This is a genomic window from Agrobacterium sp. NPDC089420 (assembly GCF_044900305.1).
Lineage (GTDB): Bacteria > Pseudomonadota > Alphaproteobacteria > Rhizobiales > Rhizobiaceae > Agrobacterium.
In genome coordinates this window covers 227,558-283,490 of record NZ_JBJDMY010000004.1, presented here as the reverse complement: position 1 = coordinate 283,490, position 55,933 = coordinate 227,558, and the positions used below count along the sequence as shown (strand labels likewise).

The 55,933-nt window shown below is 61.7% G+C and carries 52 protein-coding genes and 2 tRNA genes (2 of these 54 cut by a window edge); 28 read left to right on the top strand and 26 right to left on the bottom strand.

The window, feature by feature from the left end:
* On the top strand, positions 1-176 hold the 3' portion of the coding sequence (locus tag ACI2KA_RS08120; protein WP_404500887.1) for an addiction module antidote protein. It extends 124 nt beyond the left edge of the window; the window shows 176 of its 300 coding nt (coding positions 125-300); its start codon lies beyond the left edge, outside the window; its stop codon occupies positions 174-176.
* 36 nt (positions 177-212) lie between these two features.
* On the opposite strand, the gene ACI2KA_RS08115 is transcribed toward ACI2KA_RS08120, so the two are convergent.
* Positions 213-1,742: an MDR family MFS transporter gene (locus ACI2KA_RS08115; protein WP_404500885.1), complete on the bottom strand. Its 1,530-nt coding sequence runs from the start codon at positions 1,740-1,742 to the stop codon at positions 213-215.
* Positions 1,743-1,982: 240 nt separating this feature from the next.
* Between ACI2KA_RS08115 and ACI2KA_RS08110 the strand changes: the two genes are divergently transcribed.
* Both ACI2KA_RS08110 and ACI2KA_RS08105 read left to right on the top strand, forming a co-directional pair.
* On the top strand, positions 1,983-2,498 hold the full coding sequence (locus ACI2KA_RS08110) for a MarR family winged helix-turn-helix transcriptional regulator (protein WP_404500883.1): 516 nt from the start codon (positions 1,983-1,985) through the stop codon (positions 2,496-2,498).
* A gap of 82 nt (positions 2,499-2,580) precedes the next feature.
* The gene (locus tag ACI2KA_RS08105) at positions 2,581-3,240 is read left to right on the top strand and encodes a glutathione S-transferase family protein (RefSeq protein WP_404500881.1); all 660 of its coding nucleotides are present in this window, start codon (positions 2,581-2,583) and stop codon (positions 3,238-3,240) included.
* A gap of 165 nt (positions 3,241-3,405) precedes the next feature.
* On the opposite strand, the gene ACI2KA_RS08100 is transcribed toward ACI2KA_RS08105, so the two are convergent.
* Together ACI2KA_RS08100 and ACI2KA_RS08095 are read right to left on the bottom strand one after the other, a co-directional pair.
* Positions 3,406-4,026 (bottom strand): glutathione S-transferase family protein, encoded by a 621-nt coding sequence (locus tag ACI2KA_RS08100; protein WP_404500879.1) that lies wholly within the window; start codon positions 4,024-4,026, stop codon positions 3,406-3,408.
* Positions 4,027-4,164: 138 nt separating this feature from the next.
* On the bottom strand, positions 4,165-5,163 hold the full coding sequence (locus ACI2KA_RS08095; RefSeq protein WP_404500878.1) for an asparaginase: 999 nt from the start codon (positions 5,161-5,163) through the stop codon (positions 4,165-4,167).
* A 73-nt stretch (positions 5,164-5,236) separates the two neighbouring features.
* Between ACI2KA_RS08095 and ACI2KA_RS08090 the strand changes: the two genes are divergently transcribed.
* A complete protein-coding gene (locus ACI2KA_RS08090; protein ID WP_404500876.1) occupies positions 5,237-5,989 on the top strand; it encodes a DUF3750 domain-containing protein in 753 nt (250 codons plus the stop codon).
* A gap of 5 nt (positions 5,990-5,994) precedes the next feature.
* Here ACI2KA_RS08090 and ACI2KA_RS08085 read toward each other — a convergent pair whose 3' ends face one another.
* A complete protein-coding gene (locus tag ACI2KA_RS08085) occupies positions 5,995-7,338 on the bottom strand; it encodes a chloride channel protein (RefSeq protein WP_404500874.1) in 1,344 nt (447 codons plus the stop codon).
* A 148-nt stretch (positions 7,339-7,486) separates the two neighbouring features.
* Here ACI2KA_RS08085 and ACI2KA_RS08080 point away from each other — a divergent pair, with 148 nt between their 5' ends.
* On the top strand, positions 7,487-7,759 hold the full coding sequence (locus ACI2KA_RS08080; protein WP_404501210.1) for a YlcI/YnfO family protein: 273 nt from the start codon (positions 7,487-7,489) through the stop codon (positions 7,757-7,759).
* Positions 7,756-8,055 (top strand): type II toxin-antitoxin system RelE/ParE family toxin, encoded by a 300-nt coding sequence (locus tag ACI2KA_RS08075; RefSeq protein ID WP_404500872.1) that lies wholly within the window; start codon positions 7,756-7,758, stop codon positions 8,053-8,055. The genes ACI2KA_RS08080 and ACI2KA_RS08075 overlap by 4 nt, the downstream gene beginning before the upstream one ends.
* Positions 8,056-8,058: 3 nt before the next feature.
* Here the strand turns inward: ACI2KA_RS08075 and betA are convergent, their stop codons facing one another.
* From betA to betI, 3 genes are all read right to left on the bottom strand, one after another.
* Positions 8,059-9,708, bottom strand: a complete 1,650-nt coding sequence (gene betA / locus ACI2KA_RS08070) for a choline dehydrogenase (RefSeq protein WP_404500870.1) — start codon at positions 9,706-9,708, stop codon at positions 8,059-8,061.
* Between the two features lie 231 nt (positions 9,709-9,939).
* A complete protein-coding gene (gene betB / locus ACI2KA_RS08065) occupies positions 9,940-11,421 on the bottom strand; it encodes a betaine-aldehyde dehydrogenase (RefSeq protein ID WP_404500868.1) in 1,482 nt (493 codons plus the stop codon).
* Positions 11,422-11,433: 12 nt separating this feature from the next.
* Complete coding sequence (gene betI, locus ACI2KA_RS08060) at positions 11,434-12,054, bottom strand: transcriptional regulator BetI (RefSeq protein ID WP_020812509.1); 621 nt, start codon at positions 12,052-12,054, stop codon at positions 11,434-11,436.
* A gap of 369 nt (positions 12,055-12,423) precedes the next feature.
* Here betI and ACI2KA_RS08055 point away from each other — a divergent pair, with 369 nt between their 5' ends.
* From ACI2KA_RS08055 to ACI2KA_RS08035, 5 genes are all read left to right on the top strand, one after another.
* A complete protein-coding gene (locus ACI2KA_RS08055; RefSeq protein WP_404500866.1) occupies positions 12,424-12,660 on the top strand; it encodes a type II toxin-antitoxin system ParD family antitoxin in 237 nt (78 codons plus the stop codon).
* Between the two features lie 180 nt (positions 12,661-12,840).
* A complete protein-coding gene (locus tag ACI2KA_RS08050) occupies positions 12,841-14,643 on the top strand; it encodes a GGDEF domain-containing protein (RefSeq protein WP_404500864.1) in 1,803 nt (600 codons plus the stop codon).
* 88 nt (positions 14,644-14,731) lie between these two features.
* Positions 14,732-15,745, top strand: coding sequence for an NAD(P)H-quinone oxidoreductase (locus ACI2KA_RS08045; RefSeq protein WP_404500862.1), 1,014 nt, complete (start codon positions 14,732-14,734; stop codon positions 15,743-15,745).
* A 62-nt stretch (positions 15,746-15,807) separates the two neighbouring features.
* The gene (locus ACI2KA_RS08040) at positions 15,808-16,089 is read left to right on the top strand and encodes a DUF6516 family protein (protein WP_404500860.1); all 282 of its coding nucleotides are present in this window, start codon (positions 15,808-15,810) and stop codon (positions 16,087-16,089) included.
* Positions 16,086-16,451, top strand: coding sequence for a helix-turn-helix domain-containing protein (locus ACI2KA_RS08035; RefSeq protein ID WP_404500858.1), 366 nt, complete (start codon positions 16,086-16,088; stop codon positions 16,449-16,451). Before ACI2KA_RS08040 ends, ACI2KA_RS08035 begins: the two co-directional genes overlap by 4 nt.
* A 513-nt stretch (positions 16,452-16,964) precedes the next feature.
* Here the strand turns inward: ACI2KA_RS08035 and ACI2KA_RS08030 are convergent.
* The 5 genes from ACI2KA_RS08030 to ACI2KA_RS08010 form a co-directional block, all read right to left on the bottom strand.
* Complete coding sequence (locus ACI2KA_RS08030) at positions 16,965-18,005, bottom strand: sulfate/molybdate ABC transporter ATP-binding protein (RefSeq protein ID WP_404500856.1); 1,041 nt, start codon at positions 18,003-18,005, stop codon at positions 16,965-16,967.
* Positions 18,006-18,016: 11 nt separating this feature from the next.
* Positions 18,017-18,889 (bottom strand): sulfate ABC transporter permease subunit CysW, encoded by an 873-nt coding sequence (gene cysW / locus ACI2KA_RS08025; RefSeq protein ID WP_404500854.1) that lies wholly within the window; start codon positions 18,887-18,889, stop codon positions 18,017-18,019.
* Entirely contained in the window at positions 18,882-19,739 is an 858-nt protein-coding gene (cysT, locus tag ACI2KA_RS08020; protein ID WP_404500852.1) for a sulfate ABC transporter permease subunit CysT, read from the bottom strand. Before cysT ends, cysW begins: the two co-directional genes overlap by 8 nt.
* Before the next feature lie 198 nt (positions 19,740-19,937).
* Entirely contained in the window at positions 19,938-20,963 is a 1,026-nt protein-coding gene (locus tag ACI2KA_RS08015) for a sulfate ABC transporter substrate-binding protein (protein WP_404500850.1), read from the bottom strand.
* Positions 20,964-21,423: 460 nt separating this feature from the next.
* The gene (locus tag ACI2KA_RS08010; RefSeq protein ID WP_404500848.1) at positions 21,424-21,864 is read right to left on the bottom strand and encodes an RrF2 family transcriptional regulator; all 441 of its coding nucleotides are present in this window, start codon (positions 21,862-21,864) and stop codon (positions 21,424-21,426) included.
* A 204-nt stretch (positions 21,865-22,068) separates the two neighbouring features.
* Between ACI2KA_RS08010 and ACI2KA_RS08005 the strand changes: the two genes are divergently transcribed.
* The 3 genes from ACI2KA_RS08005 to cysN are packed head-to-tail and all read left to right on the top strand — an operon-like array spanning position 22,069 to position 25,314.
* Positions 22,069-22,851 carry a phosphoadenylyl-sulfate reductase gene (locus ACI2KA_RS08005; RefSeq protein ID WP_404500847.1) on the top strand — a complete coding sequence of 261 codons (783 nt, stop codon included), beginning with the start codon at positions 22,069-22,071 and terminating at the stop codon, positions 22,849-22,851.
* 28 nt (positions 22,852-22,879) lie between these two features.
* Positions 22,880-23,833, top strand: a complete 954-nt coding sequence (cysD, locus tag ACI2KA_RS08000) for a sulfate adenylyltransferase subunit CysD (RefSeq protein WP_404500845.1) — start codon at positions 22,880-22,882, stop codon at positions 23,831-23,833.
* Positions 23,833-25,314 carry a sulfate adenylyltransferase subunit CysN gene (gene cysN, locus ACI2KA_RS07995; protein ID WP_404500843.1) on the top strand — a complete coding sequence of 494 codons (1,482 nt, stop codon included), beginning with the start codon at positions 23,833-23,835 and terminating at the stop codon, positions 25,312-25,314. The genes cysD and cysN overlap by 1 nt, the downstream gene beginning before the upstream one ends.
* Before the next feature lie 1,205 nt (positions 25,315-26,519).
* Here cysN and ACI2KA_RS07990 read toward each other — a convergent pair.
* A tRNA-Pro gene (locus ACI2KA_RS07990) sits at positions 26,520-26,596 on the bottom strand.
* Positions 26,597-26,860: 264 nt separating this feature from the next.
* Here ACI2KA_RS07990 and ACI2KA_RS07985 point away from each other — a divergent pair.
* The 4 genes from ACI2KA_RS07985 to ACI2KA_RS07970 all read left to right on the top strand — a co-directional run bounded on the left by ACI2KA_RS07985 (position 26,861) and on the right by ACI2KA_RS07970 (position 30,243).
* Positions 26,861-27,283, top strand: a complete 423-nt coding sequence (locus tag ACI2KA_RS07985; RefSeq protein ID WP_404500841.1) for a hypothetical protein — start codon at positions 26,861-26,863, stop codon at positions 27,281-27,283.
* 388 nt (positions 27,284-27,671) lie between these two features.
* The gene (mqo, locus tag ACI2KA_RS07980; RefSeq protein ID WP_404500839.1) at positions 27,672-29,405 is read left to right on the top strand and encodes a malate dehydrogenase (quinone); all 1,734 of its coding nucleotides are present in this window, start codon (positions 27,672-27,674) and stop codon (positions 29,403-29,405) included.
* 255 nt (positions 29,406-29,660) lie between these two features.
* Positions 29,661-29,942 (top strand): type II toxin-antitoxin system ParD family antitoxin, encoded by a 282-nt coding sequence (locus ACI2KA_RS07975; protein ID WP_072494062.1) that lies wholly within the window; start codon positions 29,661-29,663, stop codon positions 29,940-29,942.
* A complete protein-coding gene (locus ACI2KA_RS07970) occupies positions 29,932-30,243 on the top strand; it encodes a type II toxin-antitoxin system RelE/ParE family toxin (RefSeq protein WP_404500837.1) in 312 nt (103 codons plus the stop codon). The genes ACI2KA_RS07975 and ACI2KA_RS07970 overlap by 11 nt, the downstream gene beginning before the upstream one ends.
* 12 nt (positions 30,244-30,255) lie before the next feature.
* On the opposite strand, the gene ACI2KA_RS07965 is transcribed toward ACI2KA_RS07970, so the two are convergent.
* Positions 30,256-30,330: transfer RNA gene (locus tag ACI2KA_RS07965), tRNA-Gln, on the bottom strand.
* A 204-nt stretch (positions 30,331-30,534) separates the two neighbouring features.
* Between ACI2KA_RS07965 and ACI2KA_RS07960 the strand changes: the two genes are divergently transcribed.
* Positions 30,535-31,443 (top strand): MBL fold metallo-hydrolase, encoded by a 909-nt coding sequence (locus ACI2KA_RS07960; protein WP_404500835.1) that lies wholly within the window; start codon positions 30,535-30,537, stop codon positions 31,441-31,443.
* Positions 31,444-31,537: 94 nt separating this feature from the next.
* Here ACI2KA_RS07960 and ACI2KA_RS07955 read toward each other — a convergent pair whose 3' ends face one another.
* On the bottom strand, positions 31,538-32,458 hold the full coding sequence (locus ACI2KA_RS07955; protein ID WP_404500833.1) for a DUF1499 domain-containing protein: 921 nt from the start codon (positions 32,456-32,458) through the stop codon (positions 31,538-31,540).
* Between the two features lie 529 nt (positions 32,459-32,987).
* On the opposite strand from ACI2KA_RS07955, the gene ACI2KA_RS07950 reads away from it, so the two are divergent.
* From ACI2KA_RS07950 to ACI2KA_RS07940, 3 genes are all read left to right on the top strand, one after another.
* Entirely contained in the window at positions 32,988-34,352 is a 1,365-nt protein-coding gene (locus ACI2KA_RS07950) for a dicarboxylate/amino acid:cation symporter (protein WP_404500831.1), read from the top strand.
* Between the two features lie 157 nt (positions 34,353-34,509).
* The gene (locus ACI2KA_RS07945) at positions 34,510-34,908 is read left to right on the top strand and encodes a hypothetical protein (protein ID WP_404500829.1); all 399 of its coding nucleotides are present in this window, start codon (positions 34,510-34,512) and stop codon (positions 34,906-34,908) included.
* A 137-nt stretch (positions 34,909-35,045) separates the two neighbouring features.
* Entirely contained in the window at positions 35,046-35,318 is a 273-nt protein-coding gene (locus ACI2KA_RS07940) for a hypothetical protein (protein ID WP_400820177.1), read from the top strand.
* Here the strand turns inward: ACI2KA_RS07940 and ppdK are convergent.
* Entirely contained in the window at positions 35,296-38,022 is a 2,727-nt protein-coding gene (ppdK, locus tag ACI2KA_RS07935) for a pyruvate, phosphate dikinase (protein ID WP_404500827.1), read from the bottom strand. The two genes, ACI2KA_RS07940 and ppdK, sit on opposite strands and share 23 nt — an antisense overlap.
* A 228-nt stretch (positions 38,023-38,250) precedes the next feature.
* Between ppdK and ACI2KA_RS07930 the strand changes: the two genes are divergently transcribed.
* A complete protein-coding gene (locus ACI2KA_RS07930) occupies positions 38,251-39,234 on the top strand; it encodes a VOC family protein (protein WP_404500825.1) in 984 nt (327 codons plus the stop codon).
* A 467-nt stretch (positions 39,235-39,701) separates the two neighbouring features.
* Here the strand turns inward: ACI2KA_RS07930 and ACI2KA_RS07925 are convergent, their stop codons facing one another.
* The 4 genes from ACI2KA_RS07925 to ACI2KA_RS07910 all read right to left on the bottom strand — a co-directional run bounded on the left by ACI2KA_RS07925 (position 39,702) and on the right by ACI2KA_RS07910 (position 45,077).
* Positions 39,702-43,169, bottom strand: a complete 3,468-nt coding sequence (locus ACI2KA_RS07925; protein ID WP_404500823.1) for an AAA family ATPase — start codon at positions 43,167-43,169, stop codon at positions 39,702-39,704.
* Between the two features lie 84 nt (positions 43,170-43,253).
* Positions 43,254-43,934, bottom strand: a complete 681-nt coding sequence (locus ACI2KA_RS07920; protein WP_404500821.1) for a DsbA family protein — start codon at positions 43,932-43,934, stop codon at positions 43,254-43,256.
* 129 nt (positions 43,935-44,063) lie between these two features.
* Positions 44,064-44,585 carry a DUF721 domain-containing protein gene (locus ACI2KA_RS07915; protein ID WP_404500819.1) on the bottom strand — a complete coding sequence of 174 codons (522 nt, stop codon included), beginning with the start codon at positions 44,583-44,585 and terminating at the stop codon, positions 44,064-44,066.
* A 27-nt stretch (positions 44,586-44,612) separates the two neighbouring features.
* Positions 44,613-45,077 (bottom strand): hypothetical protein, encoded by a 465-nt coding sequence (locus ACI2KA_RS07910; protein WP_404500818.1) that lies wholly within the window; start codon positions 45,075-45,077, stop codon positions 44,613-44,615.
* Between the two features lie 125 nt (positions 45,078-45,202).
* On the opposite strand from ACI2KA_RS07910, the gene mutY reads away from it, so the two are divergent.
* On the top strand, positions 45,203-46,315 hold the full coding sequence (mutY, locus tag ACI2KA_RS07905) for an A/G-specific adenine glycosylase (RefSeq protein ID WP_404501208.1): 1,113 nt from the start codon (positions 45,203-45,205) through the stop codon (positions 46,313-46,315).
* Entirely contained in the window at positions 46,312-46,923 is a 612-nt protein-coding gene (locus ACI2KA_RS07900; protein ID WP_404500816.1) for an HAD family hydrolase, read from the top strand. Before mutY ends, ACI2KA_RS07900 begins: the two co-directional genes overlap by 4 nt.
* 66 nt (positions 46,924-46,989) lie before the next feature.
* Here ACI2KA_RS07900 and ACI2KA_RS07895 read toward each other — a convergent pair whose 3' ends face one another.
* From ACI2KA_RS07895 to ACI2KA_RS07885, 3 genes are all read right to left on the bottom strand, one after another.
* Positions 46,990-48,501: a DegQ family serine endoprotease gene (locus tag ACI2KA_RS07895; protein ID WP_404500814.1), complete on the bottom strand. Its 1,512-nt coding sequence runs from the start codon at positions 48,499-48,501 to the stop codon at positions 46,990-46,992.
* Positions 48,502-48,844: 343 nt separating this feature from the next.
* Positions 48,845-49,321 carry a hypothetical protein gene (locus ACI2KA_RS07890; RefSeq protein WP_404500812.1) on the bottom strand — a complete coding sequence of 159 codons (477 nt, stop codon included), beginning with the start codon at positions 49,319-49,321 and terminating at the stop codon, positions 48,845-48,847.
* A 556-nt stretch (positions 49,322-49,877) separates the two neighbouring features.
* Positions 49,878-51,023 (bottom strand): site-specific DNA-methyltransferase, encoded by a 1,146-nt coding sequence (locus ACI2KA_RS07885; RefSeq protein WP_404500810.1) that lies wholly within the window; start codon positions 51,021-51,023, stop codon positions 49,878-49,880.
* 233 nt (positions 51,024-51,256) lie between these two features.
* Here ACI2KA_RS07885 and ACI2KA_RS07880 point away from each other — a divergent pair, with 233 nt between their 5' ends.
* A complete protein-coding gene (locus ACI2KA_RS07880; protein ID WP_404500808.1) occupies positions 51,257-52,363 on the top strand; it encodes a hypothetical protein in 1,107 nt (368 codons plus the stop codon).
* An 80-nt stretch (positions 52,364-52,443) separates the two neighbouring features.
* On the opposite strand, the gene ACI2KA_RS07875 is transcribed toward ACI2KA_RS07880, so the two are convergent.
* Positions 52,444-52,917, bottom strand: coding sequence for a DUF1284 domain-containing protein (locus tag ACI2KA_RS07875; protein WP_404501206.1), 474 nt, complete (start codon positions 52,915-52,917; stop codon positions 52,444-52,446).
* A gap of 48 nt (positions 52,918-52,965) precedes the next feature.
* Entirely contained in the window at positions 52,966-53,646 is a 681-nt protein-coding gene (locus ACI2KA_RS07870) for a GntR family transcriptional regulator (protein ID WP_404500806.1), read from the bottom strand.
* A 224-nt stretch (positions 53,647-53,870) separates the two neighbouring features.
* Here ACI2KA_RS07870 and ACI2KA_RS07865 point away from each other — a divergent pair, with 224 nt between their 5' ends.
* Positions 53,871-54,560: an HAD family hydrolase gene (locus ACI2KA_RS07865; protein WP_065115063.1), complete on the top strand. Its 690-nt coding sequence runs from the start codon at positions 53,871-53,873 to the stop codon at positions 54,558-54,560.
* A 186-nt stretch (positions 54,561-54,746) separates the two neighbouring features.
* Here ACI2KA_RS07865 and ACI2KA_RS07860 read toward each other — a convergent pair whose 3' ends face one another.
* On the bottom strand, positions 54,747-55,286 hold the full coding sequence (locus ACI2KA_RS07860; RefSeq protein ID WP_404501204.1) for a PilZ domain-containing protein: 540 nt from the start codon (positions 55,284-55,286) through the stop codon (positions 54,747-54,749).
* Between the two features lie 263 nt (positions 55,287-55,549).
* On the opposite strand from ACI2KA_RS07860, the gene thrC reads away from it, so the two are divergent.
* A protein-coding gene (gene thrC, locus ACI2KA_RS07855) for a threonine synthase (protein WP_404500803.1) crosses the window boundary here: on the top strand, positions 55,550-55,933 show its start. The gene runs 1,014 nt beyond the window's last position; only the first 384 of its 1,398 coding nucleotides appear in the window; it begins with the start codon at positions 55,550-55,552; its stop codon lies beyond the right edge, outside the window.

The window sequence follows — 55,933 nt, the reverse complement described above, 5'->3', positions numbered from 1 at the left end:
GCGCAGTTGCCAGGGCTCGCGGAATGTCGCATGTCGCGGATGCCTCGGGTCTCGGCCGGGAGAGCCTATATAAAGCGCTTAAACCTGGTTCGAAGCTCCGCTACGAGACCGTGCAGAGAGTCCTGCATGCGCTGGGCTTCCGGCTGGCTGTCGAAAAATCACTGAGCGCCGCGTGAGGCTGGCATTCGCGCCAGCCTGCAGACTGCACTTCCCTACTCCCCCGCCCCTTCGGCCGGCTTTGCCTGCACCGCCGCCGGCAGGCGCACGGGCTTCAGCATCAGCGCCGCCGCAAGGCCGATGGCGGCGGTTGCGGCCGCGGCGAAGAACAGCGGCGTGAACGCATCCGAATAGAGCGAGGCGACGGCGGCCTGTGAGGCGGCGGGGAGTTCCGAGAGCATTTTCGGCGTCAGTTCCTCTATTCTGCCGACGCCGGGAATGTCGACCGTCACGCCCTTGAGGCTCGACGATACGATGGCGCCATAGACCGAAATGGCGATCGCCGCGCCGCCCATGCGGGTCAGCGTCACCGCGCCGCTCGCCGCACCGATATCGGCCTTGGGCGCGGAATTCTGCACGCCGATGATCGGCGCCTGCTGGCCGAGGCCGACGGCGAAACCCTGCGCCAGCATCAGCGCGGCAATAAGGGGAAGCGGCGTTCCGGCATGCATCTGCGTGAAGAGCAGCATGGCGATGAGGTTGATGGAGAGACCCGCCACCGAGAAGGGCTTGTAGACGCCGGTGATCGAAATCAGCCGCCCCGCCGAAAGCGAGCCCATGACGATGCCGCCGGTGACGGCAATGAAGAACAGGCCGGCATGGGAGGGTGAAAGCCCGGTCGTCGTCTGCAGGAACAGGGCGTAATAATTGACCATGCCGATGCCGATGCCGCCGCTGGTCAGCGAGACGATCATCAACAGCGGAAAGGTACTGTCCTTGAACAGCCTGAGCGGCACGACGGGTTCCGGCGCGCGGCGCTCGACCTGTACCCACAGGAAAGCGGCGATGACGGCAAAGGCGATGATGCCGAGGCTGGGGCCTGCGATCAGCGAGCCGAACAATTCGCTGCTGTCGGCCCAGAAGACGACGCTCGCAATGGTGGCCGCGAGAAGCACCGCACCGAGATAATCGATCTTCGGCTGGCGTGCAGGACGGCGATAGGGCAGCAACAGCGCCAGGCCGATGATGACGATGAGCCCGAGCGGCAGGTTGATCAGAAAGATCGACCGCCAGCCGAACAGGTCGCTCATCGTGCCGCCGAGGATCGGGCCGACGCTGCCGGACGCCATGATGGTGAGGCTGGAATAGCTCTGGTAGCGGGCTCTCTCACGCGGTTCGAACAGATCCGCATTGACGGAGAAGATCGACACCATGATGCCGCCGCCGCCAAGACCCTGCAGTACGCGGGCGGCAATCAGGCTGTCCATCGACCAGGCCAGGCCGCAGGCAAGCGAGCCGAGCGTGAAGATGACGACCGCCGCGATCATCACATATTTGCGCCCGAACAGGTCGCCGAGCTTGCCATAAACCGGCATGACCGCGCTGGTCGCCAGAAGATAGGCAGAGCCGATCCAGCCGAAGCGTTCCAGCGCGCCGAACTCGCCGACGATGGTGGGAAGTGCTGTCGATACGATCTGGTTGTCGAGGGTCGCCATGAACATGGCCAGCATCAGAAACAGAAAGACGATGAGCCTGCGCCGATGATCCGACACAAGCGGCGCCACGGGGGCTGCGGACATATCCATGAAAATCTCGTTGAGTTCCGGCGGTTTTGCTGCGACAATTTGTGTGCCATCAGCACATATATGTCAATGGCAAGTTTTTGACATCCATGCTACTGGACAAGCGCGGCCGGTTAAATCGAAAGGTCGGGCGCGCTCTATGTTTTTGTTTTTGCGCATTGTCCGGACGTAAAACCGCTACGCACTTTTACGGGAAATGCTCTAAATGTGATCGCGAACTGGCAATGAAAGGAACGGCAAAGCGTGACGACTGAGGAAGACTGGAACGAGGATCTGCCGGAAAACATCAAGCGGATCGGCAATACGATGACGCGCATGCGCATCATGATCGGCCGCCGCATCATCGGCCGCATGGCGCTTGCCAAGCTCGCTCCGGGTCTGGAACTCTCGCATATCGACGTTCTTGACATTCTGCGTCGCACCGAAGGCGATGTCACGGTTGGCGCGATTGCCGAAGGCATGCGCATCGATCCTTCCCGTGGCAGCCGTGTGGTGGCCGATATGGTGGGGCGCGGCCTGCTGAAGCGGGGCGTCTCCCAGGAGGATGGCCGCCGCAGCATCGTCGAGATCACGCCGCTCGGCACCAGTCTTTTGCAGGAGATGCGTCGCACCAAGATGCGTGTCGTCGAGGACGTGATGGATGGCTGGCCGGCGGAGGATGTGGAGACATTCGCCCGCCTGTTCGAGCGGTTCATCGACCGTTTCGAATACCGGCTTTCGCCGGATACGGACTTCTTCACGGATCAGAAAAAATCATAGTGGCCCCGGCGATCCGCAACTTCACTTTAAAACGACGAGACCGTAACGTGCCGCCATCGAACAGGTTCAAGGGGTAATTTCGATGTTGACGATTTACGGTGTCTACCGCTCCCGCGCCACGCGCACGCTGTGGCTGGCAGGAGAACTCGGCATAGAATTCAAGCATGTGCCTGTCATACAGGCCCGCCGCCTTGCCGATCCGCTCGCCACTGATGCGCCGCTCAACACGCTGTCGCCCGCTTTTCTCGCCGTCAACCCGATGGGCACCATTCCCTGCATCGAGGATGACGGCATGGTGCTTTACGAATCCATGGCCATCAATCTCTATCTGGCGCGCAAATATGGCGGGCCGCTCGCCCCGGCCGATCTGAAGGAAGATGCGGCGATGCTGCAATGGTCCTTCTTTGCCGCCACCGAGATCGAGACCAATTCGCTGAAGATTTCCTCCGCCATTGCCGAGGGCCTTTCGGAAAGCGACAGCGGCAAAGCGGTGATCGATGTTGCCGCCCGCCTGCTGAAGCGCCCGTTCCGGGTGCTGGAGCAGCATCTCGCCACCCATGATTACCTGGTGGGCGACCGTTTCACCGTGGCCGACCTCAATGCAGCGGAAATCGTCCGTTACGCGCAGGGTCACCAGCCGCTGTTTGATGCCCATCCGGTGGTAAAGGCCTGGCTCACCCGCTGCCAGGCGCGCACGGCTTTCAAGACCATGTGGGACACGCGCGCGGCCGAGGCGGCTTGAGCGCGTAAGCGCTGATTGGGATGACCACTCTCACTTCCGTCATACCGGCCTTGAGCCGGTATCCAGCCGACGCGCGTCCGCGCGTCGGATAGAGTCCTTTCAGCCCAAGGATTTGGGCTGGCTGGATTCCGTCTCAGGGCCGGAATGACGGGAGTCGCGATCTACTCAACCCCTCTCGCCCGCCAGCGCCCGCTGCACCGCCGGGCGGTCGTTCATGCGCCTGAAATGGTCGTGCACCTTCGGGAAGCGGGCAATATCCACACCGTCGCCTTCCAGCCAGCCGGACATGACGAACAGATAGGGATCGGCCACCGAATAGGCCGTGCCTAGGACCCACGGGCCGTGCAGCATGCCGTGCTCTATCAGCTCGAAGCACTCGCCCATGGTCTGCGGCACCTTGGCTTTCATATCCGCAAACGAACTGTCCTCGTTCGCCCAGCGGCTGCCGCGCCGGCCATGGGCGTGGGCGACATGCACGGTTGAGGAGATGAAGGCGTTGAAGGACTGCATGACGGCGAATTCGAAGGGATCGTCAAGCGGCGCGAGCTTCTTCTCCGGGGCCATCTGGGCGATGAAGGCGAGGATGGCGGGCGTCTCCGTCAGCACGCCGCTTGCGGTGGCGAGCGCCGGTACGCGGCCTTTCGGATTGATCTTCAGAAATGTCTCGGAGCGCTGCTCGCCCTCGGCGAAATTGACGCGGTGGGCCGTGTAGGGCAGGCCCGATTCCTCAAGCACGATATGGCTGGCGCGCGAGCAGGAACCGGGGGAGAAAAACAGGGTGAACATGAATATGCGACCTCCAGGACAATGAAGGCGTCCACCTTTTCCTGTCGCGGACGCCGGGCCTTGCCGGCGGCCGGGGGTCGGCCATCACGCACAGGGCGCACCATCATCGTGCCGGCGACCGGCCACGTCAAAGGTTATTTAGAGGCCGACGACGCGGATGTCGCCGACATGGATGCCGTTCCAGTTGCGCATCTGCCGGTTGGCGATGCCGCCCAGCGCCTGCCGCTCGGTGCTGCCCTCTTCGAAATAGCGGGCGAGCAAAGCCGAGACCATGGCTTCGGCCGCACGCGTGGTGCCATCCTCGCATTTCACCGCCATGGCGATGCCCTTTTCCGGCAGGGCCGCCACGAAAACGCCTTCGGCGCCGGTCTTGGCGAAAACCCTGCCCGGCGCGATCTGCATCAGCCTGGTGCAGGCCCGGCCCGTGCCTGCCACATAAAAGGGTTCCGCCATGCAGGCCTCGATAAGACGGCGCGACGCCGTCGCACGCCCCGCTTCCAGCCCCCTGCCCGTCGCCATCTTCGCGAAACCATGCGCCAGCCCCTTGAGCGGCACGGCATAGGTGGGGATGGAGCAGCCATCCACGCCGCAATTGTCATGGCCGAGCGCCGCCCCCGTCAGGCTTGCCATCGTGGCGCGGATTTCCCGCTGCAGCGGGTGATCGTAACCGACGTAACCCTTAGGATCGGTGCCGGTGTGGCAGCAGGCGCAGATGAAGCCGGAATGCTTGCCGGAGCAATTATTGTGAAGCGCCGTCGGCTGTTCCAGCGTGCGGGCCTGATGGATGATGGTTTTCTGGTCGGATGACCAATGCGCGCCGCATTCCAGCGTATCGACATCCCGGCCCGCTTTGGCAAGCATGGCGGCGGCAAGCTCGACATGCGCGTCCTCGCCGGAATGGGAGGAACAGGCAAGCGCCAGTTCGCGGTTGCCGAAACCATAGGCATCCGCCGCGCCGCTTTCCACCAGCGGCAGCGCCTGCATGGCCTTACAGGCGGAACGCGGGAAGATGCCGCGTTCGACATCACCGGCGGAAAACACGACGCCGCCCTCGCCGTCCACCACCACGGCCAGCCCCTGATGGCGGCTTTCCACGAGATTGCCGCGGGTGACTTCGACGGTAACGGAATTGTTCATGTTCGCAGCCTCAAAAAATTCTGATTTCATGCCGTTGATACCGCAATTGATTTTTCGATGCACGGGGCTGTTCGTGAAATTTGCAAAACGTCTGTTGCTGGCGATCGCCGTCATCTACCTGCTTCCCGCGCTGGCATCGGCCGGTTTGTGGGCCATGAAGGACCATCCGCGCGGCTGGAGCGCCGCAAGATGGTCGTCCTCCGGCATGCTGCCGGCTGCGTCCAGCAACGGCGAAGCCGCCGTCTACGTCTTTTCCGCCATGACCGGCGGTTTCAAGGGCTCCGTCGCCAGTCATGCCTGGATCGTGCTGAAAAAGCCGGGCGCCGCGACCTATGACCGTTATGACAAGGTGGGCTGGGGCACGCCGATCCGGCACAATGGCTATGCGGCGGATGCCTATTGGTATTCCAACATGCCGCGCCAGGTGGTGGCCATTCACGGCGCGGAAGCGGAAAAACTGATCCCCAAGATCGAAAAGGCGATTGCCGATTACCCCTATGGCAGGCCGGGTGGCTACCGCATCTATCCCGGTCCCAACTCCAACACCTTCGTCGCCCATGTGCTGCGCAGCGTGCCGGAACTGGGCGTGGTGCTGCCGCCCGATGCGGTGGGCCGCGACTACCTGCCGAACGGGGCGTTCTATCACATTGCCGACGACTGGAAGGATGCGAGCGTGTCGCTCGGCGGGCTGTTCGGCGTTTCGGCGGGTGCACGCAGCGGTTTCGAGATCAATTTTCTCGGCCTCGTCGCCGGCATCGATTTCGGCCGGCCGGGCGTGAAGATACCGGGGCTCGGTTATTTCGGCGTCGCCGGTATCCGGGCATAGAATGATTATGTTTCGGTGGCCGGCGCGGCGCGTCTGGCGCGGATGCTCTGGGCGATGAAGACCCGCGACAGGCCATGATAGAGCGGCTCGCGGGAGAAGAACCGCGAGGTGAGATATCCAAGCATTGCCGCGACCATGATGGGAATGACCCCCTCGTGATTGCCGGTCATTTCGAGAATGATGACGAAGGCCGTCATCGGCGCCTGCACCACGCCGGCGAAATAACCCGCCATGCCGACGATCGCGCCAAGGCCGATGCTGGTGCCGAGCAGGCTTGCCACGGTGCTGCCGAAACCCGCGCCTACCGACAGGGATGGCGCGAAGATGCCCCCCGGGATGCCAGACATCATGGCAAGGAACGTCGCCGCCAGCTTTTCGAGGAAGAAGAAGGCCGGCGCGGCCTCGCCCTCAATCGCGGCGCGTGCCTGTTCGTAACCCGTTCCGAAGGTCGCGCCGCCCGTTGCAATGCCGATGACAGCGGAGGCAAGGCCGCAGGCGGCCGCCACCGCCAGCATCCGCTTCAACGGCATGGTGTGGGCAAAACGCCGGATGCGCGCGGACAATCTCAAGGCGCCGGCGCTGAACAGCGCCCCCAATGCGCCGCCGCCGACGCCGCAGATCAGCACCAGCAGCCAGTCCATCGTGGTTTTCGCCATGACCGAACTGGCGCCGAAATAGGTATAGCTGCCGACCAGCGCCAGCGACGCAAGACCGGAGAGGATGACGGCAGTGAGGACAAGGCCGTTGGCTCGGGATTCATAGGTCTTGCTCATTTCCTCAATGGCGAAGACGATGCCCGCGAGCGGCGTGTTGAAGGCCGCCGCAATGCCTGCCGCCGAGCCGGCGAGAATGAGCCCCTTGGCCTGCGCCATGCCGCCCCAGCGGGCGGCCTGCAGCATGATGGAGGCTCCGACCTGAACCGTCGGCCCCTCACGCCCGATGGAAGCGCCGGATAAAAGACCGGCCACAGTCAATACCACCTTGCCGAAAGCGAGTTTCAGCGACAGAAGCCGAGAGCGGTCCGCATCATCACGCAGGTGCCGCGCCGCAATGGCCTGCGGAATGCCGCTGCCGCCGGCATTGGGGAAGACCGTGATCGCAAGCCAGGCGCACAGCGTGAATCCAAGCGGCGCGATGATGAGCGGCAGCAGGAAGGCCCATTCGCCCGATGAGGTTGCCGCAAAGAAAAGGTGCTGGGCTCGATCCGCAAGCCATGCAAAGCCGACGCTGATAAGGCCGACCGCAATCGCGCCGATCCAGAAAACCGCCCTCGGTTTCCACACCCGCCACGAACCCCACACGACACGGGAACGGCGGAGCATCTTCAGCTTTTTGTAGTCGACGGGCATGGCGGTCCAGATCGGTGATTTTGATGTTCGTCATCAGGCGGGAAGCCCGTTTATCGGACTCCCGGGCAGGGATTGCAAGGTTTTGCATTTGACAGGCGGATCGTATCGGCGCACTCTGCATCGCAATTGCAACGCACGGAGACCTAACATGAAAACGGCAACGATCCCTTCGCTGCGGGTGACGGCGGATTTTCGCGAAGCTGCTGAAAGCGTGCTGAAGGAAGGCGAGACGCTCTCTTCCTTCGTTGAGGATTCTGTGCGCAGGCAGGTGGAAATCCGCAAATCGCAGGCGGAATTTATTGCGCGCGGGCTGGCCTCACTCGACGAGGCCGAGCGTACGGGCGTTTATTATACCACCGACGATGTTCTTTCGATGATGCAAAGAAAACTTGATGCTGCGAAAGCCGCGAAGCGGAAATGACGTATGAGCTTCGTTATACCGAAGAAGCGCTAGCCGATTTTGATCGCATCTATGACTTTCTGATCGCCTACGACATCGATGTGGCTGAGAAAGCAATCCGCGCCATAAGAGCAGGACTGGAGATTCTCAGCGACTTTCCCTTCAGTTGCCGCAAGGCATCTGCGGAAAACAGCCTGATACGCGAACTGCTCGTTCCTTTCGGCTCCTCCGGATATGTCGTGCTGTTCCGTATCGACAGCCCGGAAACCGTCACCATCGCTGCCGTCCGCCACCAGCGCGAGGACGATTACCACTGATCCTCACCGGTCGCTGACGGCCGCGCGCGGGTTTATCCACGGTTCCTGGTTGGAGCGCGGCAGCGGTGTTTTGCCGAGAATATGATCCGCAGCCTTTTCGCCGGTCATGATCGACGGGCCGTTGAGGTTGCCATAGGTCACATGCGGGAAGATCGAGCTGTCGGCGACCCGCAAACCCTCCACCCCGATCACCCGGCATTCGGGATCGACGACGGCCATCGGGTCGTCCCTGTCGCCCATCCGGCAGGTGCCGCAGGGGTGATAGGCGCTTTCCAGATGCTGCCGCAGAAAGGCGTCGATCTCCTCGTCCGTCGCCACCTTTTCGCCCGGCTGGATTTCCGGCCCACGGAACTCGTCAAAGGCGCTCTGCCTGAAGATTTCGCGCGTCAGGCGCACGCAATGGCGGAATTTTTCCCAGTCTTCCGGATGGCTCATATAGTTGAAGCGTATGACGGGGTCGTCTTTCGGATCGGCCGAGCGCAGCGTGACATTGCCGCGCGATTTCGACAGGTTGTAGCCCACATGCACCTGAAAACCATGGCTTTTCGCGGCCGCCTTGCCGTCATAGGAAATGGCGACGGGCAGGAAATGATATTGGATATCCGGTTGTTTCAGACCAGGCGCGGAGCGCAGGAAGGCACAGGCTTCGAACTGGTTGGAGGCGCCAAGCCCGCCTTTCGAGAGCAGCCATTGCGCACCGGCAACCCCCTGCCAGAACCATGGCAGCCAGGAATAAAGCGAGACGGGTTTGGTCGAAACCTGCTGGAAATAAAACTCCATATGGTCCTGAAGGTTTGCGCCCACGCCAGGACGATCCGCCTTCACCTCGATGCCCATGTCTTTGAGATGCGCGGCAGGCCCGATGCCCGACAACATCAGCAGTTTCGGCGAATTGAAGGAGGATGCCGAAACGATGACCTCGCGATTGGCCGCGATCGTTTCGACCACGCCCTTGCGCTCGATCTCGACGCCAACCGCCCGGCCGTTCTCGATGACGACCTTGCGGGCGAAACCGTTGACCAGCGTGACGTTACCGCGCTTCAGCGCCGGTTTCAGATAGGCATTGGCGGCAGACCAGCGGCGGCCATTGTGGATGGTCTGCTCCATCAGGCCGAAACCCTCCTGCTTGGAGCCGTTATAGTCATCCGTCAGTTCGAAACCGGCCTCAGCGCCCGCCTGAATGAAGGCGTGGAACAGCGGATTGTCGACCGGCCCGCGCTGCACATGCAGCGGCCCATCCGTGCCGCGCCAGCCCTCCTCGCCGCCATGGCTGTGTTCCATGCGCTTGAAATAGGGCAACACATCCGCATAGGCCCAGCCATGCGCGCCAAGCTCCTCCCAGCGGTTGAAGTCCTCGGCATGGCCGCGCACGTAAACCAGCCCGTTGATCGAGGACGAGCCGCCGATGACCTTGCCGCGCGGGGCCGTGATACGGCGATTGTCGAGATTGGGTTCGGGCTCGGAGAGATAACCCCAATTGTAGCGCTTCATGCTCATCGGCCAGGCGAGCGCGGCCGGCATCTGGATGAAGGGGCCGAAATCCGACCCGCCCGCCTCGATGACGATCACCGAATAGCGGCCGTCTTCCGACAGGCGATAGGCGATGGCGGAGCCTGCGGAGCCTGAGCCGACGATGACGTAATCTGCTTGCATGATTTGCTCTCTCCGATGAGCGATTGTTCAAAATGATTGTCGGCGGTTGGGGCTTTACCCCCCTCTGCCCTGCCGGGCATCTCCCCCTCAAGGGGGGAGATCAGCAGGAGGCGCTACCACCACTTAATTCGCTGACGTTGAGAGGTGCGCAACCTCGCCGCAGATCGATCTCCCCCCTTGAGGGGGAGATGCCCGGCAGGGCAGAGGGGGTAAAGCCCCACCCACCGCGTCTCAATAAGGCGCGTCCACCGTCCCCGTGCTCACATAAACCGTCTTCAACTCGCTATAATGTTCCAGCGCCGCGGCCGAATTCTCCCGTCCGAAGCCGGATTGTTTCGAGCCGCCGAAGGGGATTTCCACCGGGCAGAGATTATAGGTGTTGATCCACAGCGTACCCGCCTCCAGCTGATCGACCACGCGGTGGGCGCGGGCGAGGTCGGTGGTGAAGACGCCGCCGGCCAGCCCGAATTCGGTGGCGTTGGCGCGGGCGAGAACCTCGTCCTCATCCTCGAAATCCAACACGCACATGACGGGGCCGAAGATTTCCTCGCAGGCGATGGTCATGGCGTCCGTTACGTCCGCAAAAACCGTCGGCTGCACATAGGCGCCCTCGCCCGACACATTGTTGGGAATGCCGCCGCCGGTGACGAGCGTGGCGCCCTCCGCCTTGCCCTTTTCGATATAGGAGAGGACCTTCTCCTGCTGCGCCTTGGAAACCAGCGGGCCGAGATGGGTGGCGTAGTCCAGCGGATCGCCGAGGATCATCGCCTCGGTGCGGCGCTTCAGACTGTCGAGGAAGCGCGCCTTGGCCTTTTTCTGCACGAAGACGCGGGTGCCGTTGGAGCAGACCTGGCCGGAAGAATAGAAATTGCCGAGCATGGCCCCGCCGACAGCGCTTTCGATATTGGCATCGTCGAAGACGATCAGCGGCGACTTGCCGCCGAGTTCCATGGTAACGTGCTTCAGATGCCCGGCAGCGGCGGCGGCCACCTTGCGGCCGGTCGGCACCGAGCCGGTGAGCGAGACCTTGGCCACATCAGGGTGGTTGACCAATAGCGGGCCGGTATCGCGATCCCCCTGAATGACGTTGAACAGGCCCTTGGGCAGGCCGGCCTCGATGAGGATTTCGGCGATCTTCAGCGCGCCGAGCGGGGTGTTTTCCGAAGGCTTGAAAACCATGGCGTTGCCGGCGACCAATGCCGGCGCGGCCTTCCAGCAGGCGATCTGCTGCGGATAGTTCCACGCGCCGATGCCGACGCAGACGCCGAGCGGCACGCGCTTTGTATAGGCGAAATCGCCGCCGAGCGGGATATAATCGCCGTTCAGCGCGGAAGGCGCGATACCGCCGAAAAATTCGAAGGCGTCCGCGCCGGACGTCGGGTCGGCGACGATGGTTTCCTGGATCGGCTTGCCGGTGTCCAGCGTCTCCAGCGTCGAGAGCGCGTCGTTGCGCTCGCGCATGATATCGGCGGCGCGCTTGAGGATGCGGCCGCGCGCCGTCGGGCTCATCGCCGCCCATTCCTTCTGCGCGCGCCTGGCCGAGGCGATGGCGCGCTCGACGATGGCGGGCGTTGCCGCATGCAGCCTGGCGATCACCTCGCCCGTGGCCGGGAAGACGCTCTCGATCACTGTGCCGGCGGTGTCTTCGACATACACCCCGTCGATGAAATGCGAGGCTTTCGGCTGCGCCCTAAGCGGCGTCGCGATGGTCATGTCGAAGTCTCCTTAAAGAACGCGGATGGACGGCTTCTGGCGCTGTCCATCGGGAAAAGATTTGAGCTGCATGTCGAAATAATCCTCGACGAGCGCCGGCGCAGACGCGAGGCCAAGCGGGGCGGAACGCAGGCTGTGGCGAATATAAAGCCCGTCGATCAGGGCCGCCGCCCCTTCCGCGATCCGCGCCGCATCATCTGGCGGGCAAAGCCGGTTGAGGCTGGCCATGAGATTGGAGCGCAGGCGGCGCGAATAGAGCACGAGGAGACGCCGGGTTTCCTCCGAGCGCTGCGCCTCGACATAAAAGGCAAGCCATGCCGCCACCGTTTCGGGCGTGAACTGGTCGCTCTGGAACGAGACATGCACGATGGCGCTCAGCCTTTCACGCGGGCCGGAAGCGCGGGTCAGCGCCGCCACGGCATCGCGCCTGAGATCCCGCAGCAGGCTGCGGATGGTCTCCAGAAGAAGCTGCTGCTTGCTGCCGAAATAATGATGCGCAAGGGCCGCCGACACGCCCGCTTCGCGGGCGATGTCCGACATCGTCACGTTCAGCGAACCGTGGTGACCTATGGTGCGAAGGGCCGCATCCACCAGCGCCTTGCGGCGCAGCGGCTCCATTCCGATCTTGGGCATGAGCGTCTCCTTGATGAAGGGCAAAATATTCTTGATTGATTGATCAATCAATAAAAAACGCGCCATTTCATGTCGTGGATGTGCGATGCATCACTTTTTTCGCCCTCGCATTCCGACAATGTCAGAGATATCCGCCAGCATGGCGAAGCCGATGCTGCGTCCCGGCTCACACGGGAAAAACTAAACCGTGATATACTGCGAATTGGGAATGGAACGCGTTTCGTGCTACTATTCGTAATGCTACAAATTTCGCTGGAAGCGGCGCCAGACGAAAAACGATAAAAACGCCCGCCATAGACCGCGACGATACCCGGTCCGTCACCTGGACATCAAGGATCGCTCGCAGCGTTTAAAGAAGGGAGTGATATCATGCCAATGGTAACAGTATCGATTTCCCCGGAACAGGCAGCCCGAATGCGCGAGGCCGTGAATTGCGGCGCTTATGCATCCGGCAGCGAGGTCGTCAGGGCAGCGCTGAGATTATGGGCGGCCTCCGCCCCGTCCAGCGCCGAAGCAAAGACGTCCGCGCCCATGGAAGCAGACCGGGAACGCATGAATGTGGCGGAGCTTTACGCCGCTCACACGGGGCATGCGCGCCGGGCCTGAAGACCTCATCCGCCACCCCGCATATCGAGGGGTTTGTGATAAAAGGTTCATCAAAGCTTCATAGTCGTGAAAGCTTTTGTTGACCTGTCATCTGCAATTGTTCGCCGTAAAAGAAACGGCTCCCCGCATGGCGCGTTTAACGCCATGCAAGCGAAGGGACCGTCAATAGCGGAGAACGAAATGCAGGCCGTCACGATGGAGAACGATGTCATAAGGCGATTTGCCTCCGGACACATGTTTCCCATGGCGAAACTTGTGCTTGAAACCGCGTTTCAGCCGATCGTCGAGGCGACGACGGGCACGATTTTCGGTTATGAATCGCTGATGCGCGGCCATGACAGGCTCGGTTTTTCCAATCCCCTGGCGCTTCTCGACCAGGCAGCCGCAGATGGCGAGCTGAAAGCCTTCGAGCAGATGCTGGCGAGCCGCGCGCTGGCGAAATTTTCCACCCTGCCCGATTTTTCCTCCGCCACCCTGTTCCTCAATCTGGATGTGCGGCTGATACCGCATGGCGACGCCATTCTCGACAAGCTCGTCGGCCATCTGGCGCGGGCCGGCATTCCGGCCTCGTCCATCTGCTTTGAACTTTCCGAACGTTTCGACAATACCAGCGTGCCGGAGTTCACGGCGCTGATCGCCCGCATGCGCAAGGAAGGTTTCAAGCTGGCGATCGACGATTTCGGCGCCGGCCACGGCGAAATGAAACTTCTGTGCGACTTCCCGCTGGATTATCTGAAGATCGACCGGCATTTCATCACCGGCGTCGACCATCTTCCGCGCAAGCAGCATCTCGTCCGCAACATCGTCAACATCGCCCATGTTCTCGGCGTTCGGGTGATTGCGGAAGGTATCGAGACCGAAGCGGAATTTCTCGCCTGCCGCGAATATGGCGTCGATCTGGTGCAGGGCTGGCTGATCGCCAAGCCGACGGTCTTCACCAGCGAACTGCCGGAGAGTTTCCCGCATCTCAACCGCATGGGCGTGGCCCGGCGCAGCAGCCAGACGCTGGATGAAATCCTGATCCGCCGGGAAATCGAGCGCCTTCCGACCGTCTTCGAGCATGACAGCGTCGACAGCGTCTTCGAACTGTTCCGCAGAAACCCGCAGCAGGCGTTTTTTCCGGTTCTCAACGCCAATGGCGAACCGCGCGGCGTCATCAACGAATATCATCTCAAGGAATATATCTACCGGCCCTTCGGCCGCGACCTGCTCAAGAACAAGATCTATGAGCGCACCATTTCCCATTTCGTCGATCCCGCGCCGATCGTGGGCCTTGATGCGGATGCCGACCAGCTGATGAGCATGTTCGCCAGCATGGGCGGCAGCGCCTGCATCATCCTGACCGAAAACATGCGTTATGCCGGCATCGTCTCCGCCGCCTCGCTCATCAAGGTCATCAATGAAAAGCAGCTGAAGATGGCGCAGGACCAGAACCCGCTGACCGCGCTGCCGGGCAACCGCGCCATTGGCGGCTTCATTGCCGACAGCTGCAGCGACGGCGACGAAACGCGCTTCTTCTGCTATTGCGACTTCGACAATTTCAAACCCTTCAACGATACATACGGCTTCAACGCCGGCGACCACGCGATCACCCTGTTTTCAGCGCTGATGCGCCGTTATTTCTTCGCCGGCGACTGCTTTCTCGGCCATATTGGCGGCGACGACTTCTTCATCGGCGTGCGCGACTGGACGGTGGAGGAGCTGACGGAAATCCTCGAGCGGCTGCTCAGCGATTTTCACGACGATGTCGCCGAGCTCTATTCCGACGAGGACCGCGCCGCCGGACGCATGAAAGGGCAGGATCGCCTCGGCAACGAGCGCGACTTCGCCCTGCTGCGCTGCTCCATCGGGGTCCTTACTTTGCCGAGGGGATCGATCATCGCCAATCCCGAGCGGATCGGCAGCGAGATCGCCGGGGTAAAAGCCGCCGCGAAGGAAAATGAAGACGGCCTGGTCATCCGGGTGTTCGGCGAGACAAATTGACACTGGCGACAAAGGGCCTTCTTCCCTCACGCGCAAATCTGACCTACATCTTCAGGTGACGCCGACAAGTGAGGAGTTGTCCCTGGCCATGCCCGATACCATGACGCTGCCCGCAACGATGCGCTTCATCGACCTGCCTTCCCATGGCGGGCCGGAGGTGATGCGACTGTCCCAAGCGCCTTTGCCGATACCTGCAAAAGGCGAGATATTGGTTAGGGTCGAGGCCGCAGGCGTCAATCGCCCCGATGTCGCGCAGCGGCAGGGCACCTATCCGCCGCCGAAGGATGCAAGCCCGATCCTGGGACTTGAAATCGCCGGCGAGGTGGTTGCGCTGGGTGACGGCGTTACCGAATTCAAACCCGGCGACAGGGTCTGCGCACTCGCCAATGGCGGCGGTTACGCCGAATATTGCACCGTGCCGGCCGGGCAGGCCCTGCCCTTCCCCAAGGGTTACGATGCCGTCAAGGCGGCAGCGCTGCCGGAAACCTTCTTCACCGTCTGGGCCAATCTCTTCCAGATGGCGGGCCTGACCGAAGGCGAAAGCGTGCTCATCCACGGCGGCACCAGCGGCATCGGCACGGCGGCGATCCAGCTCGCCAAAGCCTTTGGGGCTGAGATCTATGCGACGGCCGGTTCGGCGGAGAAATGCGAGGCCTGCGTGACGCTTGGCGCCAAACGGGCGATCAACTATCGCGAAGAGGATTTCGCCGCCGTCATCAAGGCCGAAACCGGCGGCAAGGGCGTGGACATCGTCCTCGACATGATCGGCGCGGCCTATTTCGAAAAGAACCTTGCAGCCCTTGCCAAGGATGGATGCCTGTCCATCATCGCCTTTCTGGGCGGAGCGGTTGCCGAGAAGGTCAACCTCACCCCCATCATGGTCAAACGCCTCACCGTCACCGGCTCCACCATGCGCCCCCGCACGGCCGACGAAAAACGCGCCATCCGCGACGATCTTGTCGAACAGGTCTGGCCGCTCGTCGAAAACGGTCAGGTCGCACCTGTTATCAACCGGGTCTTCACGCTGGACGAGGCCGTGGAGGCCCATCGGCTGATGGAAAGCAGCAATCATATCGGCAAGATCGTGATGCGGGTGGCGTGACGTCCTGAGCGGGATCGTTGTTTTCATTGACAACACACTAAACTGTTGTCAAAAATAACAACATGAAGGCTATTCTGCTCGAAAAGACGCGCAAAGTGATCGATGAGACGGCCTTCTTCGAGGTCGTCCTGTGGCATTTGCCCGAGCCTGTTCCCGGAAGTCTCCACCCGTTCAAATATCGGCTGGCGCTGGTGATCAAAGGGGAATGCGTTCTACGTTATGACAATGAACGCGGCAAAGGCGATCATCGTCATATGGGACGGCGTGAAGACACCATCGCCTTCACCACGCTCGAAGCCCTGTTCGACGCCTTTCAGGCGGATATGGAAAGGATTTTGTCATGACCGTACTCACCGTCCGTCTCAGCACGCTCAAGGATATCAAGAACCGCTTTATTGCAGCCGGCAGTCTGGCAATGTCCGGAAAGCCGGTGGAGGCGAAACCATCCGTCGAATTTTCAAGTTATGAAGACCTGCACCGCATTCTCGCGCCGCTTCGCCTTGCCATCGTCAAGGCTCTCGCTGGACAGGGGCCGCTTTCGATCCGAGAGGTTGCCCGTCGGGTCGGGCGGGATGTGCAGGCGGTTCACCGCGATGTAACGACGCTTCTCCACGCCGGCATTATCGACCGGAACGAGGACGGCATCGTGTTCTCCTACGACCGCATTCACTTCGAATTCGACGTAACGGCCGCAGATGCGGCATAAGTGCCGGGCGTCCTCTAAAAGTAATCCCTCTTGCATTACTGACGAATCGTACTACCTTCTATGTATGTTCAACGTATCGGAAGGAGGTGATCCAATGTCTAGTGAGATTTCGGTCTCTGGTGCAGGCAATGGAAAGGGTGGTTTTGCGACGGGGCAGCCCTCGGCGTAAATAGCCTTGCCTTCGGAACGTTGAGAAACAGTCCCGGGTCTGTAAACAGGACCAAACTCATGGAAGGGTCGCCTCTAGCGGCCCTTTTCCGTTTTTGCATATTGCTTCGACTATTGGGGAAATCTGCGCCTCGAGTGCCGGTGCGGCAAGCTCGACGCTCTATATTAATCGTGGCACCTCTCTCCCGTCATGCCGGGCTTGACCCGGCATCCAGCCGTCGCGCGTCTGCGCGACGAGAGGACTCCTTTCAGCCCAAGTCCTTGGGCTGGCTGGATTCCGGCTCAAGTCCGGAACGACGGCAAGCTATGAACAGCAATGGGCGGCTGCCACCGCCGCAACCTGTCTCACTTCTTCCCGAACACCTTCCACCGCGTCGGCCTGAACCGCAGCTCCGCGCCCACGGCCACGGCGGCGTTGAGCGGCACCTCGATTTCGAGGTGATAGGGCTCGTGGCCGTTATTGGCGATATCGATTTCGGCGATGCGGGTGCCGGCAAGGCGGCGACAGGTGGTGACCTTGCCGTAAAGCGCGTCCTTCTCTTCTGTCAGCGTCACATCTTCCGGACGGAAGAAAAGCTCGCCCTCGCCAGAACCACCCTCATCGATGCCGATGCTTTCGCCCTGGAACAGCACATGGCCGTCGCGGATCGTCACTGGCAGGCTGGAGGATTCGCCGATGAAGGAGAACACGAAGGGGGAGTTGGGCGTGTCGTAGACATCGTCCGCCGTACCGACCTGCTCGATCTTGCCCTGGCTCATGACGACCACGCGGTCGGCCAGTTCCAGCGCCTCTTCCTGATCGTGGGTGACGAAGACGGTGGTGTGGCCGGTGCGGTCGTGGAATTCGCGCAGCCAGCGGCGCAACTCCTTGCGCACCTTGGCGTCCAGCGCGCCGAAGGGCTCGTCGAGCAGCAGCACCTTCGGCTCGATGGCGACGGCGCGGGCAAGCGCCACGCGCTGGCGCTGGCCGCCGGAAAGCTGGGTGGGATAACGCTTTTCAAGGCCGGAGAGATGCACCATGTCGAGAAGCTCGGACACGCGCTTGCGGATCTCCGCCTTTGGCGGGCGCTTGGCCGAAGGGCGCACCTTGAGGCCGAAGGCAATATTGTCGGCCACCGTCATATGCCGGAACAAAGCGTAGTGCTGGAACACGAAACCGACATTGCGCTCCTGCACGGTGCGGTGCGAGGCATCCTCGTCGCCGAAGAAAATCTGGCCGGTGGTCGGCTGTTCGAGGCCGGCGATCAGACGCAGCAACGTCGTCTTGCCGGAACCGGAAGGACCGAGCAGCGCGATCAGTTCGCCCGAACGGATGTCGAGCGACACGTCGTTCAGCGCCGGAAAACGATCGAACTGCTTGGTGATGCCGGAAACTTTCACTTCCATGAAGATGCCTTTCAATGCTTGCCGGCTGCGTTGCCCGCGCCAAAGCGTATTTCGAGAATGGTTTTGAGAACGAGCGTCACCAGCGCCAGACCGGCGAGCAGCGTCGCCACGGCGAATGCCGCGCCGATATTGTACTCATTATAGAGTATCTCCACATGCAGCGGCATGGTGTTGGTCTCACCGCGAATATGGCCCGACACCACCGAGACGGCGCCGAATTCGCCCATGGCGCGGGCGTTGCAGAGCAGCACGCCGTAAAGCAGGCCCCATTTGATATTCGGCAGCGTCACATACCAGAAGGTCTGCCAGCCGGAAGCGCCGAGCGAAATCGCCGCCTCCTCGTCGCCATTGCCCTGATCCTGCATCAGCGGGATCAGTTCACGCGCCACGAAGGGAAAGGTGACGAAGATGGTGGCGAGCACGATGCCCGGCACGGCAAAGAGGATTTCGATGCCGTAACTCTTCAGCCACGGACCCAGCACGCTGTGGGAGGAGAAGAGGATGACATAGACCAGGCCGGAAATGACCGGCGAGATCGAGAATGGCAGGTCGATCAGCGTTATCAGGAACGCCTTGCCCTTGAACTCGAATTTGGCGATCGCCCAGGCGGCGGCAACGCCGAAGACCACGTTGAGCGGCACCGAAATGGCGGCGACCAGCAAGGTCAGGCGAATGGCGGAGAGCGCGTCGGGCTCGACGATGGCGTCCCAGAAGGCGTCCGCGCCCTTGCGGAACGCTTCGAAGAAGACCGAGACGAGCGGCAGCACGAGGAAGGCCGCCAGAAACAGGAAAGCGAGGGCGATCAGCGCCAGCCGCGCGGAAAGGCTTTCGCTGGCGGGATCGCGGAACGGCCGGGCGGAGGTGCGGGAAGAAACGTCAGACATAACCGTACCTCTTGCGGCTCCAGGCCTGGATGAGATTGATGAGGAACAGCATGGCAAACGAGATGATCAGCATGATGGTGGCGATGCCGGTCGCGGCCGCATAATTGAACTCCTCCAGCCGGATGACGATGAGGAGCGGCGCGATTTCCGAGACGTAGGGAATATTGCCGGCGATGAAGATGACCGAACCATACTCCCCGACGCCGCGCGCAAAAGCCAAGGCAAAACCCGTGAGGATGGCGGGCGTCAGGCTCGGCAGCAGGACGCGGGTGATGGTCTGGAAACGGTTGGCGCCAAGCGTCGCCGCCACTTCCTCCACCTGCCGGTCGATCTCTTCCATGACCGGCTGCACGGTGCGGACCACGAAGGGCAGGCCGATGAAGATCAGCGCAATGACGATGCCGGTCGGCGTGAAGGCGATCTTGATGCCGAAGGGTTCGAACAGCGAACCGACCCAGCCGCGATTGGCATAAAGCGTGGTGAGCGCGATACCCGCCACCGCCGTCGGCAGGGCGAAGGGCAGATCGACGATGGCATCAACGAAACGACGGCCGGGAAAGCGGTAACGCGTCAGAACCCAGGCGACGATGACGCCGAAAACGGCGTTGACCAGCGCGGCAATGAAGGCTGTGCCGAAACTGACCCGCAGCGCATTCAGCGTGCGGCTATCGGTGGCGATCGCAATGAAATCTGCAAAACCAAGTTTCGCCGTGGACCAGACAAGGCCGCCAAGCGGAATAAGAATGATGAGAAACAGATAGGTGACGGTGTAACCAAACGTCAGGCCGAAGCCGGGTATGACGCTCGACTGCCGCCATTTCCACCTGTTTCCGGATATATTATTGCTCATCAAGGCTCCGGATAATCTTTAGTTTCGGCGCATTTCCAGACAGAAAACCGGGGTCCGCTTTTCCTGGAAATGCCCTCTGGGAGCCGGTGTTCCCCGGCGTTAATTATAAAGTATCGACCGGCACGGCGTCCGGTCGATGAATTTCCGATTGTCTTGTCCCTTGGGACGGGGTGATCCGTATTTCACCCCATCATCCGCTTACTTTGCGGGCTTGTAAATCTGGTCGAAGATGCCGCCGTCACCGAAATGTTCCGGCTGCGCCTTGGCCCAACCGCCGAAGATCGGGTCGTCGATGGTGACGAGCTTGATGTCCGGCAGCTGCTTGAGCAGGTCCTTGGAGACCACGGCGGGATTTGACGGACGGTAGAAGTGTTTCGCCGCGATATTCTGGCCCTCGTCGGAATAGAGATATTGCAGATAGGCTTCCGCCGCCTTGCGGGTGCCCTTGGCGTCGACATTGGCGTCAACCACGGCGACCGGCGGTTCGGCAAGGATCGAGATCGGCGGCACGACGATATCGAAGGCATCGGCGCCGAATTCCTGGCCGGCGAGATAGGCTTCGTTTTCCCAGGCCAGCAGCACGTCGCCGATCTGGCGTTGTGCGAAGGTGACCGTGGAGCCGCGGGCGCCGGTATCGAGAACCGGGGCACGTTTGTAAAGTTCGCCAACATAGGCCTTGATCTTGTCCTGGTCGCCCTTGAACTCTTCATTCGCCCAGGCCCAGGCGGCAAGGTAGTTCCAGCGTGCGCCGCCCGATGTCTTCGGGTTTGGCGTAACGATCTGGATATCGCCCTTCACCAGGTCGCCCCAGTTGTGGATGCCCTTGGGGTTGCCCTTGCGCACCAGGAAAACGATGGTCGAGGTGTAAGGCGAGGAATTGTGCGGCAGACGGCTGCGCCAGTCCTTGTTGATCTTGCCGGAATTTTCGACGATGGCGTCGATGTCGCTCTGCAGCGCCAGCGTCACCACATCCGCTTCCAGACCGTCGATGACCGAGCGCGCCTGCTTGCCGGAGCCGCCATGCGACTGCTGGATGGTAACGTCCTCGCCGGTGTCGGCCTTCCACTTCTTGGCGAAGGCCTCGTTGAAATCCTTGTAGAGTTCACGGGTCGGATCATAGGACACATTGAGAAGCTTGGTCTGCGCAACTGCTGAACCCACGCCCCCCAATGTCAAAGAAAGGCCGAGAGCGACAGCGCTCAAACCGGACAGAAACTTGGACATCGGTATTCCCTCCTGATTGCGATGGCTTAACTCTACCGGTTGAGTAGAGTTGGTCAATGAGGCCGAATACGATCGAAAAAGTGTTTCCCGAGAGCGTTTTCCCGGGCAACAAATACAGCGCAGCATAAGCGAAAGGCGCAACAAGCGTCGTGTAAAACTTTGCTGAATGCAAAACCGTTTCACATTTTTGCCGATTTTTTGCCTCGATCACGAAAAATATTACGGGGTTTTAGACGATTTTTTCGTTTGGAATGGCATGAGGCAAGTGGACCATGACAATCTCCTCATCTGTCATTCCGGCCTTGAGCCGGAATCCAGCCAGCCCAAGTCCTTGGGCTGAAAGGAGTCGTCTCGCCGCGCAGACGCGCGTCGGCTGGATTCCGGCTCAGGGCCGGAATGACGGACAGGTTGAGGGCCTCGTTGCAAACTCTCGACAGCGAAACGTGAAAAAAGATGAGTGTCAGGCCGTCAAAAGCTCCGGCACTTCGACACCGGCCACCGCATCGGCGATGGTGGTGTTGAAGAGGATGTTGCGCGTCGCATCGGCCACGCGGGCAAAGACGTGGCGGATCTCGCACTGCTTTTCGCCGTCGCAATCCTCGCAGCGGCGATAGGCCGTCTGTGACAGGCAGGGCAAGGGCGCGAGCGGGCCGTCTATGAGGCGCAGCACCTCACCGAAGGTGATGTCCGAAGCCGGGCGCGCCAGAAGATAGCCGCCCTGCTTGCCCCGCCGGCTTTCGACCAGGCGTTCCCTCTTCATTTCGAGCAGGATCTGTTCCAGGAATTTTTTCGGAATGGCCTGTTCGCGGGCAATGTCGGAAATCTGCACGGGACAGGCCCCGTCAGTCTTAGCCAGCGAAAGGAGCGCCCTCAGCGCGTATTTTGCCTTCTGCGAAATCATCGTAAAACCAATAGACCACAAGCCCGGGAACCCGGCAATTCCGGATTAGCGCAGAAGTTGTCACAATTCAAATCCAAGCTGCAAAGAAGGTGAACGGGTATCTTTTGCTCATACTACGCGCGCGTGAGGCATTTTTGCTCTCAAGTGCAGCGCACAAAGACTGTCATTTCTGTTCGCAAGGCCGCGTTTCAACGATAATCGGCCATGGAAATCCCGGACGTGACAATGACCATCAATTCAGCAAATGCCTCTGCCGATGCCGCTTCCCTCGACGCCACGCTTGCCGGGCTCGATCTGGCGGGTCGGCTTTCGTTTATCGCCGGCCTTGGCGGGCGGGCGGTCTTCACCACCAGCCTCGGCATCGAGGATCAGGTCATCACCGCCGCCATCGGCACGCACCGGTTGCCGATCGATGTCGTGACGCTGGAAACCGGCCGACTGTTCAAGGAAACCGTCGACCTCATCGATGAAACCGAAGAGCGCTTCGGCATCGACATACGCCGCTTCCGCCCCGAACAGGACGATATCGACGCCTATGCCGAACAATACGGCCTCAACGGCTTTTACGAAAGCGTCGAAGCACGTCACGCCTGCTGTCATGTCAGAAAGCTGATCCCGCTCGGCAAGGCGCTGGACGGCGCCGCCTTCTGGATCACCGGGCTGCGCCGCGGCCAGTCGGGCAACCGCGCCACGACGCCCTTCGCCGAATTCGACGCCGAGCGCAATCTCATCAAAATCAATCCCCTGGCTGACTGGGATATCGACCTTATCCGGGCGCATGTCGCTGCGGAAAACATTCCCGTCAATCCGTTGCATCAGCGCGGTTACCCGTCCATCGGCTGCGAGCCGTGTACGCGCGCCATCAAGCCCGGCGAGCCTGAGCGCGCCGGACGATGGTGGTGGGAAAATGACGAGAAGCGCGAATGCGGTCTTCACGTCGCCGGTGCGGAGCAGACATCCGCCATTTCCGCCATCCCGCAACGATAATCATTCAGTACATCTCCCGGAGTTCACAATGTCCAACGCAGTCCACGAGACGGACAGCAAGAATACTGTCGCATCCAAGCCGCCGCTCGATCCGCATCTGAAGGCGCTTGAAAACGAAGCCATTCACATCTTCCGCGAAGTCGCCGCCGAGTTCGACAAGCCCGTGATGCTCTATTCCATCGGCAAGGATTCGTCCGTGCTGCTGCACCTGGCGCGCAAGGCGTTTTTTCCCGGGCGCATTCCCTTCCCGCTGCTGCATGTCAATACCGGCTGGAAGTTCAAGGAAATGATCGAATTCCGCGACAATATCGTCAAGGAATACGATCTCGACCTGATTTCCTACACCAACCCGCGCGGTGCGGCGGAAAACGTGACGCCCTTCACCCATGGTTCGGCGCTTTATACCGACATCATGAAGACGGAAGCGCTGCGCCAGGCGCTCGACGCCGGCCAGTTCGACGCGGCCTTCGGCGGGGCGCGCCGTGACGAGGAAGCGAGCCGCGCCAAGGAGCGCATCTATTCCTTCCGCACCCCGGACCATAAATGGGACCCGCGCAACCAGCGCCCGGAACTGTGGAACATCTATAACGGCATGGTCCGCAAGGGCGAAAGCGTGCGCGCCTTCCCGCTCTCCAACTGGACCGAAGTCGATATCTGGCGCTACATCGAGGCGGAAAACATTCCGCTGGTGCCGCTCTATTACGCCGCCGAGCGCCCCTATATCGAGCGCGACGGCATGATGATCCTCGCCGAGGACGAGCGGCTGGAGCTGTTGCCCGGCGAAGAGATCAAGCACGGCTCGATCCGCTTCCGCACGCTTGGCTGCTTCCCGCTGACCGGCGCGATCCGTTCCGAGGCGGCAACGCTTCAGGAGGTCATCGCCGAGCTGGAAATCGCCACCGTTTCCGAACGGCAGGGCCGCGCGATTGACCGCGACCAGTCCGGCTCCATGGAGAAAAAGAAGCGCGAGGGCTATTTCTGATGAGCGCTGCCGCCGCCAACACCCCCTCCTCCGCCACCATTCTGCCGTTTGCCGAACATTCGAAGGCGACGCGCGACACGCGTCCGCTGCGCCTCATCACCTGCGGCAGCGTGGATGACGGCAAGTCTACCCTGATCGGCCGCCTCCTCTGGGACACCAAGGCCGTCAAGGAAGACCAGGCCGCCACCCTGCATCGCGACAGCGGCAAGCAGAACGATCTCGGCCTGCCCGATTTCGCGCTGCTGCTCGACGGTCTTCAGGCGGAGCGCGAACAGGGCATCACCATCGATGTCGCTTACCGCTACTTCGCCACCGACCGGCGCGCCTTCATCGTGGCCGACACGCCCGGCCACGAGCAATATACCCGCAACATGGCGACCGGTGCGTCGACCGCCGATCTTGCCGTGCTGCTTGTCGATGCGCGCACCGGCATTCTGGAGCAGACCCGCCGTCACGCCACCATCGCCGCGCTGATGGGCATCCGGCAATTCGTGCTGGCGGTCAACAAGATCGACCTGACCCATTACGACAAGGCCGGTTTCGAGCTGATCGCCCACGAATTCCGCGATTTCGCCTCCAATCTCGGCATCAAGCAGATCATCGCCATTCCGATGTCGGCGCTGAAGGGGGAAAACGTCGTTCTCTCCGGCAAGGCCTCCATGCCGTGGTATGAAGGCCCGACGCTGGTGGAGACGCTGGAGCTTGCCACGGTGCGCTCCGCGCAGTCCGGCGGCTTCCGCCTGCCCGTACAGCGCGTGTCGCGTCCGGGTGAAAGTTTCCGCGGTTATCAGGGCACGGTTGCCGGCGGTTCGGTGAAGCCGGGCGACAGCGTCGTGGTCCTGCCATCGGGCATGGTCGCCAATGTCAAGCAGATCGTCACCTTCGATCTGGTGCGCAACGCCGCCGTGGCGGGTGATGCCGTGACGCTCGTTTTCGACCGTCAGGTGGACGTGTCGCGCGGCGACATGATCGTCTCCATCGAGGCGCAGCCGCAGACGGGCCTTGCCTTCGACGCCCAGATCGTGGCGTTGCAGCCGGGCGGCATCGAGGCCGGCAAGCGCTATTGGCTGAAAAGCGGCAGCCGCCGCCAGCGCGTCAGCGTCCAGCCCGTCAGCCAGCTCAACCTGAAGGAAGGCGAGTGGCAGGCGCATGAGACATCGCTGCCGATGAACGCCATCGGCAAGGTGCGGCTTTCCTTTGACGAGACGGCGATCTTCGACGCCTATGAGCAGAACCGGGCAACCGGCTCCTTCATCCTGATCGACCCCGACACCAACAATACGGTGGCGGGCGGCATGATCGCCGGCAAGCGCAACACGGGCGCGACGGAAGAAAAGGGCGACCGGGTCATTCTCTCGCTGCCCGCCGGTCTGGCGGAGAAACTGCTGGCGAGCGAACTGCTGGCCAGGCACCGCGACGAGATCGACATCCGCCGCACGGATGTCGCGACCGCCTCGCGGCTGATCGGCGATCTCGATTGAGACGGCGCGCATGAATGACAAAAGGCGACCGCTGGGCGGTCGCCTTTTTGGTTTGGGCCTGTCTCAGGCGTGGCTTAGAATACGAACATATAAAGCAGAATGATCACGAAGATCGGAACGCCCATAGCCCACAATGCAATACCCTTCAGCATGTTATCCTCCATTGTTGTCTGGTGGGATAACGGTTGAGACGGCTTTCCGATCCATCGCATCCCTGATTTTTACGGGTTGTTTCTCGGTCCTGAGCAAAGCCGTTTGTTCATTTGTCGTTCATGCGCAAAAGGCGAATTTGCGCGCGGTTGCTCCGCCAAGCGACCCAACAGAGGCTCGTTGTTCGACAGAACAGCGGGCCTCTTTTTTGATCGCGATAAGTTGATCGTCGCGATACCCCTGAAATCCAGGGTCAAGGGCAGTGACGGGTAACTTCTTAGGTTGTGGATCAGGATTGGCGCTTCTAAGAAATGCGTGTCGCGCGTCCCCTGAAACAAGGCCGCGACATCGAGGCCTGGCGCTTGGCGGAGCGACGGGCCTCTTTTGTTCGGGCGCCCAATGGCGGCAAAAACCCGCCAAAGCGAATATCTTCGGTTTGGCGCGCCGGCTTTACATCCGCGAGCGAATGTAGAAATAAGCACCCCATCCTAAAACAGATACTAATATAAGAGCGACCATTACTAGCGTCAGGATCAGAAAGACTTTTTCGTTCCAGTCGTTATCCAACGATGACCCCCATATTTTGGGGGCTGTTTACAATTTTCCAGAGTAATATTCCACCAATCCAGGCTTGTATACTCCAATCAATGCTGACGTGTAACTTCAGCCGAAGTAAACGATCGAAACGGAGTTGCGGCACAGGCGCGGCATGCATGCCTGTGCCGCTCAGGCCAGATCAGGCCAGCTCAGGCGGATCTGTGCGTGAAGGCCGGGCATGACCGCCAAGGCGATCCCCATTGCGAAATGGGGCACCACGAATAGGCGAAAGGCGCGACCGGACGCCGATCCTGTACAGGCCACCGGCTTTTCGAGGCTCGCGGTCCAGGAATTTGAGCGTATTTATTCGACGTCGGCGCCGATTTTCAGGCAGCCGGCGAATGCATTCCAACCGGTCCGGGTCTTGATCGGTCCGGTTTCGGTCCGAGACTTTGATTTAGGGATTGTCAGGAAATATCGGGATAGTTGCAAGCCGCTGTGTTGATTGGGCTTTCAGCTGGTCGGAGTGAGAGGATTCGAACCTCCGACCCCCACGTCCCGAACGTGGTGCGCTACCAGACTGCGCTACACTCCGTGACCAGCGGCGCTTCTATAGACCAGCCTCCGGCATTCGACAAGCGGCTTATTGCATTTTTTATGACAAGTTTTTTCCATCCGGTGCAACGGCCCCGCCAGTCGCCCGCGACACGGGCCGCAAGGCCACAAAACGTTACAAAAAAGCAATTGTGGCAGGAAATTTTCATCGATCCGCACACCTCCCCTGCCCGTCGCCGCCAAATCTGCTAGGGGAACGGAATGACCGGCGGAAGGCCGGACACGGCACAAAGGACATTTCACCATGCTATTTCGCAGCGTAACGCTTGCAGCGTTTGCCATTGCGCTCTCGGCCTGCACTACCTCCACGGGCGGCTCCACCCCCTCCTTCACCCAGAAGAGCGCCGTTGAAACCCGCTGGGTCGGCCAGTCGGCAGGCATTTTCTTCGCAAAATTCGGCCCGCCGCTGAGCGACACGGAGAGCGGCAGCTCGACCGTCTACAATTGGCGCGGCGGTTACAAGAAGGCCACCATTCCCGCCAGGTTCGAAGAGGGCAAGGACGGCAAGAAGGGCCGGCAGATTTCGCCCGCCCGCAGCGCCTCGCTCTCCTGCACCGTGCAGCTGACCGTTTCCAGCAACTATACCATTACCGCCGTGCGCACGGTCTCCGACCGCCCCGGCGTCAACGGCCCCAGCTACTGCGCGGAATTCCTCGCCGCAAACTGAGCCTTCGGCCCGCAACCAAACCGACAAGGCCCGCCCGAACCGGCGGGCCTTTTCACTTTTTCGGGATTATCGTCATTTTCCTGAAATTTTTTTTGGCTAAAAACAGGCTATCCACACCCATGCGCATCGCAAGGGGCGGACCAATGGCATTTTTGCGATATCCGGCCAGCAGGACGCTTTCAACCGTTTGAAAGTGTCAGATGGTCCGCACAACCTCAAAAATGACGATCGGCAAAATCGTAAAAATCGCCGTTGCGACCATATGTCCCGGCAAAACCCATGCAAAAGCGCTTGAACTGGAGTGAATTACTCCGGGTTGTGCCGGTTTGCGCTTTGCTATAACGGGGCTGGCGGGAGGAGTGTTTTTAACACAGAACAAGAATCAGGTATGGCCGTGACTCCAATCGATCAAGACAAATCCCAGCTCACTGATCTTTCCCAGGAAACTCCCCTTTCCCACGCGCTTCCCATGAACCGCCGACAGGTTCTGGGCGGGGCGCTCGCCGGGATCGCCGCAGCGGCGCTGCCCTCCTCTCCGCTTCTCGCCAGCACGGCCGCCAAGAAGGTCGACGTGCTTTTGATCGGCGGCGGCATTATGAGCGCGACGCTCGGCGTGTGGCTGCGCGAACTCGAACCCAGCTGGTCGATGCAGATGCTGGAGCGGCTGGATGGCGTGGCGCTTGAAAGCTCGAACGGCTGGAACAATGCCGGCACCGGCCACTCGGCGCTTGCCGAGCTCAACTACACGCCGGAAGACGACAACGGCAACATCAAGATCAGCCAGGCGATCAACATCAACGAATCCTTCCAGATTTCCCGGCAGTTCTGGGCCTGGCAGGTGCGCAACGGCGTCTTGAAGAACCCGCGCTCCTTCATCAACCACACGCCGCATATGAGCTTCGTCTGGGGCGACGAGAACGTCACCTATCTGGAAAAGCGCTATCAGGCGCTGAAGGCCAGCCCGCTTTTTGCCGGCATGGAATTCTCCACCGATCCCGAGCAGATCAAGAAGTGGGTGCCGCTGATGATGGAAGGCCGCGATCCTTCCCAGAAGATCGGCGCGACCTGGTCGCCGCTCGGCACCGACATGGAATTCGGCGAAATCACCCGGCAATTCGTATCGCATCTGCAGAGCGACCAGAATTTCGACCTGCAGGTCAATAGCGAGGTGTCCGACATCCAGCGCAATGCCGACGGCAGCTGGCGCGTGACCTACACCAATACGAAAACCGACGCCGAACAGGTGGTGGACGCGAAATTCGTCTTCATCGGCGCCGGCGGCGGCGCGCTGCATCTGCTGCAGATGTCCGGCATTCCGGAAGGTGACGATTATGCCGGCTTCCCGGTGGGCGGCTCGTTCCTCATCAACGAGAACCCCGACGTGACGATGCAGCATCTGGCCAAGGCCTATGGCAAGGCCTCGGTCGGCTCGCCGCCCATGTCGGTGCCGCATCTCGACACCCGCGTACTGGGCGGCAAGCGCGTCATCCTGTTCGGACCTTTCGCCACCTTCTCCACCAAGTTCCTGAAGGAAGGCTCCTATTTCGATCTCGTCTCCTCCGTCACCACCAGCAATGCCTGGCCGATGGTGCGCGTGGGCATCGACGAATATCCGCTGGTGGAATATCTCGCCGGCCAGCTGATGATGTCGGATGACGACCGTTTCGCCGCGCTGAAGGAATATTTCCCGAATGCCAAGCAGGGCGAATGGCGCCTGTGGCAGGCCGGCCAGCGCGTGCAGATCATCAAGCGCGACGCGGAAAAGGGCGGCGTGCTGCGGCTCGGCACCGAGGTCGTCGCCGCCAAGGATGGCAGCATCGCCGGCCTGCTCGGCGCTTCGCCGGGTGCTTCCACGGCAGCACCGATCATGCTGAGCGTCCTGGAAAAGGTGTTCAAGGACAAGGTGGCGACGCCGGAATGGCAGGCCAAGATCCGCCAGATCGTGCCGAGCTACGGCACCAAGCTCAATGACGATCCGGAAAAGGTGCGTGAGGAATGGGCCTACACCGCCGAACACCTGCAGCTGCCCACGCCGCCGCAGATCGATCTTGATGCGCTGAAGGGCGCCGGTGCGGCGCCTGCGGGTGCGCCGGTGAAGAAGGTGCCGGATATCGCGCTTTAAGGCTTGGTTGCGATTTAAGATTGGACGCCGCGTGTCTCTGGATGCGCGGCGTTTTTGTTGATGCACACCTTTCCCGCACTCATCCTCGGGCTTGACCCGAGAATGGCGGAGGACAGGTTTTCGCGCTTAACGGTATGCTGGGTTATAGCGTGGCGTGGCAAGCCGACCATCATCGGATATACCGCCCGCGAAATATCTGGCCTCCAAATCTACCCGGTGGTAATAATTCCCACCAACTGCTCGTGGAGGCATGACATGGCCAATGTTGAAAAGATCAGCGTTTCGATGACGCCCCAGCACGCCGAAATCTTGCGTGACGCCGTGGAAAGCGGTGCTTATGCCAGCAGCAGCGAAGTCATCCGCGAAGCGATGCGAGACTGGTCGGCAAAATGGGTTCAGCGACGCGACGACATCGCCAAGCTGCGCGCGTTGTGGACTGAGGGCAAGGCCAGCGGCAATTCAACCGAAGTGGATTTCGACGAGGCGCTCAATGAAGCGCGTGCGGAACTGGCTTCGTTGAAAAATCGTGACCACTAAGCTTGTCTGGACGCCCCGTGCACGCAGTGACGTAAAGAAAATCTATATCGATATCGGCAAATCACAGCCCCTTGCCGCAGAGCGATTTTTCGCTCGGTTCCGCGCCAAAGCGGAGCGCTTGGTCGACCATCCTCACCTTGGCGAGCGCCACCCGGAAATTTTTCGCTCTGCCCACATGCTCGTTGAGGCACCTTATGTCATTCTCTACGAAACCGTGCCGGATACCGATGGCGGCGAAATATATTCCGTGGAAATCGTTCGCGTGATCGATGGTCGGCGCGACCTGCGAGCGTTGTTCTGACTTTGAAATAGATGGCTGGGGCGCCAGGATTCGAACCTGGGAATGCCGGTACCAAAAACCGGTGCCTTACCGCTTGGCGACGCCCCAACAGGGCAGTGAAAGCGAAACGCCGCTGCCCGAACCGCGCCTGATTATCAAAGCCTGCCCGACGCGGCAATGACCCGGCGCGCAATTTTTTCACAAAATCCAAGCTTTTTGGGTGCCCGGCCGCGGGTGGTCATGATAGGGCTTGGCGATTGTGCGGCGGGTGCCGCAGGCAATGGCGGCATGGCATTCATTCAGGAGGTCTCGATGGCGGACCCGGCATTCGATCTCGATTTCCAGCCGGCTTACGGCAAGGCGGTTCCCGTCGCCCCGCTCATCCAGCGCATCACCGTCAACAACCCTTCCGCCTTCACCTTCCATGGCACCAACTCCTATATCGTCGGCGACCGTTCCGTTGCCGTCATCGATCCCGGCCCGGAGGATGAGGCGCATTTTCAGGCGCTGCTGGCGGCGCTGAAGGGCCGCGAGGTGACGCATATCTTCGTCAGCCACACCCACCGCGATCATTCGCCGCTGGCCCGGCGGCTGAAGCAGGCGACCGGGGCGCTGACGGTGGCGGAAGGCCCGCACCGCGCCGCCCGGCCGCTGCATGCGGGCGAGACAAACCCCTTTGCCGAGAGTTCCGACACGGCTTTTGTCCCCGATATCGCGCTTGGCGACGGCCAGGGCCTGTCCGGCGACGGCTGGGCGCTTACCGCGCTGCATACGCCGGGGCACACCGCCAATCACGCAGCCTTTGCGCTGGACGGCAGCGGCATCGTCTTTTCCGCCGATCACGTCATGGCCTGGGCCACCACCATCGTCGCGCCGCCGGATGGGGCGATGAGCGATTACATGGCCTCGCTGGAGCGGCTGCTCACCCGCGACGACCGGCTGTTCCTGCCCGGCCACGGCGGCCCGGTCACCGATCCCGCCGCTTTCATGCGGGGCTTGCGCGCCCACCGCCGCATGCGGGAAAAGGCGGTTCTGAAGCGGATCAAGGAAGGCGACAGGCAGATTGCCGACATGGTGAAGGTGATCTATGCCAGCACCGACAAGCGCCTGCACGGCGCGGCCGCCCTTTCCGTGCTGGCCCATATCGAGGACCTGATCGAAAAGGGCGAAGTGCGGACGGAGGGGGCGCCTTCGCTCTCGGGCGAATATTTTCCGGCCTGATGGCGGCTTTTGACGCGCGAATTCTCAAAGAGGGTTTCGTCTCTCGCTACCCCGCTCGTGCGCCATCAAGACGGCGCGTCGCGTCAGCGACACCTCAATTGTCGTTCAGCCCCTGCATTTCCGCATCCAGCGCATCGAGATAGGCCTCGGCAATCGCCGCGCCCATGCCGAGATCATGCGGGCCGTAACGGGAGGCGACGCGCACGTCGACGATGGTGGTTTCCGCCTCTTCCTTCAGGCGGATGAGGATATCGAAACGCAGGCCCCAGATGCGCGTACGGGTTTCGCCCTGCATCAGCACCACGCCGCTGCCGTTAAAGAAGGTGGGCTGCGGTGCGTCTGCCGGCCGTGCCGTCGGCACCGGCACGATGGAGGGCAGATCCTCCACTGGATCCTCCTCGGCGGGCGGCGTCTTGTCCTGTTCGGGAACACCGGCCGCCGGTGCCTCCTCGGCGCCGATCACGCCTCTGGTATGGGTGATGCGGATCGTCTGGGCAGCCGCCATTTTTTTGGCGGCGGCATAGATGCGGTCGATCGCCCCTTCATAACGGCGGCCGGCAAGGCTCGCATAGGCCTCCATCTGGGCATCGCGGTCGGCTTTGGTGACGACCGCGGGCCGCACCAGCCATTGCTGGTTGGCGGCAGGCGTCACCAGCCAGTCCGGCACATCCGTCAGATCGGTGGAAATGTCGTAGATCTTCGGCTGCTGCCAATAAAAAAAGGCCGCGTATCCGACGACGCCAAGCGGCAGCGCCGAAAAAAGCAGGGCGGCCAGCGCCGAAAGGCCGCCGCGCGCGCCTTTGGTCCACAGTCGTTCGAGGCCGATCAGCGCCAGAAGCACGGCCACCAGAGCGATGCCGGCGGCGATGATGAGCAGCCCGACAAGGTCGGGCATCGTCAGCGGCCCGAAACGGTGGATGCCGGCGGCAATGAGAAACAGCGCAAGCGCCGCAAAGCCCAGATAGCGGGAAAGATAGGCTGCAACCGAAAAAGGCCGGACGAAACGCACAGTCATGGAAGCGGATATCCGTTAGATCGCATTGGCTAAAAAGCGTTGCACCCGAATTCTCGCAGGGAATCACCTTGCATATGATGTCATAAACCGGATTTGCGGCGAGGAAAACAAAAGAGGCGGATCCGATCTGCCTGCCAGGGTCTCGGGAGGGCACAAACGTCGCCCCGCATGCCGGACCGGATCCCGCATCCAGCCATGGCGCACCCGTGCCGCAAGGCATGATTTTCCGGCGATCACGGACTTGTCCGCACCGGCTGTGGATTTGCGGCGGGTGACGAGTCGGACGCCGGACACCATCACGGTACAACCGCCAGCATCGCTTTCACTGCCGCGAGCGGCCCCGTGACGAGATGACAGAAAATTTTTCCGAATTCCCCAGACTTTAGAGAAGAATCCCCCGGCAATGCCCCAAATACGCACGTTCATCCCTTAATTGCTGAGGAAATCGGCGTATTCTCGGCGACCTCCCTCGAGAATGCGTGTAAAAAGTGCAACATTCTCGTTTTCTTGCACAATAAAGAGACATGTCATGTCACAGGCAACGACGTCCGCCGGCCCCTCCGGGCCGAAACCCTTTTACCGCAATTTCGGCTTCCAGGTTCTGATCGCCATGGTCATCGGCCTGCTGCTGGGCCTGCTTGCGCGCAACATCGGCCCCGATGCCGCCGGCAGCCCGAACGGGCTTTCGGTGACGCTGCAGACCATCGGCAGCATTTTCGTGCAGCTTTTGCGCGCGCTCGTGCCGCCGCTGATCTTCACGGCCATCGTCGCCTCCATCGCCAATCTCAAGAACCTTTCCAATGCGGCAAAGCTCGTCTGGCAGACGCTTCTCTGGTTTGCCATTACCGCGCTGATCGCCGTGGTCATCGGCATCGTGCTCGGCCTCGTCATCCAGCCGGGCGTCAATACCGCAATCACCAATACCGCGGCGGCCGCACCGTCTTCCACCGGCTCCTGGCTGGATTTCCTGAAGGGTCTGGTTCCCGCCAACGTCTTCGGCCTCGAAGCCTCAACCAAAATCAACAACGGCGCCGCCAGCACATCGCTGAACTTCAACGTGCTGCAGCTGCTCGTCGTCTCGATTGCCTTTGGTGTCGCGGCCCTGAAGGCCGGCAAGGCGGCAGAGCCGTTCCTCGCCTTCAACCAGTCGCTGCTCGCCATCGTGCGCAAGATCCTGTGGTGGGTCATCCGCCTCACCCCCATCGGCACCATCGGCCTGCTTGGCCGCGCGGTTGACCAATATGGCTGGACGACGCTGTCGCAGCTCGGCTGGTATGCGGCGGCCGTCTATATCGGTCTGGCGCTGGTGCTCTTCGTGGTCTATCCGGCGCTGCTTCTCGCCCATGGCCTGAAGCCGTCGCGGTTCTTTGCGGGCGCATGGCCGGCCATCCAGCTCGCCTTCGTGTCGCGTTCCTCCATCGGCACCCTGCCCGTCACCGAAACCGTGACGGAAAAGAGCCTTGGCGTGCCGCGCGAATATGCCGCCTTCTCCGTGCCGCTCGGCGCCACCACCAAGATGGACGGCTGCGCCGCCATCTATCCGGCGATTTCGGCGATCTTCATCGCGCAGTTCTTCCAGGTGCCGCTCGGCATCCAGGACTATGTGCTGATCGTTTTCGTCTCGGTCCTCGGTTCCGCTGCCACGGCCGGCCTGACCGGCGCGGTGGTGATGCTGACGCTGACGCTGTCCACGCTCGGCCTGCCGCTGGAGGGCGTGGGCCTGCTGCTCGCAATCGACCCGATCCTCGACATGGGCCGCACGGCGGTCAACGTCGCCGGCCAGGCGCTGGTGCCCACCCTCGTCGCCAAGCGCGAGGGCATTCTCAATGAGGCCGTCTACAACAACGCCAAGGACATCGACGCGCTCGATGACCGTGAGGCAGTGACGGCCTGACGGCCTGACGGCGATAATCGCGGGGCGTTTCCGGTGAAAAGGAGACGCCCCGCATGTGCCACCTCCGTTTTTCCACGAAAATTTGGGATTGACGGACATGGCTTGATCGATAGCCGTAACGACACGGACAACAACGCAACTTCAGCGGACCCTGTGCATGGCGAAACGTAACTGGATCTATGTCGGCCTGCTCGCCTTCCTGTCCCTTGGCCTCCTCATCGACGCCGCCATCTGGCCCGCCGGGCCGCCCAGTTCCTTTACCGCAAACGATCTGGTGCAGATGATCGGCATCATCACGCTGTTTGCCTGGTGGCAGATAGAAGATGCCGAAAAGCGGGATATCCGACGCAGCTCCGCCGCCAAGGTCGCGACCATTCTGCTCGCCCCCGTCGGCCTTGCCATCTATCTTTATCAGACCCGCCGCTGGACACGCGCCACGCTCGGCCTGATCGCCTTCATGGGCGGCGTCCTTCTCGCCGCCATCCTTACGCTGCTGTTGAGTGACTGGCTCATTCTGCAGGGCTTTTTCCCGCCCTCCTTCTTGTCCGGCTCTTAACCGAGCTGAAGGCCCGTCCTGTGGTGGTAGATTGATGCAACTTTCCACCCCGACGCGGCTTTTCCCCGTATGAAAACAGGCGTATCAATCGCGGCAATAAAAGTGCCGTACGGCTGTCATGTTAAGGGAGAAACAAAATGCGTGTTTCCATCGTCTTCAGTGCGCTTGCCGCCATCACGGCGCTCACCGCCTGCCAGACGCTGACGCCGGAAGAGCGCCGGGCGCGGGATGAGGCAACATGCCGGGGTTATGGTTTCCGCCCCGGCACGGACCCGATGGCCGGTTGCCTTCTCGATCTGGAAATGGACCGCCGCGCCGACAACCGCGCCTGGCAGGCGCAGATGAACCGCGACATGTTCTACCGCCCCGTGGTGGTGGAGCGGCGCATCATCGTCCAACAGAACCCCTGACGGGAATGAAGGCGACGTTGCTCGCCACCTTGCCCGTTTCCCTCTTCGCCGCCAGCGTTGCCTGCGCCGCGGCCAAGCGGGCGATGGGCACGCGGAAGGGCGAGCACGACACGTAGTCGAGATCGGCATCCTCGCAGAAGTGGATCGAGGCCGGGTCGCCTCCATGTTCGCCGCAAATGCCGAGCTTGAGCTCCGGCCGCGTCTGGCGGCCGCGTTCGGCGGCGATGCGGATCAGTTCTCCGACACCGTCGAAATCGAGCGAGATGAACGGATCGCGCTCGATGATGCCCTTGCGCTGATAGGTATTGATGAACCGCGCCGCGTCGTCACGCGAAATGCCGAAAGTGGTCTGCGTCAGGTCGTTGGTGCCGAAGGAGAAGAACTCCGCGGCTTCCGCGATGACATGGGCGCGCAGTGCCGCACGCGGCAGCTCGATCATGGTGCCGGTGAGATATTCGATCTCCATGCCGGTTTCCTCTGCCACCGCGGCGGCGACGCCGTCGATGACCTCGGTGACATAATCCAGTTCCGCGCGCAGCCCGACCAGCGGCACCATGATTTCAGGCACGACCGGCGCGCCGGTGATGCGCGCCGCCGCCACGGCGGCTTCGAAAATGGCACGGGCCTGCATTTCGGCGATTTCCGGATAGGAAATGGCGAGGCGGCAGCCGCGATGGCCGAGCATGGGGTTGAACTCGTGCAGCGCATCCAGCCGCTGGCGGAACACCGTCTGCGGCATGCCCATGGCGGCCGCCACCTCGACGATCTCGCCATCGGTCTTCGGCAGGAATTCGTGCAGCGGCGGATCGAGCAGGCGGATCGTCACCGGCAGGCCATGCATGATCTGGAACAGCTCGGTGAAATCCGAGCGCTGCATCGGCAGGAGCTCATCAAGGGCGGCGCGCCTGCCCTTTTCGCTTTCGGCAAGGATCATCTCGCGCATCACATGGATACGGTCACCCTCGAAGAACATATGTTCGGTGCGGCACAGCCCGATCCCCTCAGCGCCGAAGGCGCGGGCGGCGCGGGCGTCGGCCGGGGTATCGGCATTGGTGCGCACCGTCATCCTGCGTAGATTGTCCGCCCACTCCATCAGCTTGCCGAAATCGCCCGACAGTTCCGGCTGCGTCATCGGCACTTCGCCCTTCAGCACCCGACCGGAAGAGCCGTCGATGGTGATGACATCACCGCGCTTGAGCATGCAGCCGACGCCGATCAGCACCCTGTTGCGCATGTCGACGCGCATGGAGCCGGCGCCGGTGACGCAGGGAATGCCCATGCCGCGCGCCACCACGGCGGCGTGGCTGGTCATGCCGCCGCGGGTGGTCAAGATGCCTTCGGCCGCATGCATGCCGTGAATATCTTCCGGGCTGGTTTCGATGCGCACCAGGATGACGCGACGCCCCTCGGCTTCCGCCGCAACCGCCTCTTCGGCGGTAAAGACGATTTCGCCCGTCGCCGCCCCCGGCGAGGCCGGCAGACCGGAGCCGATGATGGGCCGGGATGTGCCGGGATCGATGGTGGGATGAAGCAGCTGGTCGAGCGACGAGGGCTCGATGCGGCAGACGGCTTCCTCCTGCGAAATAAGCCCCTCTTCCACCATATCGACGGCGATCTTCATGGCGGCACGGGTGGTGCGCTTGCCGGAGCGGGTCTGCAGCATCCAGAGCTTGCCGCGCTCGATGGTGAATTCCAGGTCCTGCATATCGCGATAGTGGTTTTCCAGGCGCTTGCAGATCGCCAGAAATTCACTGAACGCCTCCGGCATCAGCTTTTCCATCGAGGGCTTGTCGGAACCCGATGCGAGCCGGGCCGCCTCGGTGATCGATTGCGGCGTGCGGATGCCCGCCACCACATCTTCCCCCTGCGCATTGACGAGGAATTCGCCGTAAAGCTCCGCCTCTCCCGTCGAAGGATTGCGGGTGAAGGCGACGCCGGTGGCCGAGGACGAGCCGAGATTGCCGAAGACCATGGCCTGCACATTGACGGCAGTACCCCAATCGCCCGGAATATTATGCAGATGCCGGTAGGTCACGGCGCGGTGGTTGGTCCAGCTGGCGAAGACAGCGCCGATCGCCCCCCAGAGCTGCACGTGACAGTCCTGCGGGAAGGCTTCGCCGAGCTCGTCCTCGATCAGCGTCTTATAGAGCGAAACGACGTGCTGCCATTCGACCGCCGACATGTCGGTATCATATTCATAGCCGAGACGGCCTTTTTCATCCTCGAGAATTTCCTCGAAAAGTTCATGGTCGAGGCCCATGACGACATCGGCATACATCTGGATGAAACGGCGATAGCTGTCCCAGGCAAAACGGGCGTCGCCCGCATCATGGCCCAGCGCCTCGACGGTGCGGTCGTTGAGGCCGAGGTTCAGCACCGTGTCCATCATGCCGGGCATGGAGGCGCGCGCGCCGGAGCGGACGGAGATGAGCAGTGGCGACTGGCTGCCGCCGAAGGTCTTGCCGGTCACGGTTTCCATGCCGTGCAGGCCGGCCATGACCTGCAGCTTCAGCTCTTCGGGAAGATCGCGGCCATTCTTGTGATAAAGCGCGCAGGCATCGGTGATGATAGTAAGGCCGGGGGGAACGGGAAGGCCGAGACTTGCCATTTCGGCAAGGTTCGCGCCCTTGCCGCCCAATATCGCAACGTCGCCTGCCCTGCCTTCGGCAGCACCATTGCCGAAGGTATAAACCCATTTTTTCATTCCACGCTCTCCACCCAGAAGCGTTGTCATTTTTCTATCATCTACAGCATTGGCGGCATGTTGGAAACGCCACAACGTGCAGTTTACATCGCAGTGCAGCATAATTGCGGCGAATTACGCGCCAGAATCGCCTTAAACACAAAATAACAGCAGGGCTGACGCATTCGTGTAATGCGCAGAAACGGAGTGTTCCCTAAGCCATTATCATCGCCGACAAAGAGATTATTCATGCAATTTACTCGCCGCCACACGTTGAAATTTGCCGGAATTTCTTGCGCCGCCACCGCTTTTGCCGGTGCGCTGAAAGCCGAGGGCGGCACGCCCGCCGCAAATGCAAATGCCGCCACTGCCCTGCCCTTTGCCCTGACGACACCGATGCATATCGGCCAGGCCGCGCTGCGCGTGCGCGATCTCGACCAGATGATCGACTATTACCGGTCTGTGCTGGGCATGAACGAGGTGGAACGCACGGCAAGGGGCGTGACGCTTGGCGTCGGCAGCGCGCCGCTGCTCGACCTCGTCCACAAGCCGGCGGCGGATTACGAAAGCCCCACCTCCGCCGGCCTGTTTCACATCGCCTATCTGATGCCGAGCCGCAAGGATCTCGCCCGCTGGCTGGTGCATGCCGCGCTCAAGCAGGTGCCGCTTTCGGGTTTTGCCGATCACAATGTCAGCGAGGCGATCTATCTCAACGATCCTGAGGGCAACGGCATCGAGGTTTACAGCGACCGGCCGAAGGACACCTGGGTGTGGAGCGGCGGCGTGGTGAAAATGGGCACCGAACCGCTCGATGTGGACGACCTGGTGAAGCTGACCGATACCAAGAGAAGCGACTATGTGACGGCCCCTTCGGCCATGCGCATCGGGCATATTCACCTCAGGGTCGGCGAGATTGCCGCCGCCCGCACCTTTTACGAAGCGGCCGTCGGCCTGCGGCCGACACAGGATGCGCGGTCGGACGCCTCGTTCCTGTCTTCGGGCGGGTATCACCATCATCTGGCGGTGAACACCTGGAACAGCCGCGGTGCGAAGGAACGCAACGCCACCGAAACCGGCCTCGACTGGTTTTCAATCACCGTCCGCAACCCCGATGATCTCGCGGCGCAGAAGGAGCGGCTCAGGGCAGCCGCTTATGTGCTGGTGGAGATGGAGAACAATGTGGTGGAGGCGATCGACCCATGGGGCACGCGGCTGCGGCTGGTGCCGGGGTGAGCAGGCGGTAGCGCTCCGCACTGCGCGATTGACACTTATGGCAGGCTCGGCGTTTACCGGGATCCGTAATGTCCTCTCCTTCCGTCATTCCGGCCTTGAGCCGGAATCCAGCCGACGCGGCTCTCGCGCGACGGGAAGAGTCTTTTCAGCCCAAGGACTTGGGCTGGCTGGATACCGGCTCAAGGCCGGTATGACGGAAAGAGGCTTACTCCCCTGACACAATTGCCAATGCAAACCGCCACGTAACCCTATGAACCTCTAAAAAGAAAGCCTTGCGAGGCCACGGCAGCAGCCTCGCAAGGCATTCCATCCGGTACAGGAAACCGGATGGTGGGGTCTGTAGAGAGCCCTTTGGCCCTTGCGGAAAACATAACAAAACCCCGCGCATTGTCGCTCACCCGAATGGGTGATACGGCCAGATAAATTCACATTGAGCAAAAGTCGGGACTGATCCCGGACAAGCCGCCTCAGACGGCCTCGCGCAGCTGTTCGGCGGTCTGCAAATCGACCGACACCAGTTGCGACACGCCCTGTTCGGCCATGGTGACGCCGAAGAGGCGGTTCATGCGCGCCATGGTGATGGGATTGTGGGTGATGATGACGAAGCGGGTTTCCGTGGAGGCCACCATCTCGTCCATCAGGTTGCAATAACGCTCGACATTGTGGTCATCCAGCGGCGCGTCCACCTCGTCCAGCACGCAGATCGGCGCGGGATTGGTCAGGAAGACCGCGAAGATCAGCGCCATGGCCGTCAGCGCCTGCTCGCCGCCGGAAAGCAGCGTCATGGTCTGCGGTTTCTTGCCCGGCGGACGGGCGAGGATTTCGAGGCCGGCTTCCAGCGGGTCGTCGGATTCGATCAGCTGCAATTCCGCCGTGCCGCCGCCGAAGAGATGGGTGAACAGCCGCTGGAACTGCGAATTGACCACGTCGAAAGCGGCGATCAGCCGTTCGCGGCCCTCGCGGTTGAGGTTCTGGATGCCGGCACGCAGCTTGCGCACCGCATCGATGATGTCGTCCCGTTCCTTGATGAGGGCCGCAAGCTTGGCGGAAAGCTCGGCCTGCTCTTCCTCCGCGCGCAGATTGACCGCGCCCAGCCTTTCGCGTTCGATCTTCAGCCGGTCGAGATCGCGCTCGACATCGCGAATATCCGGCTTCGGCTGATCCGGGCCAAGGCCGGTCAGGCGAAACGCCATATGCGGCTCGGTATTCAGCGTTTCGCGGATGCGGTGTTCGGTTTCCTGTCGTTTCTCGCGGGCGGAAACCAGCCGCTCTTCGGCGCGGCCGCGCTTTTCGCGGGCTTCGGCCAGTTCGGAAAGCGCCGTTGCCGCCACCCGGTCAGCGGCGCGCTGCAGGTTTTCCGCCTCGGCCAGCCGGTCGGCGGCCGCGCGGCGAGCGTCCTCGGTCTTCTGCAATTCGTTGAGGAGGTTGCGGCGTTTCTCGTCGAATTCCTCGGGCGCTATGTCGAGTTCAGCGATTTCCTCGCGCGCCTCTTCCTCACGCTCGCGCAGCGTGGCGATATGATCGGCCGCACTTGCCGCCCGTGACTGCCAGGTGGAACGCTCCTGCCCTATCGCCTGAATTCGGCGCTGGCGGCTTTCCGCCTCGCGGCTCACGCCCTCGTGGCGGGCGCGGGCCTCCGCCAGAAGGCCGCGGTCAGTCGCGACTTCGAGCTGGCTTTCACGCAGCTTGAGATCAAGCACGGATAGGTCAGGCGCATCTTCCATTTCGATGCGGGCATTTTCCTCCTGAACGGCGATCTCGTCGATCTGCGCGCCGATCTGGTTCAGCGCTTCGGAAACGACATCCCGGCGGCGCAAAAGATCGCCCGAAGCGCGCTCGGCTGATGTCAGAGCCTCTCGCGCCTCGGCAAGCTGACGGGTCGCAAGCCGGCTTCGGTCGCGCACGTCCGAAAGCCGCAATTCGCTGCTTCTGATGTCTTCGGTTTTCGCGGCAAGCTGGTCTTCGGCCTCTTCCAGAATGGAGCGGGCCTCATCCAGTTCAGTCTCGATTTCAGCGAGGCGGTTCTTCTGCGACAGGCGCAGCGCTGCAGCACCCGGCGCATCGGCGCTGGCGACATGGCCGTCCCATCGCAACAGCGCGCCCTCGCGCGTGACCAGCCGCTGGCCGGCTTTGAGTGAAGGCAGAAGGCGGCGAGCCTCCGAAACGTCGGCGACGACGCCGATCTGCGCAAGGGCGCGTCTAAGCGCATCCGGCGCCTGCGCATGATCCAGCAGCGGTTTTACGCCCTGCGGCAGGGCGGGATCGCCAGCACCGTCACCATTGCCGCCCCAATAGGCAGGTGCTGCGGCATCGAGCGGGCTTTCGAGATCGTCGCCGAGCGCCGCGCCAAGGGCGGCCTCATAACCGCGCTCCACCGTCATTTCTTCCGCCACCGGCGTGAAACTGCCATTGGCGGCGGCGCTGGAAGCGAGGATCTTGGTGATGGTGCGTGCTTCGGTATCCAGCGCGTTCAGCCGGTTCTTCGCCGTTTCCAGCGGCCCGCGCGACAATGCTTCGGCGGAACGCGCCTCGGCAACGGCGGCCTCCGCCTCCTCTACCACGATCAACGCGTCCTCGACCGCGATCTCCGCCGCTTCTACCGCTTCGCGCCGTTCTGCGGGGTCCGGAAGGCCGGAGAGTTTTTCGTCGATGGCCTCGATCTCGGCGGACGCTTCCTGCGATTGCCGCTCCAGCCTCAGCTTGCGGTCGGAAAGATCGCGGATCGCCCGTTCCAACTGCTGACGGCCGGCAGCCGCCTCCGCCCGTTCGGCGGTGATGGCGGTAAAGATCGCTTCGCTTTCCGCCAGTTTGACAGCGGCGGTTTCGAAGGCTTCGCGCATCTCTTCGGCATGGCGGCCGGAATCAGCGAGGATTTCGAGGAGTTCGGCTTCTTCCTCGTCCAGCCGCGCGAGTATCTGGGCGTTATCGGAGACCAGCCGTTCCTCGCGGACAATATCCTCGCCAAGCTGCGACAGGCGGCGCGCCAGTTCGTCACGACGGCGCAGCAGGCGGTTTGCCTCGTCATCCAGCTGGGTGCGGGCGATCTGCAGGCGTTGCAGGGCGGCGGCCACGCGGGCCTCGTCCTCGCGCAGTTCCGGCAGTTTCAGGCTGGCGATGCCCTGCTGCTTGGCCGCTTCCATCTGGCCTTGCGCCTTTTCGGCGACGATATTGGTCGCCTGATTGAGCGCGCTTTCCGCCTCGCCTTCCGCTTCCTTCGCCTCCACCCAGCGGATGTGCAGCAGGGTGGCCTCACGGGCACGGATATCGGCGGACAGCATCTTGAAACGGTTGGCCTGCCGCGCCTGGCGCTTCAGGCTTTCGATCTGGCTTTCCAGCTGGGCGGTCACATCCTCCAGCCGCTCCAGATTGGTCTCGGCGGCGCGCAGGCGAAGCTCGGCCTCGTGGCGGCGGGAATGCAGGCCGGAAATGCCGGCCGCCTCTTCCAGCAGCTGGCGGCGGGCCTGCGGCTTGGCGTTGATGAGCTCGCCGATACGCCCCTGCCCCACCATGGAGGGCGAGCGCGCGCCGGTGGAGGCATCGGCAAACAGCAGCTGCACATCCTTGGCGCGGGCTTCCTTGCCGTTGATGCGATAAACGGAGCCGTTTTCACGCTCGATGCGGCGCGTCACCTGAATTTCATCGGCATCGTTGAAGGCGGCGGGCGCGGTGCGGTCGGAATTGTCGAGATAAAGGCCGACTTCGGCGGTGTTGCGGGCCGGGCGATTGCCGGAGCCGGAGAAGATGACGTCATCCATGCCGGATGCGCGCATGTTCTTGTAGGAGTTTTCCCCCATCACCCAGCGCAGCGCTTCGACCAGATTGGACTTGCCGCAGCCATTCGGTCCGACAACGCCGGTCAGCCCCGGCTCGATGATGAATTCGGAAGGCTCGACGAAGGACTTGAAACCGACGAGGCGGAGCTTGTTGAACTTCATGCCGTCACGCCCCGGCAAGAAGACGGGCAATAAAAAACGGGCGTGCGGACATATCCGCCGCCCGTTGCTTTCAGGGTCCGGCGATCAGAGCAGCTTGTCGATGACAGCCGACATGGTTTCAACCGACATGTCTCCTGCGTATTTCTTGCCGTTGATGATGAAAGTCGGCGTGGAGTTGACGCCGAATTCCGTCGCACCGCGTTGCATGGTTGCGTTCACATCATCCAGAAGTTTCTGGTTCGTCAAGCAGGCCTCGAAAGACTCCTGTGAGAAACCGGCCATTTTCGACATTTGCAGCAGGGCGGCACGCGCATCCTGGGCGACAGCCCAGCTCTGCTGCTGCTTGAACAGCATGGAAACGAAGGGGAAATACTGTCCTTCCGGTGCGCAGCGCGCCAGCATGAAGGCGGCAGCGGCGCGCGGATCGAACGGGAATTCGCGCAGCACGAAATAGACCTTGCCGGTATCGATGTACTTCTTCTTGATCTCGTCGAAGGTCTTGTTGTGGAAATTGGCGCAGTGCGGGCAGGTCATCGACATATATTCGACGATCTTGACGGGTGCGTTGGCATCGCCGAGCGCCGCTTCCGGCAGCGGGCCGGGCTTCATCACCGCAGCCATGTCCACATCGCCGGTGGATTCAGGCAGTTCCTGCGCCTCGGCAATACCGGGCGTGAAGGCAAACGGCAGGGCCGTGGCAAGGGCGGCAAGAGCAACGCCGCCGAGAAGGCTGCGACGGGAAATGGTCAGTTCGGGAAAATGCATGAAAGCACCTGTTGGTAATAGACTCTATTGTCCGTTGATTCCGATATAGCGACGACCTGTTCATCACAAGCGGGGTTTTGAACTCTTCTTGTCAAAGAATTGTGACCAGTCAAGGACCGCACGCTCACATCAAATCGTCCTGCCGCGCGGCTTCTTCTGCAGGACCGCCGTGCCGAGCCGTTCCACCGCCTTGCGCAGCGCTTCGCTTTCAATGCCGTCCATCATGTCATCGAGACGTTTTGCCGCATCGCCGCGCAGGGGCTGCGGTTTGCGCCGGCGGTTGACGGTCTGCGACACCGGCTTCTGCACGATCCTGATCTGGCGCACGGCGGGAAAGCCGAAAAAGCCGTTGATGCGGGCAATGAGTTCGCCCTGGGCATGGGTGAGAAACAAGGCGCGTGCGCCTTCGCAGGCGATTGTCAGCACGCCGGGCTGATAACCGCCGCGATCCGGCCCTTCGTCGCGGCGCGGCCAGGTGATCTTTTCCGGCCGCGTGCAATCGGCGAAATCATCGCCGGCGATCTCGTCCCAGGAGCCGAGCAATGCGGTGTTGATGCCCGCCCGCTTCGACAGCACGGGGTCCATGATGCCATTGGCGACTTCGGCGATCTGCACGACGCCTCTGCGGAATGAATCGGCGGGTTTCTTCATGCTCTCCTCGACAGAGGCCAAACGACCTCAAGCGGTCGCGCCATCGTCATCTTCTTCTGCGCGCAACAATGCACGGAATCGTCGCCAGTCCCGGCAGGCGACCAAGCGTATCATTCCCGCCACGAAACATCCAAAGAGGAAATAGGCGCCAGCCAAAAACTTCAGATGCGATATTCCCGGCTTATCCGACATAACGGCAATCACCAACATGAGGATAAGGGTAGCGAAGAGGTATATCCACAGGCCATGGCAGAAAATCGCCCAGAAACCGGATTCGACAATTCGAAAGCGGCGCGAGGGCCTGCCTCTCTGTTTCTCCAGTTCACGGACTTCGCCGAAGAGGCGGGAAAACACAAACGCCACGCTGTCTGGTCGTCCGAAATACAGCCGGCCAATATGGTTCAACAGGCTTCCAATCAAGCACAGGGCGAAGAGAACCCCGATAACATGAAGCAGCGGTTGGGGTATGTTATCCGGCAGCGTGTTCAGCATGGGCTCTTCCTCCAAATCGGATCATGGGTTTCGATGTCATGGCGTTCTTTGCCGGAGACGGTTTTCCACGCCGCCGCGACAGGCTGCTGTTGCAGATTGCCGCGCCGTGTCTATGTTCAGCGGCGATGAACACATATGCGCGACAACACATATCACATCCGACGGCGAAACAGCTTCTCGCATGGTACGACCGGCACCATAGAGAGTTGCCCTGGCGCACGTCTCCCGCCATGGCGGCACGGGGAAAACGTGCCGATCCCTATCACGTCTGGCTGTCCGAGGTGATGCTGCAGCAGACGACGGTGCAGGCGGTCAAACCCTATTTCCTCAAGTTTCTCGCCGCATGGCCAACCGTCAGCGATCTGGCGGCGGCGCCGGTCGAGGATGTCATGGCGGCCTGGGCGGGGCTTGGTTATTACGCCCGCGCCCGCAACCTGAAGAAATGCGCGGAAGCCGTGGCGCGCGACCATGGCGGCGTCTTTCCGGACAGCGAAGACGGCCTGAAGGAACTGCCCGGCATCGGCGATTATACCGCCGCAGCCGTGGCGGCCATCGCGTTCAACCGGCAGGCGGCGGTGATGGACGGCAATGTGGAGCGCGTGATTTCCCGGCTCTTCGTCATCGACGCCCCCCTGCCCGGCTCGAAACCGGCGATGAAAGCGAAGGTCGCCGCGCTTACCCCTTCCGACCGGCCCGGCGATTTCGCCCAGGCGATGATGGATCTCGGCGCGACGATCTGCACGCCGAAACGGCCGGCCTGCGCGCTCTGTCCGTTCAATGGCGCCTGTCTGGCGCTTGCCCATGACGAGCCGGAGCGTTTTCCGGTCAAGGCGGCGAAGAAGGCAAAGCCCGTGCGGCTCGGCGCGGCCTTCGTGGCGGTGAATACCAAGGGCGAGATTCTGCTGCGGCGGCGTATCGACAGCGGGCTTCTCGGCGGCATGACCGAGGTGCCGACAACGGCCTGGACCGCGCGCATAGACGGCGGCACGCAGGCGAGCCACGCGCCCTTTGCCGCCGGCTGGCAGGCGGCGGGCGTAATCGTGCATGTCTTCACCCATTTCGAACTGCGGCTCACCGTCTATCGCGCGCAGGTTCCGGATAGCCTTCAAACCGGACAGGATGACGGATGGTGGGAGCCGGTTACAAATCTTGACGCGCAGGCACTGCCAACGGTGATGAAAAAAGTCATCGCCCAAGCTATTCCATCCGCATTCGATGAAAGCAGGAAAATTCGATGACCAAGATTGAGCATATCGTATTCGACATCGGCAAGGTGCTGATCCATTACGATCCGCATATTCCCTATAGCCGTCTCATTCCCGATGCCGACGAGCGCCAATGGTTCTTCGAGAATGTCTGCACCCATGACTGGAACCTCGAACAGGATCGCGGACGCCGCTGGGAAGATGCCGAGGCGCTGCTGGTGGAGCAGTTTCCCGAGCGCGAAGAGCATATCCGTTCGTTCCGCAAGTTCTGGCACGAGATGGTCTCGCATTCCTATGACGACAGCGTCGCGATCATGCTGGGCCTGATCGACAGCGGCCATGACGTGACGATGCTGACCAACTTCGCGTCCGACACGTTTCGCGAGGCGCAGAAGATGTTTCCCTTCCTCACCCTGCCACGCGGCGTGACGGTCTCCGGCGATGTGAAGCTCCTGAAACCGGATGTGGCGATCTACGACCTGCATGCGAAGGAATTCGGCCTCAATCCGGCCGCCAGCATCTTCATCGACGATACCTTCGTCAATGTCGAAGGCGCCAGGGCTGCCGGCTGGCAGGCGGTGCACTTCACCGGCGCGGAAAAGCTGCGGCAGGACCTGCGCGCCCATGGGGTGGATGTCTGAAAAATAACGGAACGGGCAGCTGCGATGCAGCCGCCCGTTCCTTGAGTTTTCCCGCAGAACTGCCGTTCAGCCCTGTGCGAAGGGCACGGCGACATAGGTCTGCGCATCGCCGCGCTGGATCAGCAGCAGAACGGATTTGCGACCGGCCTTGCCCGCCTGGGCGATGGCCGCCTTGGCCTCGCCCGCCGACTTCACCGCGGTCTGATTGACCGAAACGATCACGTCGCCTGCCTGCAAACCGGCCTCGGCGGCGGGTTTGGAAGGCGCAACGCTCTCGACGATCGTACCCTTCTCATCCTGCGGGAGATTGAGGGCTTCACGGATCTGCGGCGTGATATCCGCCAGTCCGACGCCGATCATCGGCAAGGATTGCGATGAGGCATCGCCCTTTTGCTGGCCGTTGTCGGACGATGCCTGTGCGCCCTGGTCATTGCCGCCCACGGTGAGAAGCATGTCCCGCGTCTCGCCCTGGCGCCATACCGTGACGTGCTCCTTCTGGCCGGGCGACAGATCGGCCACCATGCGCGACAGGTCGCGCGGGGACTTGACCGCCTGCCCGCCGAGCGCGGTGATCACGTCGCCGGTCCGGATGCCGGCGCGGCCCGCCGGCGTGCCGGCTTCGACCTTGGCGACGAGCGCGCCTTGCGCCGTGGCAAGACCGATGGCATTGGCCACGTCAGGCGTTACGGGCTGTATCTGGACACCGATGAAGCCGTGCTGGATCGATCCGTCCTTCATGAGGCGAACGACGACGTTCTCGGCCTGATCGGAGGGAATGGCGAAACCGACACCGACGCTTCCGCCATTCGGCGAGTAGATGGCCGTGTTGATGCCGACGACCTTACCTTCGACATCGACCAGCGGGCCGCCGGAATTGCCGTGATTGATCGGCGCATCGATCTGGATGAAATCGTCATAGGGTCCACTGTGCAGATCGCGGCCGCGGGCCGAGACGATGCCGGCCGTGACGGTGGTGCCGATGCCGAACGGGTTGCCGATCGCCAGAATCTGGTCACCGGCCTTCAGCTTGTCCGAATCACCCCAGGAAATGACCGCCAGCGGCTTGGGAGAGACGACCTTGACGACGGCCAGATCGGATTTCGGATCGGCGCCGACAAGCGTTGCGGGAAGCTCGGTGCCGTCATCGAGCGTCACCTTGATCGAGGTGGCATTATCGATGACGTGATTGTTGGTGACGATATAGCCGTCCGGCGAGATGATGAAGCCGGAACCGAGCGCTTCCGACATCTGCGACTGGCGCTGCTGCGGCTGCTGTTGCGGCAGCGGAATGCCCTGCTCGCCGAAGAACTGGCGAAACTGCTGGTCGAACGGCGTGGTATCGTCGGTCGCCTGCTCCTGTGTCTTCATTTCGGTGGTGATGGTCACCACCGCCGGCTTGTCGGCCGCAACAATGCCGGCGAAAGAGCCGCCGGAGGTCACGGGACCGGGAACGGCCGGCAATCCGGCCTGGGCGAAAGCGGGCGTGTTGTGCAGAAAGACGGGCATTGCCAGCGGTGCGGCGACAAAGGCTGCGCCAAGCAAAGCTGCGATGCGATATCTGCGAAGAATACTGGTCATGGCGTTTCTCCTTTCAAGGATATGCTCACGGCCGCAACCGTCAGGGGAGCGGACAGGGCCGCACCCCATGCATCCGGTCAGGCGCATGATTATTGAATTTCCAATCGTTTCTTTCGAAATCCGCGCAACCCCGTGGGGGATTGGATCGTCCGGGCTTTCTGCGAATCGCCAAAACGATCCAATTCTCTGTCTGTCGCATTATCCGGGCGTAAAACCGCTACGCAGCCTTACTGGAAATGCTTGTCCTGCAGGCCGGAGGGCGGGTCGTTGCCCCGTCACCGCTCTCCGGCGCACTTTGCGGCAGCGTGACCGATCCCCGTCAAGCGAGGACGGAAAGCTGCGGTCAGCTCATGCGCACGATGTTGCGGTCAAGCTGGCGAACCTCGCCCTGAAGGGTGGCAAAGGCCTTCATGGGGATATAGCCGCGATGCATGTCGGCGGTTTTCAACGCCTGGCTACGGATTGCGGCGGATTCATTTTCGAGCCTGTTGAACGCGCTGGCGCTCAGCCTGCCCTGCTGGCGTTCGAAATCGATCCGGTGATCGGCGACGCGCAGCTCATGAAGGACACGAACCAGATGCGGCCTCTGCCCGTAGGCGACGGGGCTGACATAGCCCATGTATGTGTCGTTCATGAACAGGTCGTCATCATTGTGGCGGAAGAAATGCCTGCCGCCCCGGTCGAAATCGTGGGACCATTGACCGTGCATTCCGTCGGAGCCGGAATGTTCGCCATGCGAATGTCCGGCCGCGAAAGCACCGCCGGTGGCGGCCGCCAGAATGAAGGATGCTATTGTCACTGTCTTGAAAAGCGAGCGCATGGCACGCCTCCTTATTCATCGCAGGCAACGGCCCGCGAGTCCGGCTGTCTCGCATCGTCGAGTCGCGATCATTTCGGTCGCCGGCGACACTCAGCCTGGAAGAATATGTACTCCCCGCCGTGTATCGCGTCACGTTAATCTTCCGTAACGCGCAGGACATCTGTTGTTAAGGCTGGGGTGACCGTCCACCGCAGCACGGGCCGAAAGGGAGGCTTGGAAAAAGCTGGAGAAATCGCCGAAAAAGAAAATTGGCGCAGGCGGAAATGGCGGTCTCCGTCCTGCGCCAGTCCTGCCGCAAGCGGCATGGGACAGCAGCGTTTTGGTGATCTGTCCGAACCGGATTTTCACAACCACTGCTTTGCATCAGACACTATGACCGGTCTCTTGCGCGAAACTTGTCTGGCTAAAGTTAGATATTCGAATATACCAACGCCCGACACCGAGGTGCCGGGCGTTGGTCGTTCTCCATCCGGGACTGAAGGTACGAAACCGGACAGAGACGTATTCTGACAAGGGCGGGCGGTGGATCGTCCGTCTCCAGCCTCTGGGCTCTCGACTATTCGGCCTTTGCCATTTCACTGCGAATGATGGTTCTGAGATCATCGATCGGCTTCAGAGCGTCGCCGTCCTCATAATGCCAGAACGTCCATCCGTTGCATGCGTCGAGACCCTGCACCTTCGCGCCGAGGCGGTGAATGGAACCGGCGGTCCCGCCGGATGCCAGAGTACCATCGGCACGAATAATGGCGCTATAACGGCGGCGCGCATCCGTCAGCACCTGGCCCGGGCGGACGAGGCCGCTTTCCACCAGCGTGTTGAAGGCAACGCGCGGCTCGGCCTTGCGGCCGGTCATGACGGTCAGCTCCGCCTTGCCGAGCGGCTCGACGGCGGCGATGCGAGCGGAGGCCGCGTCGATGTAATCCTGTTCGCGCTCGATGCCGACGAAGTGACGGCCGAGACGCTTTGCCACCGCACCCGTGGTGCCGGAGCCGAAGAAGGGATCGAGCACGATATCGCCCGGCTTGGTGGAGGCCATGATGATGCGCGCCAGCAATGCTTCCGGCTTCTGGGTGGGATGCACCTTCTTGCCGTCCTCGCCCTTCAGCCGCTCATGGCCGCTGCAGATCGGGAACAGCCAGTCGGAGCGCATCTGCACATCGTCATTGGACGCCTTCAGCGCCTCGTAATTGAAGGTGTAGCCCTTGGCCTTGGGATCACGGCTCGCCCAGATCATCGTCTCATGCGCGTTCTGGAAACGGCGCCCCTTGAAATTGGGCATGGGGTTGGTCTTGCGCCAGACGACGTCGTTCAAGATCCAGAAATCGAGATTCTGCAGCATGGAGCCGACGCGGAAAATGTTGTGATACGAGCCGATGACCCAGATGGTGCCGTTCGGCTTCAGCACCCGGCGGCAGGCGAGCAGCCAGGCGCGGGTGAAGGCGTCATAGGCCTCGAAGGAGGCGAACTGGTCCCACTCGTCATCGACGGCATCCACCAGCGACTGGTCGGGCCGGTGCAGTGTGCCGCCAAGCTGGAGATTATAGGGCGGATCGGCGAAAATCACATCGACCGACTGGCTCGGGAGGGCATCCAAGGCAGCGACACAATCACCTTTGATGATGCTGTCTTTCCAGGCGTCGCTCTCGCCCGCACGATCAAAACCGGCACGCCGAAAATCGGCCAGCGGAAAAACTGCTGCCATTGGTACTCGCTCCATACGCTTACTCTTTCACTATGCTTATGGTTACCGAAGATGGTTATCAAAGCCTGAACAAGTCACGGAAAACGCAAAATAAATGGCCGCCGCGACCGGCCTTTGCGATTAACGTCGACGGATGGGGAACCCGAAGCGGCGCAAAAACGTTGTGCGCAACGGGTTCTCCCGTCTGCGAACTGGCGCAGCGGGAACACCGCAAAAGCAGGGGGTGATCCGCAATGGGGTCCATGATGAAAATGGCTTCTTTTTCCGCGAATGTCGTCTGCGCCGCGCTCTTTGTTGCGGCGCTGCCATCGCCATCGCAGGCGCAGGCACCGGCACCGGCGGCGCAGTTCAACGTGATCACCGATGCGGTGCTGTTCGACGGCGGCCCCTCGCTCGGCAACAGCAACAAGGTGCGGTGGGATTTCTACAAGGCGGACCGGACCGGCGCGCGCAGCGACGTCAATGCCGGCGGCTCCTATGACGCCACCTTCGAGGCGAAGCTGCCGGCCGGCAGATATGTCGGCGTGGCCGCGCTCGGCAATGTGACCCGCGAAATAGGCTTCGAGGTGAAGGAGGGAAGCGTGGCGAGGCCGAAGGTGAATTTCGACGCGGCGGAACTGACCGTCGTGCCGAAACGCAGCCCCGGCGGTGATGTGGAAAGCCAGGCGAAGACCGAAATCACCAAAGGCGATTTCAAGGACAGCGTGTACGGCCAGAATACCGTCTTCGTGCCGGCGGGCGAGATCGTTCTCAGCGGCAGCATAGGCCCGGCGCGGGCGCAGGAGACCCTTGCCGTCAAGGCCGGCGAAAAGATCAGCCACGAGCTTGTCATTCCAAGCGGCGTGGTCGTTGCGAGGGCGGTCTATGCGGCGGGCGGTAGGGCCGTCGAAACCGACGACATCCGCTTCGAGGCGATGTCGGCCAAGGAGACCCTGGACGGCACGCGCCAGACCATCAACGGCACTTACGGCACCGGCAAGACGATGGAAATGCCGGCGGGCGATTTCGTGATGCGCGCCCGCCTGGGCAAGGTGACGGTGGAGCAGCCCTTCACGGTGACGGCCGGAAAGCGCACGGAAATCACTCTTGATCTCGATGCCGGCGTTCTCGCCATCACCGCGCCGGGCGCGGAACGGATCGATATCGTCGAAACGACCAAGGACCTTCAGGGCACGCAGAAGGAGATTTCCGGCCGCTATGGCACGCAGCATCAGGAAACCCTGCATCCCGGCGATTATTCGGTGAAGGTAAGCTACGACAAGAAGTCCGGCCGTGAGCCGAAGGAGATCAAGGCTACCGTCAAGGCGGCGGAGCGGACCGAAACGGCTGTGCCGGAGTAATTGCCGCGGCTGGTTGCCTGGTCCCTCTCCCCTCATTCCTGTGCTTGTCACAGGGATGAGGGCGCGCGGAATTTAGAACATCATAATTTCCGGCCCGACGGCCCGTATTTGGGCCTGAGCATCGGGTGCATGGAGGGACGCGCCGCATCCTTCGGCACGACCCGTAACGGCGCGCCGATTTTCACGCCCGCGAACCCTGACGCCGCGATGCGGTCGCACAGCCTGATCCACTGGCAGCCGTGACAGGCCTGCCGGACGTCTCCGGCGGCGAAAGCCGCGCGCATCGTCGCAAGAAAGTCCGGCGTCGCCTGCAGCTTTTTGCCGGCCGTCAGCACCTCGCCCGACAGCGCCGAAACAGAGAGACGGGCCGTCTCGTCGCGCTGCACCACGCCCTGGTTGAAACAGTGGGCATGGCTTTCGCACAGCAGGCCTTCGCAAATATCGTCCGCCCCCTCCACCAGTTCGATATCTTCGCCCGCATTCAGCCGGGCGGCGACACGGTCGTAATTCGCAACGAAACCGGGGGTGTAGCCCTTGCCGACATAGGTCAGCATGCAGAGAAGGTGGTGGGGCCGCAGGCGGACAGTCACGCGACGCGCCGCCTATCCGACAATGGCGAAGGCGTCGCGCACCGAGCCCGAGGAGGTACGGATCGCCTTGCGGCCGATCCATTGCACATGTCCGTCGAGGATGCGCACCGCCTCTTCGGCGCGGCCGCCGCGCAGCGCGTCGATGATGGCGCGGTGGTCGGTATCGGTGCGGCGCTCCCAGCCGGCCCGCCAGGCGGAAAACAGGAAACGGGCGCTTGCCGCATGCAGGCCGTCGATCGCCTCCATCAGGCGCGGCATGTTGCAGGGCGCGGTGATAAGGCGGTGGAAGCGGCGATTGGCGTCTTCCCAGTGCTGCACGTCAACGGCGCTATCACCTTCCAGTGTCGCGGCCTCGGCCTGATCGAGAATGGCGGCGGTCATGTTGGGAATGGCGTGGCGCAGCGCCAGGACCTCAAGGGCGGCGCGCATTTCCGCCACCTCGCGCACATCCTCAAGGCCGAAATCGGCCACCCGGACACCGCGGCGCGGAATGCTGGCGGCCAGCCCCTGCGCTTCCAGCCGGCGAAACGCCTCGCGCACCGGCACATGCGAGGCGCCGAATTCGGCGGCGATATGATCCTGCCGCAGCCGTTCGCCCGGCGACAGCTCACCGCGGACAATACGGTCGGCGAGTGTCCGGCTGATGCGTGCGGCAATGGTGTCTTCGGGCGAGGTTCTTTCTGTCTTGGGCATAACTTCCCATAACGCATATGGCGCGACTGTGTGTAGCGGTTTTTGCGCGCGTCACATGCGCAAGACCGAATATTTCAAACCCGGCGGCCGCTTTCCCGTTCCGCTGCCCAGCCATGAGCCGTGCGGGACCGACCCTTGCGGGCCGGCCGGTTGAGCTTGGCGCGGACATGGTCTAAAAGCCCGGCATCACGTTCCTCCACACAAATCCGATACAGGGAGCGCCCATGAGCGGCTTCGACCTTATTATTTTCGACTGTGACGGCGTTCTGGTCGATTCCGAAATCATCGCGGCGCAGGTGGAATCCCGCCTTTTGACCGAAGCCGGTTATCCGATCTCCGTCGAGGAAATGGGCGAGCGTTTTGCCGGCATGACCTGGAAGAACATTCTTCTGCAAGTGGAGAGCGAGGCGAGCATTCCGCTTTCCGCCTCTCTGCTGGACAAATCCGAAAAGCTGCTCGACATGCGGCTGGAGCGCGACGTGAAGATCATCGAGGGCGTGAAATTCGCGCTCTCGCGCCTGACGACGCCGCGCTGCATCTGCTCCAACTCCTCCAGCCACCGTCTCGACATGATGCTGACGAAGGTCGGCCTGAAGCCCTATTTCGCGCCGCATATCTATTCCGCCAAGGACCTAGGCCCTGATCGTGTAAAGCCGAAGCCGGATATCTTCCTGCATGGCGCGGCGCAATTCGGCGTCTCGCCCGACCGCGTGGTCGTTGTCGAGGATTCCGTGCACGGCATCCACGGCGCAAGGGCCGCCGGCATGCGCGTCATCGGCTTTACCGGCGCATCCCACACCTATCCGAGCCATGCCGACCGGCTGACCGATGCCGGCGCCGAAACGGTGATTTCACGCATGCAGGACCTGCCGGCCGTGATTGCGGCGATGGCGGAGTGGGAAGGCGCTTTTTGAGTTGTGAGGAGCGTCTTGCGCTTCCGGGTCATCCTCGCCCTTGAGGCGAGGATCCATAAGCCGTCGAACTGGTGGATTCTCGGGTCAGGCCCGAGGATGACGTCGAGCGGTAGGTCGAGACCAGCGGCTGCATGAGCCGGAGCCTGCAAAAGCAGCCTCCGGTTTTTTAGTTCTCCATACGCCGGATCACCGGCGCTTGGTCTTCGCCTTGGCGCTCTCGCCGCCGAAGCCGATAAAGACGCTGACCGACCTCGGTGCGCCGCCCGGTCCATTGGGAATGGCAACGTGGTCGTTGTTGAAGATGAACTGCGTGCCGGCCGAACCGGCCGGGACATCGATGGCGAAATTGGTGGTTTCGCCGTAGACTTCGCCGTCGCCGTCCTTCACCGTCACGCGGATCGGCACGGTGACACGGCCGGGCTTGGCCATCGGACCGGGAACGAGGCGGCCCTGCGCCAGCACATTCACCGTCAGCGTCGATTCGTTTGCGGTGCACGAGCGCGTCGTATCGGAGAGCGAGACCTGATAGGCGAGTTTCTGCGGATCGTCCTTGGCGCCGCCGGCATAGACACGGTGGACGGCATTGGCGTCGAGAACCGTGACCGGCGGGCAGTTGGCCTGCACCACGGGGGTGACGGCATTGGCCTGCGCGGCCGGGGGGTTGACGGCAAGCGAGTCCGACGGATTGGAGGAATTGCATCCTGCAACGACGGCGAGAAGCGACATCGCGGCGGACAAACGCAAGAAATTCCCTGACACTCTTCTAAATCCTCTCACCTGTCCCGGAACAGAACCGGAGACGCTGTTTATTGACCTTTCACCCAGGTTGGCGATGGTCTATAGCAGCGACGCCGGAAAAAATCGATTGGCATGTTCGGTTTTGCTTGAATTTTCAGAAAAGCCCTTCATTAGCTCGCCAATCGCCTCATTCCGGTGAGACGCTGCGGAAAAGACGCCGATAACATCGGTAACGGATAAGGGACTATCTCGTGGAATATGTATCGACCAGGGGTGCGGCCCCTTCGCTTGGTTTTTGCGACGCGCTTCTGGCGGGCCTTGGCCGTGACGGCGGGCTCTACGTGCCACGCGAATGGCCTTCCATGGCGAAAAAGGAAATCCGCAACCTGCGTGGCAAGTCCTATCAGGATGTCGCCTTCGAGGTTCTCTACCGTTTCACCGGCGGCGAAATTCCGGCCGACAAGTTCAAGGCAATGATCGACGACGCTTATTCGACGTTCCGCCACCCTGCCGTCGTGCCGCTGACGCAGACCGGCCCGAACACCTTCGTTCTGGAGCTGTTCCACGGCACCACGCTCGCCTTCAAGGACGTGGCGATGCAGCTTCTGGCCCGCCTGATGGACTATACGCTCTCC

Coding starts and splice junctions, on each gene's coding strand:
- betI (WP_020812509.1), bottom strand. CDS start 12,054: ATGCCCAAGATCGGAATGGAGCCGCTGCGCCGCAAGGCGCTGGTGGAT.
- ACI2KA_RS07900 (WP_404500816.1), top strand. CDS start 46,312: ATGACCAAGATTGAGCATATCGTATTCGACATCGGCAAGGTGCTGATC.
- mutY (WP_404501208.1), top strand. CDS start 45,203: ATGAACACATATGCGCGACAACACATATCACATCCGACGGCGAAACAG.
- ACI2KA_RS07880 (WP_404500808.1), top strand. CDS start 51,257: ATGGGGTCCATGATGAAAATGGCTTCTTTTTCCGCGAATGTCGTCTGC.
- ACI2KA_RS07870 (WP_404500806.1), bottom strand. CDS start 53,646: ATGCCCAAGACAGAAAGAACCTCGCCCGAAGACACCATTGCCGCACGC.
- ACI2KA_RS08030 (WP_404500856.1), bottom strand. CDS start 18,005: ATGGAAGTGAAAGTTTCCGGCATCACCAAGCAGTTCGATCGTTTTCCG.
- ACI2KA_RS08045 (WP_404500862.1), top strand. CDS start 14,732: ATGCCCGATACCATGACGCTGCCCGCAACGATGCGCTTCATCGACCTG.
- ACI2KA_RS07890 (WP_404500812.1), bottom strand. CDS start 49,321: ATGCGCTCGCTTTTCAAGACAGTGACAATAGCATCCTTCATTCTGGCG.
- ACI2KA_RS07945 (WP_404500829.1), top strand. CDS start 34,510: ATGGCGAAACGTAACTGGATCTATGTCGGCCTGCTCGCCTTCCTGTCC.
- ACI2KA_RS08055 (WP_404500866.1), top strand. CDS start 12,424: ATGCCAATGGTAACAGTATCGATTTCCCCGGAACAGGCAGCCCGAATG.
- ACI2KA_RS07885 (WP_404500810.1), bottom strand. CDS start 51,023: ATGGCAGCAGTTTTTCCGCTGGCCGATTTTCGGCGTGCCGGTTTTGAT.
- ACI2KA_RS08095 (WP_404500878.1), bottom strand. CDS start 5,163: ATGAACAATTCCGTTACCGTCGAAGTCACCCGCGGCAATCTCGTGGAA.
- ACI2KA_RS07865 (WP_065115063.1), top strand. CDS start 53,871: ATGAGCGGCTTCGACCTTATTATTTTCGACTGTGACGGCGTTCTGGTC.
- cysT (WP_404500852.1), bottom strand. CDS start 19,739: ATGAGCAATAATATATCCGGAAACAGGTGGAAATGGCGGCAGTCGAGC.
- ACI2KA_RS07925 (WP_404500823.1), bottom strand. CDS start 43,169: ATGAAGTTCAACAAGCTCCGCCTCGTCGGTTTCAAGTCCTTCGTCGAG.
- ACI2KA_RS07860 (WP_404501204.1), bottom strand. CDS start 55,286: ATGTCGCTTCTCGCCGTCGTTGCAGGATGCAATTCCTCCAATCCGTCG.
- mqo (WP_404500839.1), top strand. CDS start 27,672: ATGGCCGTGACTCCAATCGATCAAGACAAATCCCAGCTCACTGATCTT.
- ACI2KA_RS07910 (WP_404500818.1), bottom strand. CDS start 45,077: ATGCTGAACACGCTGCCGGATAACATACCCCAACCGCTGCTTCATGTT.
- ACI2KA_RS07915 (WP_404500819.1), bottom strand. CDS start 44,585: ATGAAGAAACCCGCCGATTCATTCCGCAGAGGCGTCGTGCAGATCGCC.
- ACI2KA_RS07975 (WP_072494062.1), top strand. CDS start 29,661: ATGGCCAATGTTGAAAAGATCAGCGTTTCGATGACGCCCCAGCACGCC.
- ACI2KA_RS07940 (WP_400820177.1), top strand. CDS start 35,046: ATGCGTGTTTCCATCGTCTTCAGTGCGCTTGCCGCCATCACGGCGCTC.
- ACI2KA_RS08035 (WP_404500858.1), top strand. CDS start 16,086: ATGACCGTACTCACCGTCCGTCTCAGCACGCTCAAGGATATCAAGAAC.
- ACI2KA_RS08100 (WP_404500879.1), bottom strand. CDS start 4,026: ATGTTCACCCTGTTTTTCTCCCCCGGTTCCTGCTCGCGCGCCAGCCAT.
- ACI2KA_RS08085 (WP_404500874.1), bottom strand. CDS start 7,338: ATGCCCGTCGACTACAAAAAGCTGAAGATGCTCCGCCGTTCCCGTGTC.
- ACI2KA_RS08115 (WP_404500885.1), bottom strand. CDS start 1,742: ATGGATATGTCCGCAGCCCCCGTGGCGCCGCTTGTGTCGGATCATCGG.
- ACI2KA_RS08010 (WP_404500848.1), bottom strand. CDS start 21,864: ATGATTTCGCAGAAGGCAAAATACGCGCTGAGGGCGCTCCTTTCGCTG.
- ACI2KA_RS08040 (WP_404500860.1), top strand. CDS start 15,808: ATGAAGGCTATTCTGCTCGAAAAGACGCGCAAAGTGATCGATGAGACG.
- betA (WP_404500870.1), bottom strand. CDS start 9,708: ATGCAAGCAGATTACGTCATCGTCGGCTCAGGCTCCGCAGGCTCCGCC.
- ACI2KA_RS08015 (WP_404500850.1), bottom strand. CDS start 20,963: ATGTCCAAGTTTCTGTCCGGTTTGAGCGCTGTCGCTCTCGGCCTTTCT.
- ACI2KA_RS07930 (WP_404500825.1), top strand. CDS start 38,251: ATGCAATTTACTCGCCGCCACACGTTGAAATTTGCCGGAATTTCTTGC.
- ACI2KA_RS07955 (WP_404500833.1), bottom strand. CDS start 32,458: ATGACTGTGCGTTTCGTCCGGCCTTTTTCGGTTGCAGCCTATCTTTCC.
- ACI2KA_RS07875 (WP_404501206.1), bottom strand. CDS start 52,917: ATGCTGACCTATGTCGGCAAGGGCTACACCCCCGGTTTCGTTGCGAAT.
- ACI2KA_RS07950 (WP_404500831.1), top strand. CDS start 32,988: ATGTCACAGGCAACGACGTCCGCCGGCCCCTCCGGGCCGAAACCCTTT.
- ACI2KA_RS08050 (WP_404500864.1), top strand. CDS start 12,841: ATGCAGGCCGTCACGATGGAGAACGATGTCATAAGGCGATTTGCCTCC.
- ACI2KA_RS07960 (WP_404500835.1), top strand. CDS start 30,535: ATGGCGGACCCGGCATTCGATCTCGATTTCCAGCCGGCTTACGGCAAG.
- ACI2KA_RS07920 (WP_404500821.1), bottom strand. CDS start 43,934: ATGCATTTTCCCGAACTGACCATTTCCCGTCGCAGCCTTCTCGGCGGC.
- ppdK (WP_404500827.1), bottom strand. CDS start 38,022: ATGAAAAAATGGGTTTATACCTTCGGCAATGGTGCTGCCGAAGGCAGG.
- ACI2KA_RS08005 (WP_404500847.1), top strand. CDS start 22,069: ATGGAAATCCCGGACGTGACAATGACCATCAATTCAGCAAATGCCTCT.
- betB (WP_404500868.1), bottom strand. CDS start 11,421: ATGACCATCGCGACGCCGCTTAGGGCGCAGCCGAAAGCCTCGCATTTC.
- cysW (WP_404500854.1), bottom strand. CDS start 18,889: ATGTCTGACGTTTCTTCCCGCACCTCCGCCCGGCCGTTCCGCGATCCC.
- ACI2KA_RS08075 (WP_404500872.1), top strand. CDS start 7,756: ATGACGTATGAGCTTCGTTATACCGAAGAAGCGCTAGCCGATTTTGAT.
- ACI2KA_RS08080 (WP_404501210.1), top strand. CDS start 7,487: ATGAAAACGGCAACGATCCCTTCGCTGCGGGTGACGGCGGATTTTCGC.
- ACI2KA_RS07895 (WP_404500814.1), bottom strand. CDS start 48,501: ATGACCAGTATTCTTCGCAGATATCGCATCGCAGCTTTGCTTGGCGCA.
- ACI2KA_RS07985 (WP_404500841.1), top strand. CDS start 26,861: ATGCTATTTCGCAGCGTAACGCTTGCAGCGTTTGCCATTGCGCTCTCG.
- cysD (WP_404500845.1), top strand. CDS start 22,880: ATGTCCAACGCAGTCCACGAGACGGACAGCAAGAATACTGTCGCATCC.
- cysN (WP_404500843.1), top strand. CDS start 23,833: ATGAGCGCTGCCGCCGCCAACACCCCCTCCTCCGCCACCATTCTGCCG.
- ACI2KA_RS08105 (WP_404500881.1), top strand. CDS start 2,581: ATGTTGACGATTTACGGTGTCTACCGCTCCCGCGCCACGCGCACGCTG.